The sequence below is a fragment of the Streptomyces sp. NPDC001156 genome, from assembly GCF_053598275.1.
This window is the reverse complement of record NZ_JBSFJX010000082.1, coordinates 1-40,401: the sequence shown is the minus strand read 5'-3', so window position 1 is coordinate 40,401 and position 40,401 is coordinate 1. Positions and strand designations below refer to the sequence as shown.

Annotated in this window: 37 protein-coding genes and 12 pseudogenes; 36 read left to right on the top strand and 13 right to left on the bottom strand. The window is 69.1% G+C overall.

Annotated elements, in window-relative coordinates:
- The first annotated feature begins 128 nt into the window (after positions 1-128).
- The 6 genes and pseudogenes from ACWDA7_RS30310 to ACWDA7_RS30285 form a co-directional block, all read left to right on the top strand.
- Positions 129-347 carry a hypothetical protein gene (locus tag ACWDA7_RS30310; protein ID WP_450608099.1) on the top strand — a complete coding sequence of 73 codons (219 nt, stop codon included), beginning with the start codon at positions 129-131 and terminating at the stop codon, positions 345-347.
- 303 nt (positions 348-650) lie between these two features.
- Positions 651-833 (top strand): annotated as a pseudogene (locus tag ACWDA7_RS30305) (DNA-binding response regulator); the annotation flags it as partial.
- Positions 834-1,303: 470 nt separating this feature from the next.
- Positions 1,304-1,723 carry a YciI family protein gene (locus ACWDA7_RS30300; RefSeq protein ID WP_450608097.1) on the top strand — a complete coding sequence of 140 codons (420 nt, stop codon included), beginning with the start codon at positions 1,304-1,306 and terminating at the stop codon, positions 1,721-1,723.
- The gene (locus ACWDA7_RS30295) at positions 1,696-3,027 is read left to right on the top strand and encodes an RNA polymerase sigma factor (protein WP_450608095.1); all 1,332 of its coding nucleotides are present in this window, start codon (positions 1,696-1,698) and stop codon (positions 3,025-3,027) included. Before ACWDA7_RS30300 ends, ACWDA7_RS30295 begins: the two co-directional genes overlap by 28 nt.
- A 298-nt stretch (positions 3,028-3,325) precedes the next feature.
- Positions 3,326-3,500 (top strand): annotated as a pseudogene (locus ACWDA7_RS30290) (transposase domain-containing protein); the annotation flags it as partial.
- Between the two features lie 21 nt (positions 3,501-3,521).
- A pseudogene (locus ACWDA7_RS30285) lies at positions 3,522-3,942 on the top strand (amino acid deaminase/aldolase); the annotation flags it as partial.
- A gap of 19 nt (positions 3,943-3,961) precedes the next feature.
- Here the strand turns inward: ACWDA7_RS30285 and ACWDA7_RS30280 are convergent.
- Both ACWDA7_RS30280 and ACWDA7_RS30275 read right to left on the bottom strand, forming a co-directional pair.
- The gene (locus ACWDA7_RS30280; RefSeq protein ID WP_450608093.1) at positions 3,962-4,915 is read right to left on the bottom strand and encodes a DUF2510 domain-containing protein; all 954 of its coding nucleotides are present in this window, start codon (positions 4,913-4,915) and stop codon (positions 3,962-3,964) included.
- Positions 4,916-4,982: 67 nt separating this feature from the next.
- Positions 4,983-5,266, bottom strand: a pseudogene (locus ACWDA7_RS30275) (SDR family oxidoreductase); the annotation flags it as partial.
- A 399-nt stretch (positions 5,267-5,665) separates the two neighbouring features.
- Here ACWDA7_RS30275 and ACWDA7_RS30270 point away from each other — a divergent pair.
- Both ACWDA7_RS30270 and ACWDA7_RS30265 read left to right on the top strand, forming a co-directional pair.
- Positions 5,666-6,391 (top strand): annotated as a pseudogene (locus tag ACWDA7_RS30270) (IS200/IS605 family accessory protein TnpB-related protein); the annotation flags it as partial.
- Between the two features lie 206 nt (positions 6,392-6,597).
- Positions 6,598-8,532, top strand: a complete 1,935-nt coding sequence (locus ACWDA7_RS30265) for a hypothetical protein (RefSeq protein WP_450608091.1) — start codon at positions 6,598-6,600, stop codon at positions 8,530-8,532.
- A gap of 209 nt (positions 8,533-8,741) precedes the next feature.
- On the opposite strand, the gene ACWDA7_RS30260 is transcribed toward ACWDA7_RS30265, so the two are convergent.
- Positions 8,742-9,656 (bottom strand): LysR family transcriptional regulator, encoded by a 915-nt coding sequence (locus ACWDA7_RS30260; protein ID WP_450608089.1) that lies wholly within the window; start codon positions 9,654-9,656, stop codon positions 8,742-8,744.
- Between the two features lie 156 nt (positions 9,657-9,812).
- On the opposite strand from ACWDA7_RS30260, the gene ACWDA7_RS30255 reads away from it, so the two are divergent.
- Together ACWDA7_RS30255 and ACWDA7_RS30250 are read left to right on the top strand one after the other, a co-directional pair.
- Entirely contained in the window at positions 9,813-11,090 is a 1,278-nt protein-coding gene (locus ACWDA7_RS30255; RefSeq protein ID WP_450608087.1) for an MFS transporter, read from the top strand.
- A gap of 144 nt (positions 11,091-11,234) precedes the next feature.
- Entirely contained in the window at positions 11,235-11,588 is a 354-nt protein-coding gene (locus ACWDA7_RS30250) for a transposase (RefSeq protein WP_450608085.1), read from the top strand.
- On the opposite strand, the gene ACWDA7_RS30245 is transcribed toward ACWDA7_RS30250, so the two are convergent.
- Positions 11,559-12,500 carry an aldo/keto reductase gene (locus ACWDA7_RS30245; RefSeq protein WP_450608083.1) on the bottom strand — a complete coding sequence of 314 codons (942 nt, stop codon included), beginning with the start codon at positions 12,498-12,500 and terminating at the stop codon, positions 11,559-11,561. The two genes, ACWDA7_RS30250 and ACWDA7_RS30245, sit on opposite strands and share 30 nt — an antisense overlap.
- An 84-nt stretch (positions 12,501-12,584) precedes the next feature.
- Between ACWDA7_RS30245 and ACWDA7_RS30240 the strand changes: the two genes are divergently transcribed.
- A complete protein-coding gene (locus ACWDA7_RS30240; protein ID WP_450608081.1) occupies positions 12,585-13,214 on the top strand; it encodes a TetR/AcrR family transcriptional regulator in 630 nt (209 codons plus the stop codon).
- Positions 13,215-13,267: 53 nt separating this feature from the next.
- On the opposite strand, the pseudogene ACWDA7_RS30235 reads toward ACWDA7_RS30240, so the two are convergent.
- Positions 13,268-13,324, bottom strand: a pseudogene (locus ACWDA7_RS30235) (pentapeptide repeat-containing protein); the annotation flags it as partial.
- A gap of 378 nt (positions 13,325-13,702) precedes the next feature.
- Between ACWDA7_RS30235 and ACWDA7_RS30230 the strand changes: the two are divergent.
- From ACWDA7_RS30230 to ACWDA7_RS30205, 6 genes and pseudogenes are all read left to right on the top strand, one after another.
- Positions 13,703-14,161 (top strand): annotated as a pseudogene (locus tag ACWDA7_RS30230) (IS701 family transposase); the annotation flags it as partial.
- A gap of 127 nt (positions 14,162-14,288) precedes the next feature.
- Complete coding sequence (locus ACWDA7_RS30225) at positions 14,289-15,077, top strand: hypothetical protein (protein WP_450608079.1); 789 nt, start codon at positions 14,289-14,291, stop codon at positions 15,075-15,077.
- A gap of 35 nt (positions 15,078-15,112) precedes the next feature.
- Positions 15,113-15,784 carry a response regulator transcription factor gene (locus ACWDA7_RS30220; RefSeq protein WP_450608077.1) on the top strand — a complete coding sequence of 224 codons (672 nt, stop codon included), beginning with the start codon at positions 15,113-15,115 and terminating at the stop codon, positions 15,782-15,784.
- Positions 15,781-17,175: a sensor histidine kinase gene (locus ACWDA7_RS30215; protein WP_450608075.1), complete on the top strand. Its 1,395-nt coding sequence runs from the start codon at positions 15,781-15,783 to the stop codon at positions 17,173-17,175. The genes ACWDA7_RS30220 and ACWDA7_RS30215 overlap by 4 nt, the downstream gene beginning before the upstream one ends.
- Positions 17,176-17,207: 32 nt before the next feature.
- A pseudogene (locus ACWDA7_RS30210) lies at positions 17,208-17,529 on the top strand (IS5/IS1182 family transposase); the annotation flags it as partial.
- A gap of 44 nt (positions 17,530-17,573) precedes the next feature.
- Positions 17,574-18,435: pseudogene (locus ACWDA7_RS30205) on the top strand (IS5 family transposase).
- Positions 18,436-18,892: 457 nt separating this feature from the next.
- Here ACWDA7_RS30205 and ACWDA7_RS30200 read toward each other — a convergent pair.
- On the bottom strand, positions 18,893-20,509 hold the full coding sequence (locus tag ACWDA7_RS30200) for a purple acid phosphatase family protein (RefSeq protein ID WP_351368483.1): 1,617 nt from the start codon (positions 20,507-20,509) through the stop codon (positions 18,893-18,895).
- Positions 20,510-20,975: 466 nt separating this feature from the next.
- Between ACWDA7_RS30200 and ACWDA7_RS30195 the strand changes: the two are divergent.
- Positions 20,976-21,195, top strand: a pseudogene (locus ACWDA7_RS30195) (transposase); the annotation flags it as partial.
- 8 nt (positions 21,196-21,203) lie between these two features.
- Here the strand turns inward: ACWDA7_RS30195 and ACWDA7_RS30190 are convergent.
- On the bottom strand, positions 21,204-22,187 hold the full coding sequence (locus ACWDA7_RS30190) for an alpha/beta fold hydrolase (protein ID WP_450608073.1): 984 nt from the start codon (positions 22,185-22,187) through the stop codon (positions 21,204-21,206).
- A 145-nt stretch (positions 22,188-22,332) separates the two neighbouring features.
- Between ACWDA7_RS30190 and ACWDA7_RS30185 the strand changes: the two genes are divergently transcribed.
- Positions 22,333-22,932, top strand: coding sequence for a helix-turn-helix domain-containing protein (locus ACWDA7_RS30185; RefSeq protein ID WP_450608071.1), 600 nt, complete (start codon positions 22,333-22,335; stop codon positions 22,930-22,932).
- Between the two features lie 906 nt (positions 22,933-23,838).
- Here the strand turns inward: ACWDA7_RS30185 and ACWDA7_RS30180 are convergent.
- Positions 23,839-24,081, bottom strand: a complete 243-nt coding sequence (locus ACWDA7_RS30180; protein ID WP_450608069.1) for a DUF5302 domain-containing protein — start codon at positions 24,079-24,081, stop codon at positions 23,839-23,841.
- 327 nt (positions 24,082-24,408) lie between these two features.
- Here ACWDA7_RS30180 and ACWDA7_RS30175 point away from each other — a divergent pair, with 327 nt between their 5' ends.
- The 6 genes from ACWDA7_RS30175 to ACWDA7_RS30150 all read left to right on the top strand — a co-directional run bounded on the left by ACWDA7_RS30175 (position 24,409) and on the right by ACWDA7_RS30150 (position 27,504).
- The gene (locus ACWDA7_RS30175) at positions 24,409-25,077 is read left to right on the top strand and encodes a hypothetical protein (RefSeq protein ID WP_450608067.1); all 669 of its coding nucleotides are present in this window, start codon (positions 24,409-24,411) and stop codon (positions 25,075-25,077) included.
- A 37-nt stretch (positions 25,078-25,114) separates the two neighbouring features.
- Entirely contained in the window at positions 25,115-25,639 is a 525-nt protein-coding gene (locus ACWDA7_RS30170) for a DUF3995 domain-containing protein (RefSeq protein WP_450608066.1), read from the top strand.
- Entirely contained in the window at positions 25,629-26,144 is a 516-nt protein-coding gene (locus ACWDA7_RS30165; RefSeq protein ID WP_450608064.1) for an RNA polymerase sigma factor, read from the top strand. The genes ACWDA7_RS30170 and ACWDA7_RS30165 overlap by 11 nt, the downstream gene beginning before the upstream one ends.
- A complete protein-coding gene (locus ACWDA7_RS30160; protein WP_450608062.1) occupies positions 26,141-26,602 on the top strand; it encodes a hypothetical protein in 462 nt (153 codons plus the stop codon). Before ACWDA7_RS30165 ends, ACWDA7_RS30160 begins: the two co-directional genes overlap by 4 nt.
- Positions 26,603-26,751: 149 nt before the next feature.
- Positions 26,752-27,108, top strand: a complete 357-nt coding sequence (locus tag ACWDA7_RS30155; RefSeq protein WP_450608060.1) for a DoxX family protein — start codon at positions 26,752-26,754, stop codon at positions 27,106-27,108.
- Between the two features lie 99 nt (positions 27,109-27,207).
- Positions 27,208-27,504 (top strand): hypothetical protein, encoded by a 297-nt coding sequence (locus ACWDA7_RS30150; protein WP_450608058.1) that lies wholly within the window; start codon positions 27,208-27,210, stop codon positions 27,502-27,504.
- A gap of 365 nt (positions 27,505-27,869) precedes the next feature.
- Here the strand turns inward: ACWDA7_RS30150 and ACWDA7_RS30145 are convergent.
- Positions 27,870-28,059, bottom strand: a pseudogene (locus ACWDA7_RS30145) (transposase); the annotation flags it as partial.
- Positions 28,060-28,063: 4 nt separating this feature from the next.
- On the opposite strand from ACWDA7_RS30145, the pseudogene ACWDA7_RS30140 reads away from it, so the two are divergent.
- Positions 28,064-28,276 (top strand): annotated as a pseudogene (locus ACWDA7_RS30140) (IS5/IS1182 family transposase); the annotation flags it as partial.
- A 104-nt stretch (positions 28,277-28,380) separates the two neighbouring features.
- On the opposite strand, the gene ACWDA7_RS30135 reads toward ACWDA7_RS30140, so the two are convergent.
- Entirely contained in the window at positions 28,381-28,899 is a 519-nt protein-coding gene (locus ACWDA7_RS30135; protein ID WP_450608057.1) for a dihydrofolate reductase family protein, read from the bottom strand.
- Positions 28,900-29,185: 286 nt separating this feature from the next.
- Here ACWDA7_RS30135 and ACWDA7_RS30130 point away from each other — a divergent pair, with 286 nt between their 5' ends.
- Positions 29,186-29,806: a DUF4253 domain-containing protein gene (locus ACWDA7_RS30130; RefSeq protein ID WP_450608055.1), complete on the top strand. Its 621-nt coding sequence runs from the start codon at positions 29,186-29,188 to the stop codon at positions 29,804-29,806.
- A gap of 376 nt (positions 29,807-30,182) precedes the next feature.
- Here ACWDA7_RS30130 and ACWDA7_RS30125 read toward each other — a convergent pair whose 3' ends face one another.
- Positions 30,183-30,395, bottom strand: a complete 213-nt coding sequence (locus ACWDA7_RS30125) for a hypothetical protein (RefSeq protein WP_450608053.1) — start codon at positions 30,393-30,395, stop codon at positions 30,183-30,185.
- Positions 30,396-30,762: 367 nt separating this feature from the next.
- Here ACWDA7_RS30125 and ACWDA7_RS30120 point away from each other — a divergent pair, with 367 nt between their 5' ends.
- The 7 genes from ACWDA7_RS30120 (at position 30,763) to nthA (ending at position 35,403) form a co-directional block, all read left to right on the top strand.
- A complete protein-coding gene (locus ACWDA7_RS30120; protein WP_450608051.1) occupies positions 30,763-31,245 on the top strand; it encodes a cupin domain-containing protein in 483 nt (160 codons plus the stop codon).
- A gap of 282 nt (positions 31,246-31,527) precedes the next feature.
- Positions 31,528-31,965 (top strand): VOC family protein, encoded by a 438-nt coding sequence (locus ACWDA7_RS30115; RefSeq protein WP_450608049.1) that lies wholly within the window; start codon positions 31,528-31,530, stop codon positions 31,963-31,965.
- Between the two features lie 59 nt (positions 31,966-32,024).
- Positions 32,025-32,801 (top strand): DUF427 domain-containing protein, encoded by a 777-nt coding sequence (locus ACWDA7_RS30110; RefSeq protein ID WP_450608047.1) that lies wholly within the window; start codon positions 32,025-32,027, stop codon positions 32,799-32,801.
- Positions 32,802-33,185: 384 nt separating this feature from the next.
- Positions 33,186-33,596, top strand: a complete 411-nt coding sequence (locus ACWDA7_RS30105; RefSeq protein ID WP_450608045.1) for a hypothetical protein — start codon at positions 33,186-33,188, stop codon at positions 33,594-33,596.
- 221 nt (positions 33,597-33,817) lie between these two features.
- Positions 33,818-34,042 (top strand): hypothetical protein, encoded by a 225-nt coding sequence (locus tag ACWDA7_RS30100; RefSeq protein WP_450608043.1) that lies wholly within the window; start codon positions 33,818-33,820, stop codon positions 34,040-34,042.
- 99 nt (positions 34,043-34,141) lie between these two features.
- Positions 34,142-34,807: a nitrile hydratase subunit beta gene (nthB, locus tag ACWDA7_RS30095; protein ID WP_450608041.1), complete on the top strand. Its 666-nt coding sequence runs from the start codon at positions 34,142-34,144 to the stop codon at positions 34,805-34,807.
- Positions 34,804-35,403, top strand: coding sequence for a nitrile hydratase subunit alpha (nthA, locus tag ACWDA7_RS30090; RefSeq protein WP_450608039.1), 600 nt, complete (start codon positions 34,804-34,806; stop codon positions 35,401-35,403). Before nthB ends, nthA begins: the two co-directional genes overlap by 4 nt.
- Positions 35,404-35,851: 448 nt before the next feature.
- Here nthA and ACWDA7_RS30085 read toward each other — a convergent pair whose 3' ends face one another.
- Positions 35,852-36,145 (bottom strand): hypothetical protein, encoded by a 294-nt coding sequence (locus ACWDA7_RS30085; protein WP_450608037.1) that lies wholly within the window; start codon positions 36,143-36,145, stop codon positions 35,852-35,854.
- Positions 36,146-36,417: 272 nt separating this feature from the next.
- Between ACWDA7_RS30085 and ACWDA7_RS30080 the strand changes: the two genes are divergently transcribed.
- The gene (locus ACWDA7_RS30080; protein ID WP_450608035.1) at positions 36,418-38,565 is read left to right on the top strand and encodes an ATP-binding SpoIIE family protein phosphatase; all 2,148 of its coding nucleotides are present in this window, start codon (positions 36,418-36,420) and stop codon (positions 38,563-38,565) included.
- Between the two features lie 366 nt (positions 38,566-38,931).
- On the opposite strand, the gene ACWDA7_RS30075 is transcribed toward ACWDA7_RS30080, so the two are convergent.
- Positions 38,932-39,492, bottom strand: coding sequence for a mycothiol-dependent nitroreductase Rv2466c family protein (locus ACWDA7_RS30075; RefSeq protein ID WP_450608033.1), 561 nt, complete (start codon positions 39,490-39,492; stop codon positions 38,932-38,934).
- Between the two features lie 202 nt (positions 39,493-39,694).
- On the opposite strand from ACWDA7_RS30075, the gene ACWDA7_RS30070 reads away from it, so the two are divergent.
- Complete coding sequence (locus tag ACWDA7_RS30070) at positions 39,695-39,913, top strand: hypothetical protein (protein WP_450608031.1); 219 nt, start codon at positions 39,695-39,697, stop codon at positions 39,911-39,913.
- Positions 39,914-40,401: the final 488 nt, after the last annotated feature.

Below are 40,401 nucleotides of genomic sequence, written 5' to 3'. Positions count from 1 at the left end.
CGCCCATGTCATCGGTGAGTCGTACCGGAGGGTCTTGGACGCATTTCACGAGATCTCCAGCCCGGACCAGCAGCTGAGGCGCCTTGAGGAGCTGCATTCGGAGCTACGTGAAGCCTACGCATCCTCTGATGCACAGCGTCCGTATCGTCCTCCTGGAAGGGCCGTCCGCGACCGCCTCAGCGGCCCAAGCCGTCTTGGAGGCGGCGCTGAAGGTCAACCGGTGCCTGTGGCACATCACCCGTGGTGACGCGGACGCGCGCGCACGCTTCGACGAAGTGCGGGAGGCGTATCTGTGGTGTCAGGGGCGGTTCGTCGAATCGGCGCGCGCGGCAATGGAGGCATCTTGATCGGCTGCCGGGCCCTCACCGACTCGGCCACCGAACTTCGGTGAACGTCGGCCACGCATTCCTGGCTGATCGTGGCTGTGCGGGAGACCTACGACCACTGCTTTCCAAGGGCGGCGTGTTTTGTAGTGGGAGCGACCAGGTCACCTCGGCTGTAGCGACAGCCCAGGTCAACAGCGCTTCTCGACTGTGGAGAGCCGTCGTTGACCGACGTCCGTAGGTGTGCGGCTTCGTTGCCGTCGGAGAGTGCCGTCAGGCCCAGCCGTGTTCTGGTCGGCGGAATCCGGGGTCTGTTGGTTGCCGAGCATGTCGAGAAGAACCATGGCGTCGTGGTCGTTCGCGGGCGATGTGCGGCGGGTCGCGAACGGCGACCGCGTACTGGATCCAGAACTCGTCGCTCGTCTCCTGGGCCGCAAGCGTGTGCACGACCCGCTGGCGGCGCTCACCGAACGCGAGCGAGGGGTTTTGGATCTCATGGCCCAGGGCCGCTCCAACCTTGCCCTGTCCGCCGAGCTGTTCCTGAGCCCCCAAGACCGTCGAAGCGCATGTGCGGAGCATCTTCACCAAGCTCAACCTGCCCCAGGACGCCGCCGGCCACCGCCGCGTCCTCGCGGTTCTCGCCTATCTCCGGGCTCGTTGAGAGGCTCGGTGAACGACGCCGACAGCACGGTGACCGGCACGACCGGGGCGGTCGATGCTCCTGGCGATGAGGCCGGTGCCCGGGGGAGGGGCAGTGGCTGAGTCGAGCCATCAGCGATCTAGAAAACCGTCCCTCGAAGGTGCCCCGGTCATGGCCGGTTGCTGTCGTCGCTGTACATCGCTTGGTGTCCGGATCTCCGGGATACGGTGTCCACGGCCCGGGTGCAAGGAATTTCTGTCCGCCTGTCGATCCGCGGCTGCCTCGTTCGACCTTGGGGTGAGAAGGCCGAAGGGCGGCCCTTAGACCGAGGAGACCGAAGATGGCGAAGTACATGTTGATCCTGCGGGGCACGGATGAATCCGTTGCGAAGATGATGGCCACCCCTTTCGAGGAGATGCTCGAGACGGTGGGTCGCTTCAATGAGGAGTTGATCCGGGCGGGCGTGCTCGTGGCCGCCGAGGGCCTGGACGACCCGGCCCAGGGCGTGGTGGTCGACTTCAGTGGCGAGACGCCGGTGGTCACCGACGGTCCGTACGGCGAGACGAAGGAGCTGTTCGGTGGCTTCTACCTGATCGATGTGGCATCGAAGGAGGAAGCGGTCGAGTGGGCCCAACGGCTCCCGGCCGTCGCCGGCTCGAAGTGCGAGGTCCGCCGCGTACCGGGCATCGAGGAGTTCCCGCAGGACAACGAGTGGATCATCAGGGAGCGGGCGTGGCGCGAGCGGACCGGCCAGCTGTGACGCCCGCGGCCGCCGACGGCCCGCCGAGCGCCGAGTCGGCGCGGCGGGCCGTCGAGGCCGTCTGGCGGATCGAATCCGCACGGATCGTGGCTGCGTTGGCCCGCTACACCGGGGACTTCGAGCTCGCCGAGGACGTCGCGCAGGAGGCGGTGGCGGAGGCGCTGGTCTCCTGGTCGCGCGACGGTGCGCCCACGCACCCGGTGAACTGGCTGCTGGCGACCGCGCGGCGGCGCGCCATCGACAACTTTCGCCGCCGGTCGGCACTCGACGAGCGCTACACCATGCTCGGAGGCTGGCTCACCGAGGGTGACCAGAGCTCGGGCGTGGTGGTCCCGCCGGACCGGTCGGACGCCCTGCCGTGGGATCCCGACCGGGTCGACGACGATGTCCTAGCGCTGATGTTCATCTCCTGCCATCCGGTCCTCTCGCCCGAGGCCCGTGTGGCCCTGACGCTGCGTGTGGTCGGCGGCCTGTCCAGCGAGGAGATCGCCCGGGCGTTCCTGGTGCCCACACCGACGGTTCAGGCACGGATCACGCGGGCGAAGAAGACGATCGCCGCAGCCGGAGTCCCGTTCGAGCTGCCACCGACAGAGGAACGGCGTCATCGGCTCGGCGGTGTCCTGAGCGCGCTGTACGTGATCTTCACGGAAGGCTCGACGGCGACGATCGGTGACCACCTGCTGCGCCCCGACCTGGCGTACGAGGCGATCCGACTGGCCCGGATGCTGGCCGCGTTGCTGCCCGATGAGCCGGAGGTACACGGGCTGCTCGCCCTCTTCGAGCTCACGGCCGCTCGCTTTCCCGCACGCACCGGGCCGGATGGCGGGGCGGTGCTCCTGGAGGATCAGGACCGGCGTCTGTGGGACCGGTCGGCGATCCGTCGCGGTATGGCGGCACTCGGCCGGTCCTCGGCCCTCGGGCGCGGCCTGGGACCGTACGGTCTGCAGGCGTCGATCGCCGCGTGCCACGCGTCGGCGTCTTCGGTGCCGGAGACCGACTGGGAGCGCATCGTCCTCCTGTATGAGGCGCTCTGCCGCATCGCCCCGTCACCCATCGTCGAACTCAACCGGGCGGTCGCCATCGCGATGGCCGAAGGGCCGCAGCAGGCGCTGTCCGTCGTGGACGAACTGGCTGCCTCCGGCCGCCTGTCGGGCTCGTACCTGCTCCCGAGCGTGCGCGGCGAGCTGCTCGTCCGGCTCGGCCGGACCGCCGAGGCACGGACCGAGCTGGAGCTCGCCGCCCGCCTGTGCGGCAACGCCCGCGAACGGTCAGTGCTGCTGTGCAAGGCAACTGCACTGGAATAACAGCGACGGCCCGGCAGCAGCCGCCCAGGCGGAGCCCTCAACGCCTGCTCCCGCCGGGCGCAAGCAGGCTGGATTCCTTGGCGATCGCCTCCGGCGAAGGCTTGAAGTAGCGGCCAACGTTCTCTGCCCTCTTGTGTCAGGACTTCGCCATCAGCATCAGCAGGCTCGTCCCGGCCTCGTGCCTCGCCGAAGTGGGTCAGACCGGAGCGGCGCTACTCGAGCAGATCCCAACGGGTGCCGGGCTCGCGCCGCGCGGGGTGCTGGTCCAGCAGCGCGCGGGCCTGCCCGTAGGACAGTGCAGCGGCGGCTGCGTGCTCTGCCCTCCCGCGTCGGCGTGTACTTCGTCCTCGCACTAACGCTGTTCCCCGAGTTGTCCTACCAGGAAACCGTCACCAACGTCGGAGATTGCGCTACCGCACCTGCGTCGCCGACTCACTCCGGCTCCGTTCAAGACACTGCTGGAGACTCTCGCGGCGCGGCGGCGGAGGCGGGGCGCGGTGACCGAGATCGCGGCGGGCTCGGGACTGTATGTGCCACGGCTGTTCGACAACTACACCTCGTTCAGCGGGCGTCCGGTCGCGTTGTTCGCCCAGCGGTTCGTGCGTAGGCCGGGCGTCGGGGGGTGACCGGTGCTGGGCGACGCCTATCCGGCGGCGGGCGCCGCGGGCCGCGACCGGCAGCCCGTCCCGTACCCGCCCGAGGGGCTGAGGCACGACCCCCACGAGGGTTTGGCGAGGTGCAGACGCCGCTGTTGGGCGCGCCCGCCGACGACCTCCTCATCGGCGACAAGGTGTGGTTCCGGCAGCCAAGGCGGGCGAGCTATGCGAACGCGTTGACACGCTGCACCTCATCGAGGGCGACGAGGTTACGGCGACCGTGCCGACGTACCGCCGCGAGGGCCGGACGTTCCTGTGACGGCCGGGCGGTGCCACGGTCAGGCGCTGGCGCCGCTGCTGCCGCCGCCATCGAGGCGCTCGATGCCATCGGTGATCCACTCCATGTCCGTCACGGACGGGCCCCTGCTGTTGTCATCGAAGCCGAAGCCGAGCAGCAGATAGCGGCCCGGGACCCACGGCGAGGGGAACACCACTGCTTCCACGACGGCGCCGGGCCCCTTGCCCGTGCTGGCCTTCCAGCGGATGAAGTACCCCTTCCGGCCCGCGACCATCACAGGCCCCGCGGCGGTCTGGCGATGTCCGGTGATGCCGCCGTAGTCCTGCCGACCGCTCGTGTTCGTACCGTACGTGCTCCGCGCGACCTCGCCGATCTCGGCCTGTGCCAGCTCCTCGAGGGTCAGGTCGCCAGGATGGGCGATGACCCGCGTGTACGCCCCGCCGGGCAGGCAGGAGTCGGCGGGCACCGCCGGGCAGTGGTACACGGTGCCGTACCCGAGGCCCGCGCCGGTCTTGGTGGAAGTGCCCCGCCAGCCGCGCAGCAGGGGGACGCGAAGGCCGTTGACCGTGTCGTCGACGTGTCCGGTGACGGCCGGGCGCTGCCCCGGGGGCCGGCTCCCGCCACTCTGGCGGTCCTCGCCCGCGGATCCGGAAGGGCTCGGCTGGGCGGGGTGCGACGCCGACGGGCTCGGCTGGGCGGGGTGCGACGCCGACGGGCTCGGCGCGTGCCGGTCAGGGGAGGCAGCCCCGTGGGCCGACGGTGCCTTGCGGCCGCCGTCGCCGCCAGTCAGCACCGCCGCCGCCGTGACACCCCCCGCGACCAGCACGAGGGCGCCGGCTATGACGCCCACGACCAGGCCGCGGCGCTGCTTGCCCCCGCCGGGCGGCTGCGGCGCCTGCACATGCTCGCTCCAGGTCGTGCCGTCCCACCACCGATGCCCCGCCGGGCCGCCGCCCTCATGCCACGGGTCCGGGTACCACCCAGGAGTCGTCATGTCCACGGCGGCACCCTACCCTTACGAACTGACGGCACGGCCATCGAGGTTGACCATCCCGCCCGCCTCACAGCGGTGTCACGCACGCGCCCGAGAACCCGTGGTCCACCAGGGCGTCGGTGGCGTTCACGAAGGAGGAGTCGTCGCTGGCGAGGAACACGATCGCCGCGGCCATCTCCTCGGCCTCCGCGAACCGGCCGACCGGGATGTGCACCAGGCGGCGCGCGGCCCGCTCGGGGTCCTTGACGAACAGCTCCTGCAGGAGGGGGCGTTGACCGGGCCGGAGCACAGGGCGTGGACCCGGATGCCTTCCCACGCGAACTGCACGCCCCATTCGCGGGACATGGCCACTTGGTGTATCACGCGTCAACCGCGCGGCGGCCGAGGCGCCCGTCGAGGAGGCGCCCCGGTACAGCTTCGCACGCAAGGACGGCCGAAGCCGTTACCCGGTGGCGATCGACGGCCGACCGGCTGGGCACGTCTACCGGACGCGCAGCACGTAGTGGGCCCTCGGCCTCGACGAGGAGCGCGCGACCGGCCACACCAGCCGCGCCGCGGCGGCGCACCGAGGCACCCGAGGGGTGGGGAACTGTTCGTTTTCGGATGTGCAGGAGCGTGTGTGAGTGTGCAGGAGCATGCACTGGTTCGTGGTGTTGCAGCGCGCACACGTCATATGGCGGGCATTGATGTCAGTGCTGGCCCGTACCGTTCTTCCTGTTGCTGCTCAAGCGTGTTGGAGGGAGTACATCGATGGGTGGTGAGTCGTTGCGCATGATCGCTGCTCCCTTCGTGGCCGTTGGCCCGTCGGGCGTGGCGATCCGGACCCGTGTGGGCCGAGGACGAGGAGGTGTTGTGCCTGGTGGGCGCGCGTCTTGGCTCGCTGGCCGCAAGGGACCTCAAACGCCGGTGCGCCGACGGCTTGGAGCACTCCTCGGATTCGTGGGCGGAGCGTAAGCGGGCCCTGACGGGGGAGTGTTCGTCGCGTTGGGCGGGGAGCATCACCAAGGCCAGGCATGATCAGTGGGCGCTGTCCAGGCGTGCCCAACTCGCGCATATCCAAAGCCTTCAGGCGGGCGTGCGGACGATCGCGCACCGCTTGTCCCTGCCGATCGGGGAGAAGGGGAGCAAGCGGGCGCGGGCGGCTACCGCAGCGCACAGGAGTGGTTCGCCAAGTCCCGGCGCCTGCGGGTCCTTCGAGACCGGGTGGGTGCCGAGCAGGCCGACCGCGCGGTGGGCCGCGTCCGGGTGGTGCGTGGCGGGAAGCGGCTCGCGCGCAACGGGCACCACCTCAAGGCCGCCCAGCTCACCAAGGCCCAGTCGCGGCAGCAGTGGGAAGCTGAGCGCTGGTTCCTGCAGGCTGACGAGGAATCGGGCAAGCGGTACGGGAATGAGACCATCCGCGTCACCCCGGACGGCGAAGTCTCCCTCAAGCTGCCTGCTTCGGTGACGGCACGGGACCGGGCGGGTTTCGGCCAGTCCTCCGCATCGGAGTGAGGTCTCCGTCCGGGCGCCGTGGTCGCCACGCCCGCTTGGCCGGCGGGCCCGTCCTGCACGACCCGGCAGGGCGTATGGAGGCCCCGGAGAAGGCGGGTTGACAATTTACGACCCCGTGTGGGCTTGGTGATCTCCGGTGAGGGGGATCAGTACGACCAGTCAGGGGGATTATGGGGGGGAGTTGTGTCATGAGGCTGGAATTCGCCGTGCCCGAAACTCAGCCCGTCCAAGGCGGCGGGAGTATATGGACGGCGTTTTGGCAACAGTCCGGCGGCACCGCCGTGTGGCTGCTCGGCATCGGCCTGGTCTTCGTCGTCATCGGGCTCGTCCGACTGGTGTCCTGGCTGCTGAGACGTTACCGGAGTAACCGGCTGCTGCCTGTGGTGGTCTGCGAGGACCGCGGCCTCCTCGGCGGCAACGGCCACAGGGGCAACGGCAACGGGCACAGGGGCAACGGCAACGGGCACGACGGCGCGGACCACAACGGCGGCCACGGCCATGAGTCCGCGCGGACCGCCGAACTGGCCGCGTATATCACGGAGCACATGGCCGCCGACACGCTCGGCCCGAACGTCCTGACTCCCGGCAGCGGTACCACCATCGGCCCCGATCCGGCCCCGGAGACCACGTCCTCGCCGCACGGTTGGGTGGACGTGATGAAGCGGCTCGCCCTCTTCCGCCCTCAGGCGTACCACGTGATGCTGCACTGTCTGTCCGCCGACGACGAGCAGCTCCGCTTCTCGGTGCGCATCCTGTACATGCCCAAGAACACGGTGGTGGCGGCGACGATCATGGAGGTCGAAGCCGCCACGCGGACGGACGGGGCCCCCGACGGCCGCGAGAGGGAGCTGTACGAGCGGATAGCTTGTTACTGCACCGTCAAGATCCTCGCGGATCCGCGCTCGAAGGATCGTATCCCCCGCTGGGAGAGCTGGGGCGACGACCCCGCGGCGTACCGCCTCTACCGCATAGGCATCAAGGCGCAGGAGCTGGCTCTTGCGCTGGCTGCGCGGGGACGGAGCAGGGCCAGCAAGAAGCAGGCCCAGCGCGCAGACAAGCATTACGCGCAGGCCGCGGAACTGGTGCACGGAAACCTGCCGGTCCGGCTCCATCGGGCGGGATTTCAGGAGCTCATCGCCCAGACCTTCGGGGGGCGGAACCAAGCCGACCACATCCGCAGTGCCATCGACATCTACACGTACTGCGCCCAGTTGTGGCCTGAGCACATCGAGACCGCGTACCGCCTGGCCATTGCCCGCGCCCGAGGTCCGCAGTCGGACGACGCATCGAGCTCCCGTGCCCACCTCCGCCAGCTCCGCAAGCGCCTCTCCCGGCGGGCCATCCTTCGCCGCTACGCCCGCACTTGGCTTCCGGGCCGCCGCAACCTCGGTGAACGCCGTTACTGGCGGCAGTGGTTCGCCCCCGAGCGGCCCCGCCCCTCGCTTCGGACCCGTCGCCGCTCCTTCCTCGGCGCCGTGAAGATCGCCCACGCGGCCGAGGAACTTCGGACGAACCCCAGTCCCCCCAGGCCGCCCAAGAAGCTCCGGAAGGCGTTCCGCGTCGTTGCCGGCGAGGTCACGAGCGGCTGGGCGCTCTGGGGTTGGCTACGAGGCGGCCGCAATTGGGGGATGCGCCGTCTGCTGTACGCCGATCATGCGCGCGGCGGGGGCCACGCTGGGCAGCACACCCACCGCGGGGCGCTGACCACGGGTGCGGCGCCGCGGCATCGTGGTTCCAACAGGGCCGCCGCCGGACATCTGGTCCACTACAACGCCGCCTGCTTCCTCAGCCTGGCGCTGGCGGTGGACGCTCCCGCGAATTCGGGTGACTGGCACGGCGACGAATGGCGCGAGGACTGCGCCCGGGCGGCCGTGACCCAGCTCAACACCAGCCTCCGGGTCACCCGCAGCCAGTTCTCCACCCTTTGGGCCGAACACGACACGGACCTGCGCCCCCTACTCACCGGCCGCCTCCCGCACGACCCCTGGGTCCCCTTGCCATCTTGGGGCCGGATCAGCAGCAACTGGGCGCGGTCCGCGGGGATCCGCGTCACGGACGAGTCGACGGGGGCGTGGACCCGCCGAGTCGGGGGTGTGCTCCGCGGGCGCCGACGACACCGTTAGGGTCGCGGCCTGTCGGCTGTAGCGGTCAACGGACTTCCCGGGCCCGGCGGGACGACGCTCGCGCGGAAGCCCGCCCGGGAACCGGAGTTCCCGGTGCCCGAATGGATGCCCTGTCCCCACTCCCGCTACGCCGAGGTTGGCCTTCTGGTGGCGGACGTCGAGGACGTCGACCGGCCGTGGCGGTCGAGGCGGCCCGCGGACCGGCCTGATCACGCCTTGGAGTCGTCGTCCTGGGGGGTGGCGTGAGTGGCCAGGACGAGGTCGATCAACGCCCTGGCGGCGGCGGACGGGCGGCGTTCCGTGGCGGTGACGAGGGAGACCTCGAAGCGGGGTGCGGGCTGCACCGGACGCAGTGCGAGAGCGTCGGCGCGGGTGCCGGAGGTCAGCGAGGCGCTCACGAAGGCGCAGCCGAATCCGGCGCGGACCAGGTCGACGACCGTGGGGATGTCGGCGACCTCTACGGCGATCTCCCGCCGCAGGCCGCTACGGGTGAACATGCGGTCGACGCTGGCGCGGGTGCCCCACCCGACGGGGAAGTCCACGAAGCGCTCGCCGTCCAGGTCGACGAGCGGGATCACCGGGTGCTTGGCGAGGGGGTGGCCCTCCGGGCAGGCGAGCAGTAGGGGCTCGGACGCGAGCAGGCGCTGCGTCACGCCTGCGGGGTACACGCCGGGGAGCGCGGTGAAGGCCAGGTCGAGGCTGCCGTCGAGCACCCGGGTGACGAGTTCGGCTGAGCCGCCCGGAGCGGTGCTGGGGATGATCTGCACCTGCGGGCGCTCCCGGTGGTAGCGGGTGAGGGTGGCGGCCAGATCGATCAGCGCCAGCGAGTGCATGATGCCGACGTTGACGGTGCCGCGCACACCGCCCTGCGCGGCTGCGACGGCGTCGCGGGCCGCGTCCACCGCCGCGAGGGCGGTGCGCGCCTCGTCGAGCAGGGCACGGCCGGCGTCGGTGAGTTCGACCTGGCGCGTAGTGCGGTTGAACAGCTTCCCGCCGAGTTCGCGCTCCAGGGACCGCACGGAGACAGAGAGCGTCGACTGCACCAGGTGCAGCCGGGCCGCGGCGCGGGTGAAGCTGCCCTCCTCGGCGACGGCCACGAAGTGTTCCAAGTGCCGAAGCTCCACGTCGTGCTCCTCCCGCACTCATGCAGCCTATTAATGATCCCCATCAATTTTCTTCGTTGGACATCATAAAGCGAGCCAGGGAGCCTGAAGGGCGACTCGGCAGGGCAAACGACGCCGCTGCTGTCTCGAGCAAGCACCTGGAAAAGGAAGCCGTACTTGTCTGTCATCCCCGCAGGGCGGGCGGAGCCGCGGGCGCACCGCCACCGACCCACCCGACGTCATCGGCACCACTCGTTCGGCTTCTGGACCACCACGCTCGCCTTTCTGGTGAACATGGGCTTTTCGGCCGTGCCGACTCCCCTGTACGTGCTCTATCAGCGGCGCGACCACTTCTCCACGATCATGATCACCGTCGTGTATGCCGTGTACGCGGTCGGTGTGATCGCCAGCCTCTTCCTCGCCGGCCACCTCTCCGACTGGATCGGCCGCAAGCGGGTGCTCCTGCCCGCGCTGCTGCTCAACATCGTCAGCGCGCTTGTCTTCGTGCTCGCGCCGAGCCTGCCCGGCCTGCTGGTGGCCCGGGTCCTCTCCGGTGTCTCCGTCGGCCTGACCACCGCGACGGCCACCGCGTATTTGAGCGAACTGCACCTGGGAACCTGGCGCGGACGGTCGGGCTCGCCGCGCCGCTCCCAGATCGTCGCCACCGCGGCCAACCTCGGCGGCAGCGGGTTCGGTCCGCTGGTCGCCGGGCTGCTCGCCCAGTACGCCCCCCAGCCGCTGGTGCTGCCCTACGTGGTGTTCCTCGTCGCGCTGGCCGCGCTGGCCGTCCTGGTCGCCTTTTCGCCCGAGACCGCGGACCTGCCGGATCCGGCCCCGCGGTACCGGCCGCAGCGCATCGCGGTGCCGGAGCACGCGCGCCGGATGTTCTTCGCCGCCGTCGCGACAGGCCTGGGTGCGTTCGCCGTCTACGGAATCTTCAACTCCCTGGCGCCCTCCTTCCTGGCCGGGACCCTGCACGAGAGCTCCCATGCGGTGGCCGGGGCCGTGGCGTTCGCCGCGTTCGCCGCGGGAGCGGTGGCCCAGATAGCACTGAGCCGCGCCCCGCTTGCGCTCACGCTGCGCACGGGCCCGCTCGTGCTCGTTCCCGGCCTGGCCCTGCTGGTGGGCGGGATGTGGCTGCCCAGCTTGGCGATGTTCGTGATCGGCGGGGTGCTGACCGGTGCCGGTGGAGGACTGGCCTTCCGCAGCGCACTGACCGCGGCCGGGGCGACCGCCCCGCCCGAGTCCCGGGCCGAGGCGCTCGCCTTCTTCTTCCTCGGGGCCTACCTCGGTCTGTCGGTGCCGGTCGTCGCACTCGGCATCGCGACGCAGTACGTGTCCGCCCGCGTGGTGATGCTCGGGTTCGTGGTGATCGTGGGCGCCGCCGTCGCGCTGGGCGTCCGCTCGGTGCGCGCGCAGTACGTGCGCCACGAACTCGGCGCGAGTCCCCGATGACCGCCGTGCCTCCCCCCGTCGATCGGCCTGTGCTCTGGGCGATCACCATTCCATGCCTCCTGGCGAAGACGCGGATCACGCTGCCCGCTTCGAGCCTGCCTCGCGCCAATTCCGGCTTCTCGCCGTTCGCGTGGCTTCACCAGCGTGATCCACTTGAACGCCGACGGCCACTGCCGCCCGCTGTCCCTGATCGTCACGGCGGAACAGGGGACGGACTGTACCCAGTTTGTGCCGGTGCTGGAGAAGACCCGGGATCCCCGGCTCGGGCTGGGAAGGCGCCGCAAGAAGCCGGCCGCCGTCGCGGCGGACAGGGGCTACAGCAACGGCCCCTGCCGCGACTACCTGCGCCGCCGGGGCATCCGGCACACGATCGCGGAGAACGCACCCCACAGAGCGCGACCATCTACCGGGCCGGACTCCACATCGCCGGCATCTTCCTCTGGTCTGCCCGGTGATCCACCGAAATCGCTAGTCCAGTGCGATGTCTCTCGAGCGTGAAGGGGCGGCGTCCAAGGCGATGAGCGTCGCCGGGTCGAGCGTGACCTTTCCGGCCCGCACATTCGCCTCCAAGTGCTCGGGGTCGGCCGTGCCGGGGATCAGCAGCACGTTCGGGGCATGGTGGAGCAGCCAGGCCAGCCCGACCTGGGCTGGTGTGGTGCCCAGCTCACGTGCGGCGGTGATGACGGTGGGCTCGTCGGTGACCTTCGGCATCCCGTTGAAGGCGCTGCCGAGCGGGAAGTACGGAACCCAGGCGATCCCCTCCTCCCGGCACAGGCGGAGCATGTCCTCGTCGTCGCGGGCCAGCAGGTTGTAGGAGTTCTGAACACACGCGATGCCCGCGGGCAGCGCGCTGCGCAGGACGTCGAGGGAGACGCTGCTGAGGCCGATCGCGCCGATCTTGCCTTCGTCACGCAGGGCGGTCATCACGGCAAGTTGGTCGTCGAGAGGGACGACCTGATCTCCTTCAGCGCGCAGACCGGGCCCGGTGTCCGTGCGGCGGAGGTTGACCAGGGAGATCTGTTCCACCTTGAGGGTGGCCAGGTTGTCCTCGACGGCGGTGCGCAGCTGTTCGGGGCGCTGCGCGAGGCGGAGCGGAAGCGGGCCGTCCGAATCGGGCTCGGCGCCGACCTTGCTGACCACCATGACGTCGTCCTCGGGCCGGACGGCCTCGCGGATCATCTCGTTCACGAAGCCGTGTCCGTAGAACTGGGCCGTGTCGATGTGATCGATGCCCAGGTCGATGCAGCGGCGCAGCAGCGCGATCGCCGCCGTGCGATCGCCCTTCAGACGTTCCAGCTGCATTGCGCCGAAGCCGATCCGGGAGACTGCGCGGTTCGCGAGCCGACCGGCTCCACCGGCGCGCGGTGCGCCGGACGCGGTGACTTGATCGGATCCGGTGGGGGAAGCCATCGGTTGTCTCCTTCGCGTGGGAGCATGGATGAAGCGGAGTCTCTCCGCTTCGTCCAACGTAGCACTAACCGGAGGTTCTCCGTTTTGTCTGGGACCGAGCCCACGGCCACTGGCCGCGACGCGGCAGCGCCCGCCCGCCCGGCTCGCGCCGACGCACGGCGCAACCGTGACCGACTCCTCGATGCCGCCCGGGACGCCTTCGCCGCGACGCCGGACGCCGTCCGCCTCGACGCAGTCGCCCGCGCCGCCGGCGTCGGGATCGGCACCCTCTACCGGCACTTCCCAACCCGGGAGGCGCTCGTGGAGGCGGTCTACGCCGCGGAGCTCGACGAAGTCGTCTCCAGTGCACCGGAGTTGCTCGACGAAATCGAGCCCGCGGCCGCCCTGCGTGCGTGGATGACCCGGTACGCGGCGTTCTTCAAGATCAAGCGCGGCATGTCCGACACGCTGCGCGCCGGCTGGGCGTCGGGGAGCATCGCCACGCCCGCGACGCGGGAACGCATCACGGCGGCCATCGCTCTGATGCTGCGCAGCGGCGCCGAGGCCGGTTCGCTGCGCTCGGACGTCGACCCCGAGGACGTCACGATGATGCTCCTCGGTGTGTTCCTGTCGACCACGGCGACCGACGCAACGGAGAGAGTCGACCGACTTCTCGACCTGACCGTCGACGCACTTCGCCTGACCCCCCTCGACTCAAAGGACCGGCGATCCTGATCGACTGTCCCGTTTCGCCGGCAGGGCCGTACTCCACAGTCCGGCCCGAGGTCCGCGCCGCGCAGGTCCGCACTCGTGAGGTCGGCGCCTGGGAGGTTCGTCTCTGCCAGGTTCTATGGGCTGGCCGGGCTGGTCGTGGGCGGTGTTCCGGCGGCGGATCACGCTCAGGGCTGCCTGGATGTCTGCGCGGAGCCGGAGCCGGGGCCAGCCCCGGCGTACCGGTGGGGGTGGGGGATCGGGGGCCGTACATAGCCTCGATCCACCGACGTGGTTTCGAAGTGATCTCCGAGGGTTTGCGGGGCGGGTTCTGGGCTGTCGGCTGGGTGCGCGCAGGTGGTATCCGCTGGTCTGCCGAGCTTTTCCACGATTTCAGCTTGGGTCGGGCTGGCGGGCGGGGCGGTCGGGGACCTCCGGCCCTTTCGAGCGGGCGGTGGAAGGGGCCGAACAGCTGTGTCCACGCGTCGTGCCAGGGCCATCGCTGCGGGAGGCGGCCTGGCAGCCACCGGCTACTGATCCGTCGCAACCGCACCACCGGTGAACTCGTCTACTACCGCTGCTGCTTGTCTGCCCCGGTGCCCCTGACCGCACTGGTACGCGTCGCCGGGTCGAGATGGCGGGTGGAGGAGACCTTCCAGGCCGCAAAGGGCCTGGCCGGCCTCAATGAACACGAAGTCCGCCGCTTCACCTCGTGGTCCCGATGGGTCACCCTGGCCATGCTGGCTCACGCCTTCCTCGCCGCCGTCCGCGCCGACGAACGCGCCCGTCACCCCGCCCCGGACGGTCTGATCCCGCGCACCTGCAACGAGATCCAGCGCCTGTTCACCGCGTTCGCCGGCCGGCCCATCCGCGATGTGGCCCACCGGCTCGGTTGGTCCCACTGGAGACGCCGCCATCAGGCCCGAGCCTGGGCCGGCCATTACCGCCGGCAAGCCGCGAATCAGACATGAAGATCACGATCTACGGCTGGAGCACCAAGCGGATCAGGCCCGTTCTAGGGCAGTCCTAAGGTCCGGCTCGGGTGGCCTGAAGCGGCGGCTGGTGTGGTGGCAGCACCTACCAGAAAGGAGGCGCACGATGCGCCCCACAACCGCAGCGCTGGCCGCCGCGACAGCTCTTGTTCTCGCCGTGGGATCGGGCTCGGCCGCAGCGGCCGGCACGTCCGACGGCAAGGGGGCCGGTAGCACGGACCACGGCAAGACCGTCGTCCAGTGCTCGCCGGACAAGCCGCACAGCAAGCTGGAGAACGCCCTCAGGAACGTCAAGATCGCACTCGGCGCGAACGGCGGCAAGCTCACCGACCAGATCGTGGCGACCTTCGCCAAGGAGACGGGCATGCCCGTGACCAAGGCGCGGGCGCTGCTGCAGAAGCTCTTCAAGGAGGCGCCGGGCGGTACGAAGCCGGGTGACCCGGGCAGCAAGGGGGACAAGGGCGGCGCCTCCGCCTTCAGCGCCGCTGACTTCGCCAAGATCCTCGGTGTGTCGACGGCGAAGGCCCAAGCCGCGCTGGACGCCCTGCAGAAGCTCGCCACCGGCCCGAAGGGGCACATCGACGAGACCACCCCGGGGTACGCGGCGATCGCCGCCAAGCTCGGGGTGAGCCCGCAGCAGCTCACGGACGCGATCATCCAGCTCAAGAAGGTGACGGCCAATCCGGCCCCGGGGAAGCCGGGCAAGGACAAGCCGGTTCCCGGGAAGGACGGGAAGCCGAGGAAGGACGGCAGGTCCGGCAAGCACAACAAGGGCAAGCCCGGCGAGTGCAAGCCGGTTCCCGGCAAGCCGGGTGAGCCCGGACCGGGCCAACCGGGAGACGGGAAGCCCGGGGACGGCAAGCCGACCGTGGCGCCCGCGCTCGAGTCGAACTGACGTCGCGCTGACAAGCGGTAAGGCACCCTTGCGCCATGCGAGTGCTGGTGGTTGACGACGATGACGCGGTGCGCCGCTCGCTGGCGCACGCCCTGACCCGGGACGGGTACGAGGTCACCGTCGCGGCGGACGGTACCGCCGCGCTGGAGTCGCTGGCCGCCGGGCGGCAGGACGCGGTGGTGCTGGACATCCTCATGCCGGAACCGAACGGCCTTGAGGTGTGCCGCCGGGTGCGGGCCCGGGGGGACCGCACCCCCATCCTGATGCTCACCGCCCGCGACCTGGTCGCCGACCGGGTCGCGGGCCTCGACGCGGGTGCGGACGACTACCTGGCAAAGCCCTTCGCTCTGGAGGAGTTGCGTGCCAGGATCCGTGCCCTGCTCCGGCGCAGCGGCGCCGACCAGGAGATGCTGCGCTTCGCCGACCTGGAGCTGGACACCTCCGCCTGCCGGGCGTCCCGCGGCGGCCGCGTTCTGGACCTGACCAGAACGGAGTACGCGCTGCTTGAGCTCTTCCTGCGCAATCCGCGCCGGGTGCTGAGCCGTACGCTGATCTTCGACTCGGTCTGGGGCTACGACTTCGGGCCGTCATCCAACGCCCTATGGGTGTACGTGAGTTACTTGCGGGCCAAGCTGGAGGCGGGCGGCGAGCCGCGGCTCGTCCAGACCGTGCGCGGGCTCGGGTACGTGCTGCGGGAGGAGCCGTGAGCCTGCGCAACAGGCTGGCGTCCGCGGGCGCCGCGGTGGTGCTCGCTGCGCTGGTGCTGGCCTCGGTGGTGCTGTATCCGGCGCTGAGCGTCAACCTGAACGAGCGCCGCGACGCCGAGTTGCTGTCGGCCGCGAACCAAGCGCCGCAGGTGGTAAAGAGGTTCAAGCAGAAGAGCGCGCTGGCGGAGGAGGACGGCCAGGGACCGGACGAGGTCGTCATCCCAACGAAGCCGGTCTCTGTCGGCTCCACGACGCTGCAGTTCGTCCTGCCGCCGGTCGCCAAAGGCCCGACGGACGGGTTCGTCGACGTCAGCGACGTGGACGTCCAGGTCGCCGAGGGCACTCACCCCGCGTACTTCCACGACGCCGACTGGGATGACAACCACTACCGCGTCTACACCACGCAGTTGGCGGACAGCCGCGGTGGTCTGGTGCGCACCTATGTACCAACTGCGGTCGTGCACAGCACCCTGCGGCAGCTTGCTGTGCTGCTGGTCGGGATCACCGCGGGCGGCTGCCTACTGGCCGCGGTGGCGGGGCGGTTGGCGGCCGGGCGGGTGCTACGGCCGGTGCGGCGGCTGACCGATACCGTCGAACACGTCACGGCGACACAGGATCTGACGGCCCGTCTTCACACCGACGGCCGGGACGAAATAGCCCGCCTCACCCGGTCGTTCGCAGCGATGATGGCGGCGCTGGAGGAGTCGGTGGGCGCGCAGCGGCGGCTCGTCGCGGACGCCTCGCACGAACTGCGCACCCCGCTCACCAGCTTGACCACCAACCTGGAACTGCTCGGCGAGGGCCCGGGCCTGGCCGATCCGCAGGCCCCCGCGCTGCTCGGCGAGGCCCGCACGCAGGCCGCGGAGCTGACCTCTCTCGTCAACGACCTGGTGGATCTGGGACGTTACGGCGATGTGCGGACGCACACCGAGGACACCCGGCTCGACCTGCTGGCCCGGCGGGCGCTGGACCGGGCGGCGGCGCGTTCGCCGCGGCTACGGTTCGCCGCGGAACTGGCGCCGTGCATGGTGCACGCCGACCCGGACGCGGTGGAACGGGCGATCGGCAACCTTGTGGACAACGCGGCAAAGTGGAGTCCCGAAAACGGGCGGATCACCGTATCCACGACAGCGGACGGCACGGTGTCGGTGTGCGACCAGGGGCCCGGAATCCCCGCGGCCGACCTGCCCTTCGTCTTCGACCGCTTCTACCGTTCACCGACCGCGCGATCCCTGCCGGGTTCCGGGCTCGGACTTGCGATCGTCCGGCAGATCGCCGAGACGCACGGCGGCGGCGTGGCCGCCGAACCGCTGCCGCAGGGCGTACGGCTGCGGCTGTGGCTGCCACCGGTGAGTCTGGCGGCGGAGCAACTGGACGGGCCGATGGCGTGAGACGTGGTGGTCGGGGCGGTCGCCGGTACCGCCCGCCGCTGGCTGCAAACCCGCCGATCCGCTCCCGCTACGGCCCAAGGCGCCGCCACCCGGCCAAGCTGCACGCAGACAAAGGCTACGACTTCGACCACTTGCGCAGCTGGCTACGACGCCGGCAGATCGTGCCGCGTCGCCCAACGCGGCAAGGAGTACTGCGGCCGCCTGGGCCGGCACCGCTGGGTGACCAAGCGCACGATGTCCTGGCTGAAGGGATGCCGCCACCTGCACCGTCGCCACGAGCGCAAGCCCGAACGCTTCCTCGCCTTCGTCGGTATCGCCGGCGCCCGCATCTGCTACCGCAGAAGCGCCGATTAACAGGCCATCTCATTTGGCTCGTTCGATAGCCTCTGGATGTGGAGATCGTTGAGCGGCTGGTGCCGGACGAGTTGTGGGAGTTGTTTCAGCGGGTGGTGCCGGAGGCGCCGACTGGTCCGCAAGGAGGAGGTAGACGTCGGCACGGGGACCGGGAAGTCCTGGCTGCGATCGTGTTCGTGGCCACCTCGGGCTGCACTTGGCAGCAACTGCCCTCTGCCTTGTTCGGGCCATCGGGAGCGACGGCTCACCGACGCTTCACGGAATGGTCGAAGGCCAGAGTGTGGGCGAGGCTCCACCGCCTGGTCCCCGACGAGCTCGGCGTCCGCGGCGAGCTGGACTGGTCCCGCTACGCCATCGACTCGGTGAACATGCGCGCGCTGAAAAAGGGGAGCTGACCGGCCCGAATCCTGTAGACCGGGGCGAGTACGGCTCGAAGATCCATTTGATCACCGACCGGACCGGTCTGCCCCTGTCCGTCGGTATCTCCACCGCGAACCTGCACGACAGCCAAGCCCTCATCCCGCTGGTGAAGGGCATACCGCCGATCCGCTCCCGACGCGGCCGCCGGCGCCGCAAGCCGGGCAAACTCCATGGCGACAAGGGCTACGACTACGACCACCTGCGCCGATGGTTATGCGCCCGTGGCATCACGCCTCGCATTGCTCGCAAGGGAACGGAGTCCACCAACGCCTGGGCCGGCACCGCTGGACCATCGAACGCACCATGGCCTGGCTCGCCGGAGGCCGGCGTCTGCACCGTCGCTACGAGCGCAAAGCCAGCCACTTCCTGGCCTTCACCAGCATCGCCTGCACCCTCATCTGCTACCGCCGACTCGCCACGACAGCCGTCAGTTGCGATCCAAAGCGGGGGCGACCTACCAGTGGTGCCAGATCTCTCCTGGATTGATGTCCCATGAGGATCCCGCGATGTCCCCAGTATTGAAGAACACGGCCCAGCTCACGACGGTATCGTCCGCGCGCTGGGCCCCTCGATCGAACTCGAAGTCTGGCCAAGAAAGGTCGCCTGCAGGGCTGAACCAGATTCCCTTCCCGTGCTCCAGCGCCCACGCCTCCATCTCCGAGGAGAGCTCCGACGGTACTCGGCCTATCAGGCGAATACCCTCGCAGGTGACCTGAGCTCGCGATACGTCAATATCAACCACCTACACACCCACCCTCGCCCTCGACATCCACCGCTACGCCCATCTCATGCCGAGTGCGGCGAGTTGGTCTGCCGTGAGCATGTCGCGTCTCGATTTGGTGTTCGAGACCCACACGCCAAGGGCTCCTGGCCGGCAACGCCTGGGGCCGGGACGACGTCCCGGCCCCAGGCGTTGACGACTACTGCTGCTATTCGCGGTGGGTCAGTGCTGGCCGTGGCCGCCATCACTACGACGGCGTTGGAGCGTGAACTTCTCGAAGACCGACAGCTCACCAGTGGGCGTGATGATGTTGTAGTAGGTGACGTGGATGCGGGTCATGTCACCGGGGTGACGGCCCGGGTCGACGGCGAACTCGGCGAAGCCGTACGGATGCTCCGCGTCGCGGACGCCGATCCAGACCGCCGTCTCCTTCTCCTTGACCGAGTTGAACTTGCCGACGTGCTCCATCTGGACGTATGCCGAGTGATGCCCGTGACCGTCGGCGTCGTCGGTGGTGAAGCTGTTGTTGGTGATGCCGGACACGCCGCCACCGCCGAGGACCATGTGCGTCGTGCCGTGCGCACTGTCGATCACGTCGAGTGCGGTCTGACTCGGGTTGGGTGTGAGGGTGACGCTGCCGGGGACGACGCCACGCACCGCCAACGAGCGCTCGTAGTCGTGCTCGTGGCCACAGACCACCAGGTCGACGCCGTACTTGTCGAACAGCGGGCCGTACGCCGCGCGCAGCGCGACATCGGGGCCGTTCGCGGCGGTCGCCGAGCTGATCATCACCTGGTGCATGCAGACCACGATCCAGTCGATGGCCTTCGAAGCCCGTGCCGACTTGAGCTCCTGCTCCAGCCAGGCGAGCTGCCGACCGCCGGAGTAGCCGTTGATGTAGATGTCGCCGCCCTCCTGCAGGGCGATGTCGTCGTTCTGCAGGGAGATCACCTTCACCGAGCCGACCGTGAAGGAGTACCAGAGGTTGTCGAGCTCGGGCTGGGTCTCGGTCGAGGGCAGCTCGAAGTAGGTCTGGTACGCGTCGAGACCGAGCTTGCCGTTGCCCAGCTCGATCTCATGGTTGCCCGCGCACGGCATCCACGGACGGAATCGCGCTGAGCGGCTGTTGTTGGTGAGGAAGTCGTGCCAGACGCGAATGCGGTCGGGCCCGGTGTTAGCGTAGCAGAGGTCACCGTTGAGGAGGTGGAACAGCGGGCCGACCTTCTCAACGCCGGTGACGATGTCGGCAGCGGCGGGCGTGGCGTTGGGCTCGAAGTCCCGGCCCGAGGCGTCGGCCGGGTTCGCTCCGGTCTTCCACGTCACACTGGGCGCACCCTGGTCGCCGAAGCTGGTGAAGGTGAACGGAGCTCGGCCGGACGGCGCCGTGTGGAAGGTGCCGGCGTCGGGGGTGGCGCCGTCGTGCTGGGCCGCGTACAGGTAGTCGGTGTCGGCCTTGAGCTTGCTGATCAGCGCGTGATGGACCCAGACGGTCCGCCCGGAGGTGCCGTCCACGTAGGTCTTCGTCGTCGCGTGCACTGTGGAGCCGAAGCCGCCACTCAGCGTGCCGTAAACGACCCGGGGGTTCTTGACGGCCGCGTCGGTGACCCACGAGACGACCATCTGGCTGCGTGGGTCGGCGCCGAAGGTCAGGTGCAGGCCCTGGACGGGGGTGGTGGCCGAGCCGGTGGTGAGACCGGTGACCTCCGACTTCGCCGGGACCGCCTCGGCGGTTCCGGCGCCGAGGACCAGTGGCCCGGCGGCGGCGCCGGACACTGTCGCGCCGAACAGGCCGAGCGCGTTGCGACGAGAGATTCTGGTTTGCTTGGGTTCTTCGGACATTCCAGGGGCCTTTCGCGTCGTCGGGTGCAGTCGCACACCGACCGGACAGCAGCGCTCCGAACCTGAAAGCGGGCTGCGGCAGGTCAGCGGTGCGCGCACTCACGGACGCTAGGAAGCACGGTCGACCGGAGCGGTGAGACAGGTATGAACGCCAGATGGCGGTCACCGCAACGGACGGCAATTCCCGGCGGCCTGGCCCTGTCTTGGCTAATGCCTTGGAGCGGTTGGGGTGTTCGGGCGCGCTCCCGTCAATCGTGATGAAGTCGATGCCGCGAGGCCCGCGCGCCATCTCGTCGGCACAGGGTCTCCGCGACGGTTCGATGTCCCGGTGCGGGACGTCACGTCGGATGGCCGCGTAAAGCTCAACCCGCGATCGCTGCGGCGGCATCGGTACGAAAGATCATGCGAGGCCGGGCGCGAGTGCCAGCAACTGTTGCGCAACCACGACCTGCAGTCCCTCTCCAGGCGCAGCTGGCTGCGCAACCGAGGCATCCCGCACCGCATCGCCCGCAAGGCTCGAGTCCTCCACCCGGCTCGTCCGGCACCGCTGGACGATCGAGCGCACGATGTCCCGGCTGGGCGGCTGCCGCTGTCTGCACCGCCGCTACGAACGCAAGGCCGAGCACTTCCTGGCCTTCACCGCTATCGCCTGCAGCCTTATCTGCTACCGCAGACTCACCAAATGAGACGACGTCTAAGACGCCGCTTCAAGCCAGATGGTCAGCAGGCGGTTGATCTCGTCGGGGCGTTCCTGCTGGAGCCAGTGACCGCATCCGTCCAGCAGGTGGGAGGAGACCAGTCCGGGAAGTGTGGCCGGATAGGCGTTGATCGCGTCGGCCATCCAGGTTGTGGAGGCGTCCAAGCTTCCGCCGATGAACAGGGCCGGCTGCTTGATCGGCAAGCCGTTGACGTCGGCGAGGTCTTCCCAGTCGCGGTCCATGTTCCGGTAGCGGTTGAGTGCTCCGGTCATGCCAGTGCGTTCGAACTCTCCGGCGTAGACGTCGAGATCGGTTTCGGTGAGCCAGGAGGGCAACCGGTCCTTGGGGAACCGGTCGCGCAGCGTTCCGCCGCTGCTGACGAAGTGCGGGTCAGGCTCCCCTTGCGCCGGCATGGTGTCGGCGGACAGGGCCGCGTAGAAGCCCGCGAGCCAGCCCCGGACGTCGGGCTCGATCTCGGCCTCGGCCCGGCCCGGCTCCTGGAAGTACGAGACGTAGAACTCCTGGTCCTCGCCCATCTGCGCGAAGATATCGCTGGGGCGAGGGCCACCGGGCGGGGCATAGGGAACGCTCAGCAGGCCCACCGCGCGAAAGACCTCGGGGTGGAGCAGGGCGGAGATTGCCGCGATGTTCGAGCCCCAGTCGTGCCCGACGATCACCGCCGTCTCCTCACCCAGGGCGTGCACCACGGCGACGTTGTCATCCACGAGAGCCCGCATCCGGTACTCCTGCGGCGCGGACGGCTTCGAGGAGCGGCCGTAGCCGCGCACGTCAAGTGCGACCGCCCGATATCCCGCCGCCGCGAGTGCCGGGAGCTGGTGACGCCAGGAGTACCAGGACTCGGGGAAGCCGTGGACGAGCAGGACCAGCGGCCCGGTGCCCTGCTCGACCAGGTGCAGCCGCCCGGCGGATGCGTCGATGGTGCGGTGGCGCAGCTGTGCGGATGGTGTGGGCTGATGCATGGCTTCTCCTTGGACTCCCAGGTGGCCGCAGTTACGCATCGATCATGCGCCGCGGCGCCTGGCAGATGCGACCAGCGTTGCCAATTTGGCAAACTAGCAGGCTGGCCGACTGCGCACAGGGACTGGCTGGAGAGGGGCGAGGCCGATGACGGACGACGATATTGCTCGCGCGCTGGTCGCCATGGGGCCACGGCTGCGGGCCGCGCGTGAGCGGCGCGGGGTCACGCTCACCGACGTGAGCCGCGCGACCGGCATCTCCCTCAGCACGCTGTCCCGGATCGAGAACGGTCGACGCAAGCCGAACCTGGAACTGCTGCTGCTCCTGGCGAAGGAGTACGGCGTCTCGCTGGACAAGCTGGCCGGCACCGTATCCGCCACGGCGGAGAAGCCGCCCAACCCCTCGCCCCAGCGTCCGGTGGAGGACAAGGCGGTGTTGCCGCTGACCCGGTACGTCGGGGGCCTGCACGCCCACAAGCACGTCCTGCCCGCAACCGGCGAGCAGCCGCTACGGCCACGACAGGTGTCCCACGAAGGGTACGAATGGCTGTGCGTGCTGTCCGGACGGCTGTGGCTGGCGCTCGGCGACCACGACCTCGTCCTCACCGCCGGGGAAGTCGCCGAGTTCGACACCCGCACCCCTCACGGAGTCGCCAACGCCAGCCCTGGCGGGCCGGTCGAATACCTGATCATGTTCGGGCCGCAGGGCGAACGCCTACGACTTCGGGTCCATCCAACAGCCGACTGAGACAACCTGTTGAGGGAGGAGCTGCGCGGACGAAGGCGGTGAGGACTTCCACGACGGTGGAGTGGTCGCGGGCCGAGTCGCGGGCGATGTGCTCCAGTGCGTAGATGCCGCCCAGACGGACGGCGAGTTCGGCAGTTCCGGGCTGCTCGATGGCCTTGGTGTAGCGGTCGGTGACATGGCTTTGCACGGCAAGGGTGAGGGTGCGTTGGCCGACCTCATAGGTGCGCTGGCGGTGTCGGCGTTGCGGGCGGTGCAGTAGACGGCCGCGAGTGCCGCCAGCCCGGTAGCGATCGTCAGTACGCGGCTGCGGATCGCGTCCAGCAGTTGGGCGCGATCCGTAGCCGTGACGTAAGTAACGCCGTCGACGCGCGCCAGCACCCAGCCCGCACCGGGCCCAAGAATCTAGATCAACCCGGCGAGCAGCACCACTCCCACCGACGCGGCCACGGCCTGTACCCATGGACGTGGGGCAATGGCCGCGCGGCCCGACCTAGCGCCGCAACAGGCGGCTCAACGATGAGGTCACGCCCTAACTGTGCGACACCGTTGCGAGCCCCTACGGCCAACATCGTGGAACTATGGCGAATTATCCTCGAGAGTGCGGGCTGTTGGCGCGGCTACGACGGGGCGTCTTCATCTCCATTACGTCAGGCCAGGGGCCACGTTTGCGCAACAACCCGCGGAAGCCTGTCGAACGCGCTCAGTACGTCCGGGAAGCGGGTGAGCCGGTCGTGAAAGGGGCCGTCACGCGTGAGGGCCGCAGCTCGGCACGGGGCATGTCGTAGAGCACCGCGTTGTTGCTGGCGGAAGTTGGGGGTTCGTCGGCTCCGGCACCCGGCACAACCCCACGCAACCAACACTGGCATGGCCGCCGGGCGGTGTCCCCGTCCGGCGGCCGGTTTGACCTCAGCCGCCGCTCTTTCGCCGGAACGAGCGCCGGCCGGCAGCCGGGCCGTGCGCGCCGCGGGCCTTCGACGCATCGGTGTTCGCAGCGAGGCCCGCGGCCTTTGCCTGCGTGCCGCGCTTACGCTCCAGGGCCTGGCGAAACTTGTCCTTCAGCTCATGTTGGCTGTCATCGCCGGGTGCCAGGGCAGGGCTTTCGTCGTCAATAGGCTCCGAACCTTCTTGCGATGGCGACTGTGCAGTCATGGTGACCTCCTGGGTTCGGGCAGTGGAAGTCCAGCTTGTCATGCCGGGCACTGCGCGGGGCGCTGCCGTTTCTCTCAACGCCGCGCCGCTACGTCTTGTGCCCTAACCGATCACCGAACTCGGCCAGCTCACCCACCTCGACGTCCACCGACGCGACCGCGTCGGTGGAATCCTGCACGCGTACCAACATGCAGCGTGACCAGCGCGGATGTGCTGCTTGGCACCTACAGCGGTGGCCGGCGACGCTGTGGCCGCCCTCACACGGAGTGTCCGCTCGCGCAGGTCTCTCCATCTCCATGCTCGTGCCGTCACCTCCGGAGCCCCCCTGTGAAGCTCCTCGTGCGCACCGCCCTGTGGGCGGCGCTCTGCGTGAAGTCGATCTGGTTCCTCACCCACGGGGCCGACCTGTTCGGGGTCTCGGTGCTGGTGGTGCTCGGCGGATTCGCCGCGCTGGCGGGCCGGTACCCGTGGACGGGTGTCCCGGTCCGGATCCTGATGGCCGCCGACTTCCTGTTCTCGGTCGGCGACCGGTTCGGCGTCTTCGACGGGCCGGAGTCGGCGAACGTGAACTGGGGCCACTTCGCACACTTCACCACCTACACCCGCCAAGTGGCCTCGTTCCTGCCCGGTGGACTCGCGCCGACCCTCGCGGTGCTGGCCACCATCGGCGAGACCACTTTCGGCCCGGCCCTCCTGCTCGGCGTCCAGCTGCGGCGCACGGCGCTGGGTGCCGCGTGCCTGCTGGCCTGCTTCGGGACCTCGATGACTGTCTCACTACCGGTCGTCGAACAGTTCCACTACTGCGTGTTCGTGCTGGCCGTCGGCATGCTCGGGCTGGCCGCGGCCGAACGGCACCCGCTCAGCCTCGGCACCGTGCTCGCCCGTACCCGGCGCCGTCCGTCGCCGTATCTCTTGGTGGAAACGGGCCGCGGGCCGGTAGCGACGCGGACCGTGTTCCGTGGAACGAATCGCGGTTCCGGCTCCTCTGGAGAGTGACGCAAGCGCGTCGTCCGCGTTCCTTGGGGAGGTCACCATGCAGAAAGTCAGCAAGCGCGAGCGCACCGCTCGGCGCGCCGCGGCAGCCGTGTCCACCGTTCTCGCCCTCGACGGGCTGCTGCACCTCTACTGGGCCACGGGAGCCACCTGGCCGGCTCGGGACCGCCTTGGGCTCTCGCTGGCCGTGCTCGGCCTGGACGTCCCCTTCGCGCCGCGTGATCTGCTGCCGCTGGCGACGCTGCTGTTGACCGGGGCCGGCATAGTGCAGGCGCGGGTCCGCCTTGGCCGCGGGCACCGCTGGGGACGTGTGCTGCAGGCGGGGACGACGGCGGTGGCCGCCGGAGTCGCCGCCCGCGCCGCGGCCGGCCTGGTGTGGATGTGCGGCGTCGACGCGGGCCTCGACGTGCGGGCCGGGGCCACCTTCCAGTGGCTCAACGCCTGTCTCTACACGCCGTTGTCCTTGGTGACGGCGGCCGGCGCGATCCTGGTCGTACGGTCGGGGCGCACCTCGCCGACGGCGGCCCCCGCCGAGCGGATGGCAGACTTCAGCCGTGCCCGATAACCGCGCCGACCGCACCGAGCTGTCACGGCTGGTGCGCGCCGCCCAGCGCGGTGACACGCTCGCCATGAACGAACTGCTCGACCAACTCGCCCCGTTCGTCGGTCGGATCTGCGCGCCCATCGCCCTGGACGAGGGTCCGGACGCCGTACAGGAAACGCTGGTCGCGGTCTTTCGCAGCCTGCGCTCCCTGAGGGAGCCAGCCGCTCTGCACGGCTGGGTGCGGGCGATCGCCGCCCGTGAGGCACTGCGCGTGGCCCAGCGGTCCGCCCGCTCGGTCCCGGCCGAACTCGACACACTGCCCAGCCCCGGCGACCCGCAGCTGGCCACGGACATTCGCAACGTCCTGTCCCGGCTCTCCCCGGAGCACCGGGCGGTCCTCGTGCTGCGCGATGTGGAGGGGCTGGACGAGCAGTCGGCCGCTCGGCTGCTCGGGCTGCGCGTTGGCACCGTCAAATCGCGGCTGCACCGGGCGCGCGACTCCTTCAGGAAGGCGTGGTCGCAATGACCGTCAACTGGCCCACCGCGGCCCTGGACCCGGTAGGGCGGCTGCACACCCTGGCCGCCGGCGTACGCGGGGCCCATGTCGTCGAACGGGTCGTCGCCGCGCCCTTCGACGAGGTCTGGCCGCTTCTCGCCGACTTGGAGGGCGAGTTGGCCCAGATCGTGCCCGACACCCGGCGGCTGCGGGTGACCCGGACCGACGGCGACCGGATCGAAGGCGTGGCCACCAGCCAGCACGGTCTGCGGGCACGCTTCGACGGGGTGCTGCGCCCCGGATGGTGCCTGCTGCAGAGCCGCTTCGTCCTAGTGGGCATCGCCGCCAGGCCCACGGCGGGCGGCACCCTGGTCGCCTTCACCGGTGGCCTGCGCATTCCCGGCCGGCCGGCGCTCTTCCCGCTCGGGGTCCGGCGCGAGGGCCGGCGCACCCTGGAACGCCTCAGCGCACGGGTGGAGGGCGTATGAGTGGCGCTTCGTGCGGGTGAGGTCGACCGACTGCTGAGCTACAACGAGCAGCACGCACGGCCAGTTGCCTGCGCCGGGGGGACATGTACGATCACCCGCGCACGGCAACGTGGCGCCCAGCACCATTGTCCCCGCAGAGCGGAGAGAACGTGTTCATCGCCTTCCTTACGGTCAGCATCCTCGGCGCGGTCTTCAACGGTGCCGCCGCGGTCACCTACCTGATCGGCCACGAATACCCCAAGACCCAGGCGGACATGAAGGGCATACCTCGGAAGTATGTGCCGGTACTGGGCACATTGCTGGCAGCGGGCACCGTGGGGTTGCTGGCCGGGCTCGCCGTGCCGCTATTGGGAACTCTCGCCGCCTCCGGCCTCGTGTTGTACTTCATCGGCGCCATCATCGCCCACGTGCGGGTGGGCTCCCGCAACATCGTAGGCGGGGTCGCGTTCCTGGCCACCGCAGTGACCGCCCTTACCCTGGGCCTGGTCTACCACGGCCCCTGGTAAGCCGCGGGGCCCACAAGTTCCGTGCCTGCCACCCACAGTGGCTGTCGCCGTTCTCCTTGCCCCGCTGAACCGCCAGATCACGCCTTCGAACTGCTGCCGATGCCGCCCCGCCCCCGCCGCAACCGTCCCAGCAGCCAGGGCGAGTTGAAGGAGGTGGCCCGCCTCGCCGATCGCCTCCAAGCAGTCGGCTACACCACACGCGACGTCGTCCGCATCATCGACCGCGATCCGTCGCTCGCCACCGTCCTGCCCCGGCCTCGCCCCGACCTGGGCCCACCTCCTGCACTGGTCCTCCTGACGTCGTCGCCACCGACACCAAACCGCCCAGGTCCACCACCGCTGGAACAACAACACCACCGCAACCGCAACTACCTGACCAGCAACGAAGCCCACTGATGCAGAACTAAGAGCTGTCGTGTCAGACAACTGGAAATCCGTCGACAGGACCTACTCGGCGACACATCCGACGAGTACATTGCATCTCGTTTCCCTCAAGTTGCCTGGTCGCTGAGACTTATAGCTCCTGCGACAGCGTCCTCAGGTTGAGCCGGCACGTTTGCCCATAGCGCTAGGCGATCACTTTCTCGTGCCGACTACCTGAGAGGCCGTCTTGCCACAAAGACCCACCAGAAGCAGGTTGTTCATCGCGTCCTGCATGGTGTCAGCGGTGCTCCTGGCGACACCGGGAACGCTCGCCAGTGCCGCGACGCAGATCGGCGGCGTCGGTGCCGCCGCCGACTCCACCGCTGCCCAGCCGACATCGCGGACCGGGCCCTGGCATCGGTGAAGCGGGACCGGTCGTCTCCGATCTCGGCGCACGCGGGCGCCCGTGAGGGAGCCGAGTCCTGGAAAGCTGGTGATGATGTCGGCGTCCGGGTGCGTCTCGAAAGCCTCCACCGCGGCCTCGGCGAGCTCGTCCGCGCTGGCGCAGGCGGCGTCCAGCTTCCGCATCCAGATCACCCCGCACATCGCCCGGCGCGCCACCGGGCACGGCTCCGGCCTGGGCGTGTACCGCTGGGTCGTGGAAGGAGCGACCGCGCTGCTGCACTGGTTCCGCCGCCTGCGCACCCGCTGGGAGATCCGCGACGACATCCACCACGCGTTCGTCACCCTCGGCTGCGCCGTCATCTGCTGGCGACGACTCCGCACCGCACTTTGTCGGGAGTAAGGGCAGGTGATGCACACCAGGAGATGGCCTGCTCGATGCGTCAGAACGCACTCGCAGCAGTCGGGCCCGCGCAGCCTCACAGCCGGGATCTCAGCACGTCGACCTCACAGCCCGGCGCGAACGGGTCGAAGCCATGCTCGACCAGCCAGCGAACCACCAGCAGGCTTCGCAACGACCACCACCGGGTAGACCCTGGCCCGGTACTCGTCGATCAGACCCAACGCGGCCGCCTCGGCGGCGAGAGTCGCACCGCCGATCGCGATGTTGCCGTCCCCCGGCTCGGCTCGCAATCGCTCGATCTCCTCCGCCAGGCCGCCGGAGGCCAGGCGGGCATTGCCCTGCACCGCCGACAGCGTGGTGGAGAACACCACCTTGGGGAGCGCCTTCCAGACCGCGGCAAACTCGAGCGTTGAGAAGTCGAGCGATGGATTCTGGCCGACGGTCTCCCAGTACAGCATCGTCTCGTACAGCCGTCGTCCCAACAGGTGGACACCGGCCTCTCGCACCTCGTCGGTAGCGAAGCGAAAGACCTCCTCGTCGAGCGGCGTCCAGTCGAAGCCGCCGTCCGGCCCGACGACGTAGCCGTCCAGTGAGACGCCCATCGAATACGTCACGCTGCGCATCAGAAGTCCTCCTCGGTAACGGTTTCGACAGTACGACCGCCGGACGCCGCAGGACTCATCGCGACGCGAGATCCACTGGGTCGAGTCACCTCACGAGATCATTTCGTTGAGAAAACCTCAGTGACCCGGCGGGGCAGTCGCTTGGGCTGAACCTCCGGGCTCTCTGGTCACAACCACGTGTTTCGGTCCTTGGCAAGAGCCGCTGTTTTGGGTCGCGGACGAGATTGCGGGCCCTGCCACAAGGGGCCAGCTTCTGCCGGCTTGCGAAGCTGTCGGCCTCAGGCCCGTGCTCCTCCAGGCTGAGAAGCACGCGGAGAAGGAGGGGTGGTGGAACGGCGGCTGGCTGGACCCGGGCATGATGTCCGACGCCCCCAGTGACCACGACGCCGGATCGGTGCTCGCGTCGCACTGGGCTGTCGCCGTGGCCGAAACGGACAATGACGAGGACGGCGAGGCCCTCGCGCCTTTCAGCGCTGCCTGGCCCGGACTCGCCCCGGCGGGGAGAGCCGAGACAGATCCTGATATTCGCGCCGCAGAGGTCGTGGTTGGTCTGATCGAGCATGGGTGGCTTTCCAGCCCCCGTCTCGGCCTGGTTCCCGCCAGCCGTGACGCGGACCTTCCTGCCTCCATCGGATGGACCGGTCCGTCCAACGATGACGCGGCCTGCTTGCGGGCGGTCCTTCGCTCCTGGGAGGACCGGTTCGGCGCCCGGCTCCTGGCCCTGTCCTACGCCCGGCTGGACCTGTCCGTGGCCGCCCCACCTCAGACGATGGAGGAAGCCCTGACCGTCGCTGCGGAGCACTTTGCGTTCTGTCCCGACAACGTCTGGCAGGGATACGAGACCATGCGCATGTATGCGGAAGAAGCTGTGCAGGGGAACTATCACTGGACGCTCTGGTGGGAATAAAGACCACGCCATCCACCTCGATGGGGCCCAGGACCTGGATCTGCGGCGCGCGCAGAGCGTGCCTGTCGTCCTTCCCGTCGGCACCGGGCGCGACGCCCTGCGCCACATGCACGGTTCTCCGCCAGGTCCGCCTCCGCCCCTGCACGCTTCTCCTCGGCCTACGGGGCGCGGTGTTGGACGGCAGCGGGCAGGCCAGTTGCGGCCGGGTCGGTGGAGCGGCCAACAGGGCCCGGGCATCGCCATCTCGCCCGTGTCCCCTGCGGCCGGCACGCCGGACGTGCGCGCCGTGCTGCTGCCGTCGCCCGGGGGTTGCTGGGTCTTCCGGCTCGCCGGCCTCGGACGGCGTGCGGGCATCAGGCTCGTGGGGCGCGTGCTGTCAGGGGCCGTGGGCGGGTTCGGTGGGCTGTCCCGAGACGGCAGGCGCGGTGGTGATCTGCTGGTAGGCCGCCTGGTCGAGGCACTGCATCGTGATGGCCGCCTCAACCAACTCCAGTGGCTGCGGCTCATCGAGTGAGACGTTGGGGACGTCGACGTGGGGGAAGTGCGCCGTGGCGGAGCTTGCCGGGGCGGCGATGAGCGTCACCGACACGGCCCGGGCTTGTCGATGACGTCGGCGAACTGCCAGGCGGTGTCCGCGTCGAGGGCTGCCGCGCACGGCGACAGGTAGGGCAGGTGGGGCCCAGGATGCACGCATCAAACAGGCCACCTGGAGGGACCCTCCTTCGACGGCGACCTCTTCGTCCCGAACGTGATCGGAGCCCGCATGCCCCGGATCCGGCACCGCTGACCTACGCGTCCGCCGTCCAGGTGTCACATGTGGCCGGGGTGATCGGTCTCTTGTGTTACGGCATGCCCAAAGGGGGCTCGAGGGCAGCAGTCGGTTTGCAGCCACCGCAGCGGTCCGCGCATGCCTCAGCAGCACGTCGTTGCGCATCTAACTTAGGGAGATGGTTTGCATGTCGTACCCGAAGCAGGTGTACACGGGCGATGACGGCGAGATCAGCGCGAACTTTCGGCCGTCGAGCACCCCACCGAATGTCGGAACAGCGGGCGGGGACGCCATTCACTACTTGGCGACCACAACCACCACGCGAGGCGAATTCGGACTCTACCGAGTGGAGATGAGCGCAAGGGCGGGCGGCCCCAAAACTCATTTCCATAAGACGATCTCGGAGTCTTTCTTCATCCTCAACGGAACCGTTCGACTTTTTGACGGCGCACAGTGGATCGATGCGCAGCAGGGCGACTTCCTGCATGTACCGCAGGGCGGGCTGCATGCCTTCCGCAACGACTCGGATGCGCCGGCCGAAATGCTTCTGCTCTTTACACCCGGGGCGCCGCGTGAAGAGTATTTTGAGGGGCTTTCACGGATGGCACATGCCACGGATGAGGAACGCGCCAGGTTCTTCGATGAGCAAGACTCGTACTTTGTGGAATAACAGGCAGATTCCACTCGCGTATCGCAGCCGCCGACGGCCCGGTCCTCAACGAGATCACCCCGGTCACCGGCAAGGTCGGCGCATCGGTCCTCAAGGCACGGCCGAGGATGTCGGCGCGGCCACGGGGTACGGGCCGGTGACCCCGGCGGATATCGCGACGCGCACCGCCTGGGGATCCGCGCTGCGATCAGGGGTTCAACGACGGCACGAATCAGACGGAGGGGCCGGTCCCGCTCGCGACCGGCGCCACCTTCCCACCCTGCACAGTGAGGATGACGGACCATGACGGCTCACGGTGATCTGCCCGCCCCGCAACAAGGGCTCCTTGTCACGCACTTCCTGACGGTGCGCGACGTGGAGAGATCACGGCGCTTCTACGCCGACGTGTTCGGCGGCGAGGTAGTGATGGAGGAGAACCCGGCGATCGTGAAGGTGGCCAACAGCTGGATCATCATGAATCCCGGGGGTGGCCCCACCCCCGACAAACCCGGCGTCACCCTCGAGGTGCCCCGGAGCACCGAGCGGGTGTCGAGCTTTCTCAACGTCCGCGTCGCGGACATGGCCGCCTTCCATGCCCACGCGGTCGCCAAGGGCGCCCACTTCCTCACCGAACCCCTCGACCGCGGTTCGGAACTGCGCTGCTACCTGCGCGATCCCGACGGCTACCTCATCGAGGTGGGTCAGTCCACCGGCCTGCTTCGCGGTCTCCACGCCGACTGACCACCGGTCCGCGCCCCTCCCCTTGCCGAGCAGAGCCACCACTGATCGAGGTACTCACGATGACCAAGGAGAATGTGCAGCACCCGAGCCTGATCGCGCCGGTCGGGCATGTCGAGCCCGTCCCCCGCCGCATCCGGGGGACGCTGGGCGGTCGCGTCGCCTTCGACACACGGCGCGCACTGTATGTGTGGGAGTGGCCCGCGTACCCCCAGTTCAGCATCCCCGTCCACGACATGGTCGACGCCGCGCTCATCGACGAAGGACATAGCGAGCTGCACGGCGCCGGGCCCGCACGGCGCCACACCCTGCAGGTGGGACCAGAGGTCCGAAAGGGTGCGGCGTGGGTGTGGGAGGACGGCGCTCCCGAGGCCTTGCGCGGAACTGTCCGCTTCGAGTGGGAGGCGTTGGACTCCTGGTTCGAGGAGGACGAGCCGGTCTTCGTCCACCCCAGGAGTCCCTATTCCCGCGTGGACGCGCTGAGCTCCTCCAGCAACGTCCGCGTGGAACTCGAGGGGATCGTGCTGGCGGAAGCGCCGCGCTGCGTCAAACTGTTCGAGACCGGGCTGCCGACGCGTTACTACCTCGACCGCCTCTACGTCGACTTCACCAGGCTGCGCCACTCCGACACCGTGACCCGCTGCCCGTACAAGGGGACGACGAGCAGCTACTGGTCGTTCGACGGCGAAGTCGCCACGCATGAAGACATCGCATGGGCCTACGACCTACCGACGTTCCAGGCCAACCGCATCGCCGGCATGGTCGCATTCCTCAACGAGCGCGTTGATCTGTACGTCGACGGAGAACTTCTGCCGAGGCCCTCCAGGCAGGCCGGGTGAAGGCACGCACTCCCGGCTCGCACATGTCGCACATGACGGCCGGCTGGCAGCGCTGTCCGTAACCGTTGACGTCGACGTTGGATGTTTCAGCATCCGGCGGATGCGGTCCGGGCCTGCATGGCCGGTCTGCGCACTACTGAGTGGTGCGCAGACCGGACGGTGCTGTGAGGCGCACCCGATCGGTTCCCGGGATGCCGGTGCCGTGGAATGGTGTGGCGACGTCGGGAAGGGCGCCGGTGATGTTCTAGGCCGGCCTGAGGGTGTCGGTTGTCACGCCGCACTCCGAGTGGATAGGAGTATATGCTCGTAATTGCCGCTTGGGATCGCCGACGGCAAGCCCCCCGCGTCCGGCCTGCGGCCGGAGATCATTGAAGGAGAAACATCATGTCGAACACAGAAGACGGCAAGAGTGAGGGTCTCAGCTACTACCCGTGGTGGCTGGACAAGCTGGCCGACAACGTCACCGGGAACGGCTCGTTCATCGACAACGGCCCCATCCAGGGTCCCCAGGCCGTCCACTCCGTGGTGACTGCCGCCCGTGAGCTGTACGAGTTCCAGGACTTCACCTACACCGGCGACTACGGCAACGGCGGCTTCATCGAGGAATACACCACCCGGGTGAAGGGCGAGACCCTCCACGTCGTCGTCACGGTCGCCCGTAATGCCGCAGGTGAATGCGAGACGCTCGTAGTGAACCACCGACCGCGCAACGCGATGCTGCTCTTCTCTCGCGAGATGCACAAGAAGTTCGCCGGCACCCCCCTGGCCGAGCACTTCCTCGCCGACGAGTCCTGAGAGAGCGGCTGCGGGATCCCTGCCGTGGACGGACGGCCGTCCCGCGGGGCCTGCCCGGACGCGGCAGCATGGCCTCATCCAGTGGGCGCTCCGGACCGATCGGCAGAGCCTTCGTCGGCAGCACGAGCCCGCCACGGGCACAGTGATCGCCGGGCCGATGCGGGACGACGGCCGACCGAGGGCCGGCGTGAGCGGGACCGCGGTTTGTCCGGGAGGGCCTGGTGGCCCTCGAACCCTCCGCCGCCAACCGCCGCGCACGGATCATCGGACTCACGCCGGACGGCCTGTCCCGCGTGGAAGCGGAGACGCCGCTGTGGCAAGGGGCGCAGACCCGGTTCGAGGAGAGCTTCGGAGAGGCCGAGCGGCCGGGCTGCCCGCCTGGCTGCGCCCGTCGCTCGAAGCGGCTTCCTGACCGGTTTCACGTCCTGGGCCGAGTAGAGACGTGACGGCACCAGTCGGGCCCCCATCGTCGGTGCCGCGAAAGCCTCAGCCCTCTCACGTTGACGCAGATAAGTCTGCTATTCCGCATATGTTGGGGTGATGTCATGGACGGTATTGCCGACATGGGTGGCACATCAGGGTGGGGCCTCGCGCACCCCCCGAGAAAGGACGAACCCGTATTCGCGGAGCCCTGGCACGGCCGCGCATTCGCCCTGGCGCTTTTGTCCATACGGGTCGCCGGGGCCAACGTGGACGCCTTCCGCCACTCGCTGGAACGCCTGGACCGGGCCGCTTACCTGGACGAGGGCTACTTCGGACGCTGGCTGAACGGCGGGGAACTGCTCCTGACGGACAGCGCGATCCTGGCGCTGGGCGCGGTCGAGGCCCGTGCCCGCAACCTCCGCGGTGAGCACGTGCAGGAGCCGCCGGTGCCCGAGCCCGCCCGGCCCGACTACGCACCGACCGCCGAGGGCCCGCTGCGCACGCTGGACGTCCCGCCGGCCTTCGCCATCGGCGAGCGGGTGCGCGCCAAGAACGTGTCCGTGCCCGGGCACACCCGGCTGCCGGGCTACGTACGGGGCCACATCGGAGTGGTGGATCTCATCCAGCCCGCACACGTGCTGCCGGACACCAACGCCCACTTCCTCGGCGAGAACCCGCAGCACGTCTATTCGGTGCGATTCGACTCACGTGAGCTGTGGGGCGCCGACGCCGAAGCCTTCGCCGTCACCCTGGAAATGTACGAAAGCTACCTGGAGGCCACCTCATGACCACCACCAAACCATTGGGCGAGAGCCTTCCCACGGCCCTGCGGGTCGAAGCCCTCGAGCAGCTGCTCACCGAGCGCCGCCTGATCGACCCGAAAGCCGTCGACGGGATCATCACGACCTACGAGACCAACGTCGGCCCGCTCAACGGTGCCAAGGTCGTCGCCAAGGCATGGACGGACCCCGACTACCGGCAGTGGCTGCTGGAGGACGGCACCGCAGCGATCGAGGGGCTGGGGTTCTCCGGTGCCATGGGCTGGCACATCAACGTCGTAGAGAACACCCCCACCACCCACAACGTCGTGGTCTGCACACTCTGCTCGTGCTACCCCTGGTCTGTGCTCGGTCTGCCCCCGACCTGGTACAAGGACCCCGCCTACCGAGCACGCGTGGTCAAGGAGCCCCGCACGCTGCTGTCCGAGATGGGCCTCGAACTCGACGAAGACGTACAGATCACCGTCCGCGACTCCACCAGCGAGACGCGCTGGCTGGTACTGCCCGAACGACCAGCCGGCACCGAGCAGCTGACCGAGGAGGAGCTCGTCCCACTGGTGACCCGGGATGCCATGGTCGGCGTGGCCAAGGTAGCGGCACCGTGAGCGCCAGCGCAGGAGCTCGAAGAGCATCCGGCTTCCGACGCGTTTGAAGCCCTTGGCGACGCAGTCGGCGGCCAGCGCCCCCAGGTGCCGCAACACCCACGGGTTGAGGGCTTGGAACGCCTAGACCTGCTCCTGGATGGACTGGCCGGGGGAGATGGCGGGCAGCTGGACGGGATGGATTCCGTCGTCCAGGTCGAGCACTTGCTGCTGATGGACGGGCACGAGACCCCGGATGTGCCGGCACCGATCCAATGGGGTGGCACATCTTTCATGAACGGTCTGACGGATCAACCAGCGTGCTTGCTCGAAACCCGCGCCCGGCGGTCGACGACCGGGCCGTGGCTGCGGTGGCGTGCATTGTTCCTCCAAGACGAAGAACACCGGCCCGCTCCAGACCGCTGCTCCTATTCAAGCCGACCTGGGGGTGTGTCCAGCTACTTTCCGCAGGTCAGACGGCTCTCGCGGCGCGCCCGCGCGGCACGATCACAGAGCCGGGGCCGGTGTAGCGGCGCTGCCGCGGCGCCGCCTCGACATATGGCACGACTGCCCACATCACAGTGCGGGACTTCGCCCGCATTTCCGGTCCGGCCTCGATGAGGGTGTCCAGCGACCGCAGCGGCGAACCCGACAGGTGGTAGTCCGCCGGCGCGAACCGGCCCTGCCGCACCACCGCCGACAGGTTCTGCTGGCTGGACGGACCGAACAGTTGCGTCGCCTCCTGTAGACCCAGCAGCGCAGGCATGCCCCCCACGCTGTGCGTCCACTCGCCGGGCTCCTGCGCGGCCACCTCCACCACTGGCTCCCGCCCCCTTCTTACTGGACTGCCCTCGGATTCTCACTGGGGCAGAACTTCGCCACCGTAGCGTGATCACCAACCGTGAGGTCACTCAAGGGGAAACGCACCCGCACGAATGTGGACCGGCACCAAGGTAGTGTTTAGGTGTGCTTGCCTGATTTGTGGGGCTGCCGTCGCCGACGTGCAGATCCGTGACCCAGGAGTGAGTAGGAGTCGAGTTGGCACCTGCGACAGCCAAAGCCGGGAGTCACCCCCAGCAGTCAGGACCGGGCATTCCGGCCGCCTCGTACAAAGCGTTGCGAGGCGCGGAGACGTTGACGCTGGCTCTCAAGGCCACGGAGTGCCTGGACGGCCGGGGCGCGTTCCTGCACTGGTGCGATCCTGCTGCTCGCCGGCTGCACCTGGTTGCGGCCAGCGGGTTGGCCGCGGGGAGCACCGAGGCGTGGGCGGATCTCTCCGACGAGCAGGACGTGGCGCCCGCACGCGCCCTGCGGCGCGGTGACTATGCCTGGGTGGGCGGGGACAGCCTGGGCATCGGGGGAGTCGGCACGGCAGCGGTGCCCCTTCCCGGTGCCGATGGCCCGATAGGTGTGCTGTCCGTGATCATGGCAGGGGCGGGCGAGCCGGATGAGGTGCAGCGATCCTTTCTGCATTCGGTGGCGGGATGGGCCGCAGCGTGCCTGGAGGACCTGCCTGGCAGGCTGCCCGTCCGTGGTTCGGCGGCCGGCTCTGAGCAGACGGTCCGAATGGGCAAGCTGACCTCGGCACTCGCCGAGGCCCTGACCTCTCAGGAAGTCGTACAGGCCGTCGCGGCGCACGTCCTGCCGCCATTTGGCGCCGACGGGCTCATATTCTGGGTCTTCGAAGGCGGCCGACAGCGTGTGGTCGGCTCCGCCGGATACACACAGGAATTCCTCAGTCTGCTCGACGGGATCCCGATAGCCGACTACCCCGTGGCCACCGACGTGCTGGGAACGCGTACTCCCCGGTTCATCGAATCAGCCGCAGAGTATCGCCAGCGCTATCCAGCGCTGATGCATATTCCGTCACCGGCCCAGAAGAACGCGTGGGCGTTCCTGCCCATGATCGCCTCCGGGCACTCCATCGGCATGTGTTTGGTGTCTTTCGCCCAGCCGCGTTCCTTCAGCGACGAGGAGCGCACGCTGCTGACCGCGGTGAGCGGTCTGGCCGGCCAGTCGCTGGAGCGGGCCCGGTTGTACGACGTGGAGCACGCCCGGGCACAGGAGCTGCAGCGTGGTTTGCTTCCCCGGACGCTGCCGTGCCTGCCTGCCGCCTGCGCAGCCGCACGCTACCTGCCCGCGGGCCGGGGCGAGCACGTCGGTGGCGACTGGTACGACGTGATCCCGCTGTCCGCGGACAGGGTCGCCATGGTGATCGGCGACGTGATGGGACACGGCATTCCCCAAGCGGCCACCATGGGCCAGTTGCGTACCGCGGTGCGTACCCTCGCCGACCTGGACATACCCCCTGCCGAGCTACTCAGCCACCTCAATGACCTGGTCAGCGACCTGGGCGAGGACTGCTACGCCACCTGCCTGTACGCCGTGTTCGACCCGATCACCCGGATGTGCTCGTTCTCCCTGGCGGGTCATCTCCCGCCGGTCATCGTCCATCCCGATGGCACCGTCCACAGGCTCGACCTGGCCGCCGACCCGCCGCTCGGGGCCGCCGAGCCACCGTTCGAAACGCACCAACTGCTTCTGCCCGAGGAGAGCCTGCTGGTCCTGTGCACCGACGGGCTCGTCGAATCCGCCACCCAGGACGTCGACCAAGGACTGGCCCGACTGCAACAGATCCTTGCCCAGCATGCGATGCCCACCTTCACGGTGCGAGACGAGGTCGACGACGTCCAGCACCTCGACGACCTGTGCGACACGGTTGTCTCGGCCCTGCTGCCCGACCATGGCCAGACGAACGACGACGCAGCGCTGCTGATCGCCCACACTCGTGCCGTCGACGTCGGTGATGTCGCCTCCTGCATCCTCCCGGACGATCCCCGCGCGGCCGGACAGGCCCGCGAATTCGTCCGCGAGCAACTGGCCGCCTGGGGACTGGACGATCTCGCGATCACCACCGAGCTGCTGGCCAGCGAGCTGATCGGCAACGTGATCCGGCACGCCAAGGGCCCCATCCGGCTGCGCCTGCTGCGCAGCCGCTCCCTGACCTGCGAGGTCTATGACGGCAGCCTCAGCACCCCGCGCATCCGCCACGCCGCCTACACCGACGAGGGCGGCCGCGGCCTGCAACTCGTCGCCGCCCTCTCCAGACGCTGGGGCGCCCGCTACCTCCGCGACGGCAAATGCATCTGGACCGAGCAAGACATCCCCGTCCCCCCAGCGGCATGAACGGCCTTCGGGGGAGAACCGCTGTGGTCCAGCCGGCGCCGCGCACCGTCACCGTCGCTCTGGCCGCCGTGCGCGTGGACTGGTGTCCCGTCTGCAAGGCGCACACGCGCCTGACCGGTGACCCCCGGCCGCACCGACTCCGCGTTCGCCCTGCCACCCCGCCGTCTACGACGGGATGCGGCTGCGGTCCGGGCGCGTCGTCGAGCGCACCCGCGCCTTCCGCCGCACCTCCACCCTCGACAACACCGCCCGGTATCGTCCGCGACTTCGACGCCCTGCTGCACGACACCTAGTGAGTTGAGGCGGGTCAGGGGCTGCCGCCCGGAAGGTGTGGGCGTCGATCAGCCCTACTCGTGTGCCTGTGGCTCAGCTGAAATCGGGCCCGCTGGTGCGCGTGCGCTTGATCTCGTAGAAACCCGGCGTGGAGGCGACGGCGAGCACGCCGTCCCAGAGCCGGGCGGCGTCCTCCCCCTTGGGGGCTGGGGTCACGACAGGGCCGAAGAAGGCGATGGGGTCGCTGCCCGCGTCCGGACCGGGGACGCTGATGATCGGGCTGCCGACGTCCTGGCCGACCAGGGTGATTCCTCGGCGATGGGACGCCCGCAGCTCGTCGTCGTAACGGTCCGTGGCACCGATGTCGGCCAGATCCACCGGCAGTCCGGTCTCCCGCAGGGCGGCTTCCAGCGTGGCCCGGTCCTTGGGCTGCTGCTGCAGGTGAAAGCGAGTGCCGAGGGCGGTGTACAGGGGTTCGAGTACCTCGGGCCCGTGTATGAGGGCGGCGGCATTAGCGCGTACGCCGGTGAACGGCTCCGGCCGCTGACGAATGAGACCAAAACTGAGACCACGTCCTGCTCCCGCGGCTCGCTCTGGCGGGGTGCTCGGGATGACGGGAGCGTCCGTCTCCGCCCTGCTGCCGGAACCAGTCACGGCACGGAAGCCAGGTTCGACCGATCGCCGACCTGACCTGAGGCTGCCGAGCGCGTCGGCTTCAGGCTCACCTCGTTCGACCCGATGAAGACCGTGATGCGGATCAACTCCGGCATCCTGAAGGTGGCCGCGGGCCACTGTGCTGGGTCCGTCGTTATCTGGGAGACGCCCACCACCGCAACTACCGAGAGGAGTGGCGCTTATGACCACTGAGCGCGTACTCGTCCGTCTCTTGCTGCCATTCGGAGACCAGATCGAGATCGCCGCGGTTGCGCCACCGGGTGAGTGCGCCAAGGTGGAGTGCTACCCGGCGGCGGAGATCGCTGATGCCCTCGGTGTGCGGGTCCGTGATCTGCCGGGCGGGCGGCTGACTGCCGAGGTCGGCGAGGACAGCCGGCTGTCCGGCTGGCGGTTCGCCTGACCAGCCGACAAGCACATCACCCGAAACGGGGTCGGCGCAGCCGCAGCTACCTCGCCAGGCGCGCTTCGCGTGTCACCGTGAGCGTCGTTGCTTGAACTTGATATCTGTCGGATCCCTCAGGCGGCCCGCCTCGCCCGCACCCTCATCGGGCGAGGCGGGCCACGTGCCGCAGACGGGCCCTCCGCATGCGCGCCAGCACGGGACGAGTGACGCTGATGGCATGGCCGAACGTCGCGTGATCGTGTCCCCGCCCGACTAGACAGGTGGTCGGCGTGTCCGGGTGGACGGCGAGACGCTCGGGAGGGCGTACAGCCTGCACCACCTGAGCGTGCTCTTGGAGCGGGTTGGCATGGAGGGCCTGGATGAGGTCGATGCGGCCGACTCGCCTCTGATCTAGTGCCGCATCAGAGAACCTTTGCCCTGTTGTGATGTGACGCACCGTTCGGATGCTGGTCTGAACGGCTCGGTGTCTCCAGGCTGTTCGGGTG

What these genes read in the sequence shown, in the direction of transcription:
- ACWDA7_RS30220 (WP_450608077.1), top strand. Translation starts at nt 15,113, where the DNA reads ATGCGAGTGCTGGTGGTTGACGACGATGACGCGGTGCGCCGCTCGCTG.
- ACWDA7_RS30180 (WP_450608069.1), bottom strand. Translation starts at nt 24,081, where the DNA reads ATGACTGCACAGTCGCCATCGCAAGAAGGTTCGGAGCCTATTGACGAC.
- ACWDA7_RS30170 (WP_450608066.1), top strand. Translation starts at nt 25,115, where the DNA reads ATGCAGAAAGTCAGCAAGCGCGAGCGCACCGCTCGGCGCGCCGCGGCA.
- ACWDA7_RS30200 (WP_351368483.1), bottom strand. Translation starts at nt 20,509, where the DNA reads ATGTCCGAAGAACCCAAGCAAACCAGAATCTCTCGTCGCAACGCGCTC.
- ACWDA7_RS30225 (WP_450608079.1), top strand. Translation starts at nt 14,289, where the DNA reads ATGCGCCCCACAACCGCAGCGCTGGCCGCCGCGACAGCTCTTGTTCTC.
- ACWDA7_RS30245 (WP_450608083.1), bottom strand. Translation starts at nt 12,500, where the DNA reads ATGGCTTCCCCCACCGGATCCGATCAAGTCACCGCGTCCGGCGCACCG.
- ACWDA7_RS30115 (WP_450608049.1), top strand. Translation starts at nt 31,528, where the DNA reads ATGACGGCTCACGGTGATCTGCCCGCCCCGCAACAAGGGCTCCTTGTC.
- ACWDA7_RS30085 (WP_450608037.1), bottom strand. Translation starts at nt 36,145, where the DNA reads ATGCCTGCGCTGCTGGGTCTACAGGAGGCGACGCAACTGTTCGGTCCG.
- ACWDA7_RS30310 (WP_450608099.1), top strand. Translation starts at nt 129, where the DNA reads ATGCACAGCGTCCGTATCGTCCTCCTGGAAGGGCCGTCCGCGACCGCC.
- nthA (WP_450608039.1), top strand. Translation starts at nt 34,804, where the DNA reads ATGACCACCACCAAACCATTGGGCGAGAGCCTTCCCACGGCCCTGCGG.
- ACWDA7_RS30105 (WP_450608045.1), top strand. Translation starts at nt 33,186, where the DNA reads ATGTCGAACACAGAAGACGGCAAGAGTGAGGGTCTCAGCTACTACCCG.
- ACWDA7_RS30265 (WP_450608091.1), top strand. Translation starts at nt 6,598, where the DNA reads ATGAGGCTGGAATTCGCCGTGCCCGAAACTCAGCCCGTCCAAGGCGGC.
- ACWDA7_RS30300 (WP_450608097.1), top strand. Translation starts at nt 1,304, where the DNA reads ATGGCGAAGTACATGTTGATCCTGCGGGGCACGGATGAATCCGTTGCG.
- ACWDA7_RS30120 (WP_450608051.1), top strand. Translation starts at nt 30,763, where the DNA reads ATGTCGTACCCGAAGCAGGTGTACACGGGCGATGACGGCGAGATCAGC.
- ACWDA7_RS30160 (WP_450608062.1), top strand. Translation starts at nt 26,141, where the DNA reads ATGACCGTCAACTGGCCCACCGCGGCCCTGGACCCGGTAGGGCGGCTG.
- ACWDA7_RS30185 (WP_450608071.1), top strand. Translation starts at nt 22,333, where the DNA reads ATGACGGACGACGATATTGCTCGCGCGCTGGTCGCCATGGGGCCACGG.
- ACWDA7_RS30150 (WP_450608058.1), top strand. Translation starts at nt 27,208, where the DNA reads ATGCCGCCCCGCCCCCGCCGCAACCGTCCCAGCAGCCAGGGCGAGTTG.
- ACWDA7_RS30190 (WP_450608073.1), bottom strand. Translation starts at nt 22,187, where the DNA reads ATGCATCAGCCCACACCATCCGCACAGCTGCGCCACCGCACCATCGAC.
- ACWDA7_RS30280 (WP_450608093.1), bottom strand. Translation starts at nt 4,915, where the DNA reads ATGACGACTCCTGGGTGGTACCCGGACCCGTGGCATGAGGGCGGCGGC.
- ACWDA7_RS30110 (WP_450608047.1), top strand. Translation starts at nt 32,025, where the DNA reads ATGACCAAGGAGAATGTGCAGCACCCGAGCCTGATCGCGCCGGTCGGG.
- nthB (WP_450608041.1), top strand. Translation starts at nt 34,142, where the DNA reads ATGGACGGTATTGCCGACATGGGTGGCACATCAGGGTGGGGCCTCGCG.
- ACWDA7_RS30135 (WP_450608057.1), bottom strand. Translation starts at nt 28,899, where the DNA reads ATGCGCAGCGTGACGTATTCGATGGGCGTCTCACTGGACGGCTACGTC.
- ACWDA7_RS30070 (WP_450608031.1), top strand. Translation starts at nt 39,695, where the DNA reads ATGACCACTGAGCGCGTACTCGTCCGTCTCTTGCTGCCATTCGGAGAC.